Source organism: Aeromonas sp. s12 (assembly GCF_040907925.1).
GTDB classification, from domain to species: domain Bacteria; phylum Pseudomonadota; class Gammaproteobacteria; order Enterobacterales; family Aeromonadaceae; genus Aeromonas; species Aeromonas veronii.
Genome location: NZ_JBFOCT010000008.1, coordinates 230687 through 288357, shown reverse-complemented (window position 1 = coordinate 288357; position 57671 = coordinate 230687). Strand labels below are relative to the sequence as shown.

The window sequence follows — 57671 nt, the reverse complement described above, 5'->3', positions numbered from 1 at the left end:
GTTCAAAAAATCCCAACCGTAATAGCCCTTGAGGCAGAGCTGCCCCTCGTTGGTCCGGCCGTTGGCGCCTTCGGCCCCCACCACCTTGTCGTTTTCAACCAGCAGGTTGATTTTGCAACCGGTGCCGCAATAGGGGCACACGGTAATGACTTTTTTCATGACTCACACTCTTGTTTGTTAACGAAAAACGGCTCGGCAAGCCCGCTCACACCCGCGCCGGCATCGCCAGCAGTGCCTCGGCACTGGCCAGCTGCTTCTGCCGGTTCAGGGTTTCAAGATGCTCCGGCGTGACCAGCCGCAGCGCCTGGGTCGGACACACCTCGACACAGGCCGGGCCCGCCTCGCGGTGACGGCAGAGATCGCACTTGAGCGCCTGCGCCTTGGTCTGCGGACGCTTGAAGAGCGAATCGGCAGCGGGGGCCACCTCTTTGAGCACCACCGCCATGGCGCCGTAAGGACAGGCCACCACGCAGGACTTGCAGCCGATGCAGCGCTCCTGCAACACCTTGACGCAACCATCCTCGCTGACGATGGCATTGTTCGGGCAGGCCATGGCGCAAGGCTTGTCTTCACACTGGCGGCAAAGCACCGGCGTGGTCACCTTGCTGCCCACGATCACCTTCAGGCGCGGCTGAAAATAGCTGTCCCTGGAGACCAGATGTCCATCCTCGATGGCAAGATGCAGGCCGCCCTCCCGCTCAAGGGTCCCGCTGCAAGACCCTGACTGGTGTGAGACGGCGCAGGCCACCTCACAGGTACGACACCCAATACAGAGACTGGGATCTGCAATCACGAAGCTGTTCATAGAGAGGGATCCTAAATGGTTCGTTACACCGGGCCGCCCGCCGACAGGCAAAGAGGCGGCCAGCCCCCCACAAAGCATTTATCAGACCAAAACGGGCCAAGGGTGCAATAAAAATTCACAACCATATGAAAATAAAGGAGTAATCAGAAAGAGATACGTGCTGAGTGCCACTACTGACGAAAGTGACGACGGGCTGGGAAGTGTGATCGACACGACAAAAGTGACGAGCTCGACACCGGCTGACAAAGGCGTATCGCCCTGGCCTTTCAGCTCAATCGCTCAAGCAACAACCAATCAATGACTAATTTATTGATCTTGGACAGATTATGCGCCGATTGCCCTTTTTACCCCCTACCCGATTGGATAGCATGCTTCAGTTGGCAACCAGCTCCGTTGGGAGCGTTTACATGCTGATAAGCGATTCGACGCAGCCATTCAAAAGCAGCAAACTGAGGGGCAGGAATTAGTAGATGAGTCAGTTTAATTCGCTGGAATTTGGTTGCCATAGCTGTGAGGTTGTCTCTTGGGATTATTTAATATAACTAGACATAGACACGTCACTAAAATAATTTCGCGAAAAAAACATTTTTAAAATTTTTAAGGATACAATATGTTCCTTTGGGATAAATTAATAAAAATAAAATCTTGGGCAATTGCAAACTTTTGGAATCTATTTAGTTGTATTGGTGTTATAGCTACACTTTATTTAGGTTTTTTCTACGTACCTGATTATGTTGAAGAGATCGGATTAAACAAACAAAAGTTAGTTCATCAAGAGTTAGTAGCTGATATACAAGAGCTTCTATTCTACAACCAGAAAATCAAGCTGGATGACATCCAAGAAATCATTAACGGAAAGGAATTATCATATTCCATTAAGTATAAATACACATCTAGAGAGCTGCTCAATCAAATTCAAGATGATTTTTTGAAAAACAAATTCATTCCATTGACTAAAAGAAATGAATTAATGTTAAACATAAATGAGCTTCGCTCTAAATATATAGAGCCAACTGAACGACCTGTATCAGAAAGTAATTACCTCAAGTTTATATCTTCGATTACAACTATTTTAACTGGACTTATCTCATTGTTAGCCATCGCAAGCATTATATCTAAGCGACAAGCGGACATTGAAACTGAGGTTGACATATCCTCATCCTTTAATATAAAGGATGAAATCGTAAATATTGAATCAAACTCAAATAATTATGCAGCGGCTTATGAATTTGAATCAATGGTTGGTGATGTTATAGATGAGCTTAATATAAATTTGACGGATAAATACAAAGCCCATAAAAATCATTATGATTTTTTAATAAAGATCCTTGACACTGAACACATAGTTGAGGTTAAAGCTTTTTCAAGATTATTGGGATTAGGTACAGCCAAGGAGTTTTTAAACACAGTGACTATGGAAGGTAAACCTGGAGTTTTAGTTGTTAAATCAGGATTAACCAAACGAGCCTTAGAGTTTATAGAAACTCATAATAACCTGACAGATAATAACAAAATACATTTGATAATTGGACAAACAAAGCAAGACATCAAGAAGTGCTTTCTCAATGTAATACAAAAGAAATAATAACCCCCGACTAATATGAAATACAATATATTACAGTTTACTTGATTAAACTTCAGGAGGATATGTGTCAACCGGCAAAGACTACGAAATTTTTGTTCAGCACCTACAACAAGCACTGTTAGACTCTGAGGAATATTTAAAACACAAAAACATTAAGATTGAGCGAAATAAGAAAATAGCAGACAACTTTGGAAACACTAGAGAATTTGATTTGCATTGGGAGTATGAATTAGCCGGTGTCACATATAAAACAATCATCGAGTGTAAAGATTATGCATCAAAAGTAACTATTGAAAAAATTGATGCTCTAATCGGTAAAATAAGGGACATCCCTGACTTAAAGCCCGTATTCGCAACTAAAGTTGGCTACCAAAGCGGGGCAGAAACTAAAGCGAAAAACAATAAAGTTGACTTGCTAATTGTAAGGGAGCAAAACGAGTCAGATTGGCAAAGCCAAGATGGTACTCCATTACTAAAGGTTATAGATATTGATATACAAACCCAATTGCCGGTTAGAATTGTAGCTTTTCGTCCTATAGTCGATGGCAATTGGGTCAAAGAAAATACAAAACTTGATGTGTCGAAACCATTTAATCTTCACCATTTAAACAACGAAATATTCATTAACGATTTATCAAAGAATGATAAATTTTCCATTTTCGATCTTGAAAATCGTCTGCGTGACGAATTTAGATTTCAGTATGGTCAACATACTCAAGATTATCCATGCAATAACACGTTCATTGAGACATCAGAATACAATCTCAAACTACATAGTTTAAGTTATGATTTTCTGGTGCCTAAACCATACTCTATGCCATTCACTATAGATTTTTCAAAAGAGTTAATAGGTGTTATTGAGTATCTACAGAAGGATATAAAGACTGCTATCTTTCGAGAAAGAATAGTAAAAAATTGGGGGGAGTAATTAATATTGTAATACAATTTTAGGAAGCTCAAGTAGTAACGTAGGGTGTAATAAGCGCAGCGCATTGCACCTCTTACCTCTTTTAATAATTGGTGCAATTCACTTCGTTCATTGCCCCCTACCTTTCCCCTCTGGCACATAACGACTCCATCGCGGCCCAACTGCATCCCCTTTGCCATCCTGCCAGCAATTAATTAGCGATTACTTTATCGTCTATTTATTATCCGTTTTGGAAAAAGATTCCAGCCAAACCGCTTCTCTAGATAAAACAAACAGTTGCCTGCATTGTCGCGGCCTATTTCAATCACCGGATAATTAATTCCCTTACTCAAATTGAACTTTTGATTATTTATAACTGAGCATAGACCCGCAGAGTGTGTGTCATTATAAGCTTAATGACAGATGAACAGACTGTGTTCCATGACAAGCAGATCACTATTCCGTTAGCGCCCTTTCCCATCGCAATCCATTTATTCTCTCCCGATTAAATATCACGACTCTGTTGGTAGGTCGGGCAGCTGTGCGTTGGCAAACGTGTAAACATCAAACTGACAAGATGAACTCATGAACTGTGATAAACAACAAGCCACTCCCGGCGTTATGCTGGCGGCGATTGGCGTAGTCTATGGCGATATCGGCACCAGCCCGCTCTATACCTTGCGCGAGTGCCTGTCAGGTCAATTCGGGTTCGGCGTCGAGCCGGCCTCCATTCTCGGCTTTCTCTCGCTGATCTTCTGGCTGCTGATCCTGGTGGTGTCGGTCAAGTACCTCTCCTTTGTGATGCGAGCCGACAACGCCGGCGAGGGTGGCATTCTCACCCTGATGTCGCTGGCGACCCGCAACGCCTCCACCCGCTGGACGCCGCTGCTGATCATCCTCGGCCTGATTGGCGGCAGCTTCTTCTATGGCGAGGTGGTGATCACTCCGGCGATGTCGGTGATGTCGGCCATCGAGGGTCTGAGCATTCTCACCCCCGCCCTCGACCCCTATATCGTCACCCTCTCGGTGCTGGTGCTGACCCTGCTGTTTGCCATCCAGAAACATGGCACCGCCATGGTGGGCAAGCTGTTTGCCCCCATCATGCTGATCTGGTTTATGACGCTGGCGGTGCTGGGGCTGCGCGGCATCATCCACAACCCCGAGGTGCTGGGTGCGCTCAACCCCGTCTGGGCTGTGCGCTTCTTTATCCAGTACCAAACCACCTCCTTCTTTGCCCTCGGCGCCGTGGTGCTGGCCATAACAGGGGTGGAGGCGCTCTACGCGGATATGGGCCACTTTGGCAAAAATCCCATTCGCCTCGCCTGGTTTATCGTGGTGCTGCCTTCGCTGGTGCTCAACTACTTCGGTCAGGGTGCGCTGCTGCTGAGCAATCCGGCGGCCATTGCCAACCCCTTCTTCCTGCTCGCGCCGAAATGGGCGCTGGTGCCGCTGCTGCTCTTGGCGACCATGGCGACGGTGATCGCCTCGCAGGCGGTGATCTCCGGGGTCTTTTCGCTGACCCGGCAGGCGGTGCGCCTCGGTTATCTCTCACCCATTCGCATCGTTCACACCTCCGAGCAGGAGTCCGGCCAGATCTATATTCCGGTCATCAACTGGATGCTCTATATCTCGGTGGTGATCGTCATCATGAGCTTCGAGCACTCCAGCAATCTGGCGGCGGCCTACGGCATCGCGGTGACCGGCACCATGGTGCTCACCTCCATCCTCTCCTGCTCGGTGGCCAAGAACAGCTGGCACTGGAACAAGTATCTGGTGGCCATCCTGTTTGCCGCGCTGCTCTGTATCGACGTGCCGCTGTTTGCCGCCAACCTCGCCAAGATCTTCTCCGGCGGCTGGCTGCCGCTCACTCTGGGCGCGGTGATGTTCACCGTGATGACCAGTTGGAAGAGCGAGCGTTTCCAGCTTATTCGCCGCCTGAACGAGCACGGCAACTCCCTTGAGCCGATGATCGCATCACTGGAGAAATCCCCGCCGACCCGGGTGGCCGGCACTGCGGTCTATATGTCGCGGGTGGTCAATGTGATCCCCCATGCGCTCCTGCATAACCTCAAGCACAACAAGGTGCTGCACGAGCGGATCATCCTGCTCACCCTGCGGGTGGAAGAGGTGCCTTACGTCCACAATGTTCGCCGGGTCTGCATCGAGCAGCTCTCCCCCACCTTCTGGCGGGTGGTGGCAAGCTACGGCTGGCGCGAGACCCCGAACGTGGAGGAGATCTTCCACCGCTGCAACGCCGAAGGGCTCAGCTGCCGGATGATGGAGACCTCGTTCTTTATGGCCCACGAGTCGCTCATCATGAAAGACCGCCCCTGGTATCTCTATCTGCGCGGCAAGCTCTTTATGCTGCTGCAGCGCAACGCCCTGCGCGCCCCGGATCAGTTCGAGATCCCGCCCAACCGGGTTATCGAGCTGGGATCCCAGGTGGATATCTGATGGCGGGTTGATGGCCTCTTAAAGGCATAGAAAACGCCAGCAAATAGAGAGGGAGGCATTGGCCTCCCTCTTCATTTTCGTTAACCCTAATTACCGCCCCCTCATCCCCGGCCCTTCTCCCGCAAGGGGAGAAGGGAGCAAACCACGGCGCCCCCACAGACATCCCACCGTAGGGTGCAACAAGCGCAGCGCCGTGCACCGCGAACATATGTCGGAGAGGTGCAATTCACTGCGTTCTTTGCACCCTACTCATGCTGCGTTTTCCAAGGTGACGAACCCTCTTGGGGGCTTCGTCACAAGTGACGAACGTCACAGTTCGACAGCCACATCAGCGCGTTCACTCAACTACGCGAGGATTTTTATTTATTTAAAAACAGCCACTTAAAACCAATTTCTCTGCAAAAACCATTCTGGCCCGTATCTTGCCAACCTGCCCCTACTTTCTCCGTTCGCGACACGACAAGGTAGGCTATGAACCGCTTCGTTATCGCTGACCCCAAGCTTTGTATCGGCTGTGGCACCTGTATGGCGGCCTGCAGCGAGGTACACAAGGCGCAAGGTTTGCAGCAAGCCCCCCGTTTAACCGTTATGCGACACGAGCAGGCGACCATGCCGGTTCAGTGCCGTCACTGTGACGATGCCCCCTGCATCAAGGTGTGCCCGGTCGAAGCAATTCGCCAAACCGGCGATTGCGTGCAACTCAACGAGTCGCTCTGCATCGGCTGCAATCTCTGCGCCGTGGCCTGCCCCTTTGGCGCTATCCAGAGCGGTGGCAGCCGTCCGGTGGCCGTGGCCACCAGTTACGACACCTATATCCCCTGCTCCATCCGCTCCAGCAACCCCTCCACCTCTGCCGGCCTGCGCTGCTTTGGCGAGGATCTGCTGAGCTGGGAGCCGGGGGTGCGCAGCATCGCGGTCAAGTGTGACCTGTGCGAGTTTCGCGCCGACGGCCCGGCCTGTGTCGGTGCCTGCCCCTCCCAGGCGCTGAAGCTGGTCAATGACGGCGACACCGAACGCGCCGCCCGTATCCGTCGCCAGCAAGCGGCCGACACCAACCCGCAAGGGGCCTCTGCCTTCTCGGCGCCCGCCACGGCGATCCCTGCCTCCGATTTATCCACCACAGAGGGAGTTCGCTGATGTTGTCCCCCCTTGTTATGGCCACGCTCCTGCTCTTTTTGCTGGGCGCTGCCGCCGGTTTGCTCCTGCAAAAGCTGCCCGCATTGGCCAACCGCCTCAACAGCGGTTTTGCCCTGCTGGGCTCGCTCGCGGGTCTGGTCGCCGCCATCCAGATCTTTGCCCAAGGCGCCCCCGTCGACGGCCAGCTCTGGCTGCTGGGCTCGGTTCATCTCGACATGCTGGCCGCGCTGATGCTGCTGGTGATTAGCACCGTCGGCGTCGCCGTCGCCCTCTACTCCTTTGCCTATATCCGCGAATATCAGGGCAAGGGGGATGTGGCCATCGGCGCGCTGATGAACCTCTTCCTCTTTGCCATGGTGGGCATGGTACTGGCCGACAATGCGCTCGGTTTCTTGCTCTGCTACGAGCTGGTGACCCTCACCACCTACTGGCTGGTCAAGACCAACCCCGAGGCCGCCAAACAGAGCCGCCTCTATCTGGTGATGAACCATATCGGCATGGCTCTGGTGCTGATCGCCTTCTGGCTGCTCTGCCGCGAAAGCGGCTCGCTGGAGTTCGCCGCGCTGCGCGAGCACCATCTGGCGGGCGCCCTGGCATCCCTGGTGTTTCTGCTCAGCTTCTGCGGCTTTGGCCTGCGCGCCGGTTTCGTGCCGCTGCACGGCTGGCTGCCGGTGGCCGAGCCCGTTGCCCCCTCCCATATCTCGGCGCTGATGTCCGGCGTGATGGTAAAGCTGGGTCTCTTTGGCATCTTGCGGGTCAGCATCGATTTTCTCGGCGCCAGCCAGCTCTGGTGGGGCTATGTGGTGCTGATCTTCGGCGCCTGCTCGGCAGTGCTCGGGGTGCTGTTTGCGCTGGCCGAGCATGACCTCAAGCGGCTGCTCGCCTACCACACGGTGGAGAACATCGGCATCATCCTGATGGGGATGGGGATCGGCATGATCGGCATCGCCAACCAGCAACCGGCACTGGTGGTGCTGGGGCTGCTCGGCGCCCTCTATCACCTGCTCAACCACGCCATCTTCAAGAGCCTGCTCTTTATGGGCACCGGCTCTGTGATGTTCCGTCTGCACACCCGTGACATGGACAAGATGGGGGGGCTGGCCAAGCTGATGCCCTGGACTGCGCTGGCGTTCCTGATCGGTGCCATGGCCATCTCGGCGCTGCCGCCGCTCAACGGCTTTGTCAGCGAGTGGTTTATCTACCAGTCGCTGCTCTCCATGACCAAACTCGGCACCTCTGTCGTCGCGCCGCTCGCGGTAGTAATGCTAGCGGTAACCGGCGCCATGGCGGTGATGTGTTTCGTCAAGGTGTACGGCATCTGCTTCTGCGGCGCACCGCGCAGCGAACACGCGAGCCACGCCCGCGAAGTGCCGGGCACCATGGTGGCAGGCACCCTGCTGCTGGCCGCGGTCTGTCTGGTGCTGGGTCTGGGCGCCCCCTGGATTGCCCCCCATATCGCCAGCTATGGCCAAGCCTTGGTTGCCAGCCAAATGAGTGTCGCCACCGGCGCCACCCTGCTGCCACTCGATAGCAGCCAGGCGATCCTCTCCCCACCCGTTATCGCCATCACCTTGCTGGGTCTGTTCCTCATCCCGTTGCTGGTACTGGCCATCTTCAAGGGGCCCAAGCTGGGTCGTCGTCACGCTGGCACCCCGTGGGCCTGTGGTTACGCCTATGAGGAGCGCATGAGCCTTACCTCCGGCGGTGTCACCCACACCTTGCGCCAACTCTGCGCGCCGCTCTATCGCAAGCAGCCGCAGCTCGATCTGGCCAGCGCCCTGCACGGGGTGAGCGATACCAGCGGGACGACCGGCTGGCTGCTGCACGGCATTGTGCTGGCGCTCTTTATCCTGATGGCTGTAGGAGTCTGATATGCCTGTTCTTGAAATGCCGAGCTGGGGCATGGTTGCCCTCGCCCTGACCCAGGCCATCGCCATGCTGGCGCTGGCGCCGCTCGCCACCGGTTTCAACCGGGTGCTGCGGGCCAAGATGCACTCCCGTCAGGGGCCGGGCCTGCTGCAGGATTACCGGGATATCGCCAAGCTACTGCGCCGTCAGGAGGTGACCCCGGAGCCTGCCGGCATCATCTTCAACCTGATGCCTGCGCTGCTCATCGCCGCCCTCTTGCTGGTAGGGATGGCACTGCCGACCCTGACTCACGAGTCCCCCTTCCCCATCGCCGGGGATCTCATCACCGATATCTATCTGTTCGCCATCTTCCGCTTCTTCTTCTCCCTCTCGGGGCTCGACAGCGGCAGCATGTTTGCAGGGATCGGCGCCCGCCGCGAACTGACCCTCGGCATTCTGGTGGAGCCCATTCTGGTGCTCGCCTGCTTCATCATGGCGATGATGGTGGGCAGCTCGGATCTGGGCAATATCAGCAGCTATGTAGCGACCCAGCCACTGGCCGCGCCGGTTGCCACCCTGCTGGCCGGCGCCGCCTGTGCCTTCGCGGTGTTTGTCGAGATGGGCAAGCTGCCCTTTGACTGCGCCGAAGCCGAGCAAGAGCTGCAGGAGGGGCCGCTCACCGAGTACTCCGGTGCGGGGCTGGCCCTGCTCAAGCTCTCCATCGGCCTCAAGCAGCTGGTGGTGGTGCAGCTCTTTCTGGTGATTTTCCTGCCCTTCGGCAAGGCGGCCAACTGGAGTCTGCCTGCGCTCATCGGCGCGGCGCTGATCCTCGCCTGCAAGCTGCTGGTGGCCTTTTTGCTGGCCGGCATCATCGAAAACGCCATGGCCCGCACCCAGTTCGTGCGCACCCACAAGCTCACCCGCTACGGGTTGGGGCTGGCCCTGCTGGCGCTGCTCGCCTATCTGGTCGGGATCTGAGCCATGCCCGCCAGCACAGCAACTTTTTCCGATTTCATCATTTGTGAATGCTCATTCCCGAACATTAAAGTGAGAACTGCATGACCATCGCCATTTCGGATCGCATCGGCTGCGACTACATCCAGCAGGTGCGAGCACAACTGCCCCACGCCATCATCGATGAGGAGTGGCAAACCGCCGATCAGGCCACCATTACCGTCAAGCCCACCAGTCTGGTCGAGACCGCCAGCCTGATCTTCCATCAGCTGGGGGGCTGGCTTCCGCTCTCCTTTGCCAATGACGAGCGCAGCCTCAACGGCCACTTCGCCGTCTACCACGTCTTCTCCATGGAAGGTGACACCAAGTGCTGGATCACCGTCAAGGTGCTGGTGGATGCCGATACCCAGGAGTACCCCTCCATCACCCCGACCATTCCGGCGGCGGTGTGGGGCGAGCGGGAGATCCGCGACATGTACGGCCTGCGCGCCATCGGTCTGCCGGACGAACGCCGTCTGGTGTTGCCGGACGACTGGCCGGAGGATATCCATCCACTGCGCAAGGACGCCATGGATTATCGCCAGCGCCCGATGCCCACCACCGACACCGAGACCTACCCCTTCGTCAACGAACTCGGCAGTGATGCCAACCGCATCGTGCCGGTCGGCCCGCTGCACATCACCTCGGATGAACCGGGCCACTTTCGTCTGTTCGTCGATGGGGAAGACATCATCGATGCCGACTACCGCCTCTTCTATGTCCATCGCGGCATGGAGAAGCTGGCGGAAACCCGCATGGGCTACAACGAAGTGGCGTTTCTGACCGACCGGGTCTGCGGCATCTGCGGCTTTACCCACAGCGTCGCCTACACCACCTCGGTAGAGAACGCCATGGGTATTCCGGTGCCGGAGCGGGCCAAGATGATCCGCGCCGTGCTGCTGGAGGTGGAGCGCCTGCACAGCCATATCCTCAACATCGGCCTGTCGAGCCACTTCACCGGTTTCGACACCGGCTTTATGCAGTTCTTCCGGGTGCGGGAGAAATCCATGACCCTGGCCGAGCTGCTCACCGGCGCCCGCAAGACCTACGGCCTCAACCTGATTGGCGGGGTACGCCGCGATATCTTCAAGGAAGATCGCATCAAGGGTGCCCAGCTGGTGCGGGAGCTCCGTGATGAGCTCAAACCCCTGGTGGCCATGCTGCTGGATACCGCCAACATCTCCTCCCGCCTCATCGGTATCGGCAAGCTCGAGCCGCAAATTGCCCGCGATTTCAGCTGCGTCGGCCCCATGGTGCGGGCGAGTGGCTTCAAGCGGGACGTGCGCCGGGTCCACGACTTTGCCGGCTACCGCGAGCTGCCGATGGAGATCCAGACCAAGGCGGGTTGCGATGTGCAATCCCGGGTGCTGGTGCGCATCCACGAGCTCTACGACTCCCTCGACATGATTGAGTTCGGCCTGGAGCACCTGCCGGAAGGGCCACTGCTCACCGAAGGCTTCACCTACCAGCCGGGCAAGTTTGCGCTGGGCTTTACCGAGTCGCCCCGCGGCGAAAACGTCCACTGGAGCATGACCGGGGATAACCAGAAGCTGTTCCGCTGGCGCTGCCGCGCCGCCACCTACGCCAACTGGCCCGCCCTGCGCTACATGCTGCGCGGCAATACCGTGGCGGATGCACCGCTCATCATCGGCAGTCTGGATCCCTGCTACTCCTGTACCGACCGGGTCACCCTGGTCGACCCCAGGAAGGGCAAATCCACCGTGGTCTCCTACAAGGAGATCGAGCGCTACGGCATCGATCGCAAAAACTCTCCGCTGAAATAAGGGGTCATCATGATCAAGCTGTTCAAGACCATCCTCAAGGCTGGCACCCCGACCGCCAAATACCCCTTCGCCCCTTACGAGGTGAACCGGGATTTTCGCGGCAAACCGAAATATCAGGCGGATCAGTGCATCGCCTGCGCCGCCTGCACCAAGGCCTGCCCGGCCAATGCGCTGGTGATGGAAGTGGACATGGAGACCGGCGAACGACGCTGGGAGATCTCCATGGCGCGCTGCATCTTCTGCGGCCGCTGCGAGGAGGTCTGCCCGACCCGCGCCATCGCCCTCTCCCCCGAGTTCGAGCTGGCGGTGACCAACAAGGCGGATCTCTATGAGGAGGCCCGCTTCGCGCTGGCCCCCTGCACCCTGTGCGGCACCTACTTTGCCCCGAGCAAGCTGGTGGCGCTGGTGGAGGATACCCTCAAGCAGGCGGGCACGCCGCTGGCCACCCCGGAGCGACTGCACCACTGCCCCGACTGCAAACGAAAACAGAGCATGCTGAGCCAGCCTGACTCGGCCCTGATCACACCGATAGCCACACCGATGGCCGCACAAAAGGAGTGGATGTGATGAGCAAGAGCAAAGGCATAGAACCGGTTGTCGGCCATGCCCATACCCGCGCCGTGCCGCTGGCACAGGATCCCGAGATCACCAAACTCAAGAAGACCCTGCTCAAGGACATTCGCCGCTCGGCCTATGTCTACCGGGTCGATTGCGGCGGCTGCAACGCCTGCGAAATCGAGATCTTCGCCACCATCACCCCGCTGTTCGATGCCGAGCGTTTCGGCATCAAGGTGGTCGCCTCCCCCCGCCACGCCGACATCCTGCTCTTTACCGGCGCGGTGACCCGGGCGATGCGGGTACCGGCCCTGCGCGCCTACGAGGCGGCGCCCGATCCCAAGATCTGCATCGCCTACGGCGCCTGCGGCTGTGACGGCGGCATCTTCCACGACCTCTACTGCGTCTGGGGCGGCACCGACAAGATCGTGCCGGTGGATGTCTATATCCCCGGCTGCCCCCCCACACCGGCGGCTACCATCTACGGCTTTGCGGTGGCGCTCGGTCTGCTTGAGCAGAAACTCAAAGCCACCAGTCACGAGGTGCAACCGGGTGAGCGGGTCGAGCTGCGCCACACCGGCATCCCCAATGAAATCCGGGTGATGATCGAACGCGAGGCGCGCCGCATGGCCGGTTATCGTCAGGGGCGGATCATCGCGGACGAATTCATGGCCCTGCTCGAAGGGGCGACCCAGCAGGATGTGGATCTGCGCATCCAGAGCTACCTCGATCAGCACGAGGATCCGCGCCTCTCGGAGATCGTCAACAACCTCGCAAACGCCTGCCTCAACCGGGCGGCCGGCAAGGGAGAGACCGTGCATGGCTGACGAGGTTTTCTTCTATCGCCTCTCGCGCAAGTTCGTCGACGAGCAGTTTGACGTGCCGGAAGAGGCAAAGGAGGTGATGTACTACAGCCTCGCCATCGGCCACCACCTCGGCATCGTCGATTGCCTGCGAGCAGACCTGGTCTGCTCGCTGATCGGTTATCGCGACTGGGTGGCCAAGCTGCCAGAGGGAAGTGAAGCGCGCCGCAAGATGGAGGGATTTCTCACCTTTGGCGAGATCACCATCTATCGCGAGCACTGCCATATGCTGGCCTGCGCCTTCGACCGACTGCGCAAAACCGACAATCTGCTCGATGAGCAGGAGCTGGGCTGGACCAACACCTTTATGGATCAGCTCACCGCCCTCTATAACGATCCCCATATGTACCTGATGGTAAGGAGCCGCTGATGGGCTGCAATCTCGTGTTGACCGTGGGCAATGCCATGATGGGGGACGACGGTGCCGGCCCCTATCTCGCCGACAAGCTGCAAGCCGCCCCCCTGCCCGGCTGGATCCATATCGATGGCGGCATCGCGCCGGAAAATGTGGTCTACAAGGTGCGGGAGTTGCAACCGGAGCGGGTGGTGCTGGTGGATGCCGCCGAGATCGGCGAGAAGGCGGGAACCCTGCAAGTGATCCCCCCCGAGACCATCGCCGAGATGTTTATCTTCTCGACCCACAATATGCCGCTCAATTTCCTGATCGACGAGCTCAAGACCTTTGTTCCCGAGGTGATCTTTGTCGGGGTACAACCGGCCATCGTGGCGTTCTCCTTCCCGATGACCGAGATGGTGAGCGAAGCGATGGATTATCTTTATCAGCATCTTGATGCCGCCAGGGATACCGGTCTGTTAATAGATAAACTGGATCAGTGGAATATTGCCAACGCCAACCGGTGATTATTTATCGAGTTGTTAACGACCGTTATTGAGCAACGGTTCCGGCAATGTGATCGAGGCCCGATGTTAAATTAAAAACATCGGGCTAATTGTGCTGAACTTGATATAAAACAAGGTTCTTTGATTTTTTCAAAAAATCGCTAACTCTCGCTTTTTTATGACAAAAAAAGCGTTGCCAGTCACAGAAATTTGCCACAAAATGGCGACCGTTATGGAAGTTGATGGGGTCTGGTGGCCTCCTCGGTCTTCAAAACCGATGTGAGCCGAGAAGGCTTTGGCAGGTTCGATTCCTGCCTCTTCCGCCAAATTTATCTATTGAACAAATACTCTCCCGCTGAATTTTTTCGGCTTGGATGTTATTTCCATTGTTTGTTCAATATGTTTGAAGTAATACCTTAAAAAAGGTGCTTTCCGCTTGCCAATATAATCCGAACTCAGGTTATCTCGCTGGCCAAAAATTAATTTATCAGCATCGATGCAGCATTAATTTATACCCGCTCATTAATGCACCAAGTTTGCACTCATCCGCAAATCGCCAGCAGTGCCATAACCCGTCAGCTCGGCCTCTCTATCGGCAAACCGGTGCGCATCCCGAACCCACGCACTGCACTGGTAATCCCATGCCGAACTCGTCTCACGCGTCAGCTATCCCCCACCGCCAGCCCGCATCAGGTACGGCTGCCGACGATTCACTGCCAGATTCACAGCAACAGCCCAGTCAGCAACCAACGCGCCGTTTGCCGCAAGTGGAACAGCTGCTGCAGCAACCTTTTCTCGCCGGGTTTATCGAGACGCTGAGCCGCCCGCTGGTGACTCAGGCGGTGCGCGATACCCTGAGCGAGCTGCGCCAGAGCGAAGATTTTCGCCAGCATGGCATCGCCCCCGGACAGATCGAGGCGCTGATTGCCAAGCGCTGCCGACAGCAGTTGCGCCAGCGTCAAACCCGGGTGATCAACGCCACCGGCACCCTGGTGCACACCAATTTGGGGCGTTCGCCGTTAAGTGCCGATCTGTGGGACGAGGTGCGTGACCTCAACACCGGTTACAACAATCTGGAGCTGGATCTCGCCACCGGCAAGCGCGGCGGGCGCAAGGGGTTGATCGCCCCCCTGCTCCGTTGCCTCACCCAGGCCGAGGACTCGCTGGTGGTCAACAACAACGCCGCTTCGCTCTTTTTGCTGCTGCAGGAGGTGGCCAAGGGACGCGAGGTGATCGTCTCGCGGGGCGAGCAGATCCAGATTGGCGGCGGCTTTCGCATCCCCGACATTCTGGCCCTCTCCGGCGCCAAACTGGTGGAGGTGGGCACCACCAATATCACTACCGCCAAAGATTACCTCGATACCATCACCGATCAGACCGCGCTGGTACTGATGGTGCACAGATCCAATTTCGCCATTCGCGGCTTTACCGAATCCCCCGATATCGGCGAGGTGGCCCGCGCCCTGCCCGAGCACGTGGTGCTGGCGGTGGATCAGGGCTCCGGCTTGACCAGCGAAGAGTTTGCGCCGGATGAAACCTCGGTACGCCAGTACATCAAGGCGGGGGCGGATCTGGTCTGCTACTCAGGTGACAAGCTCTTGGGTGGCCCGCAATCGGGCATCATCAGTGGCCGCAGTGACCTTATCAAGCGGCTGGAAAAGCACCCCATGATGCGCACCTTCCGCCCGAGCCGCATCGTCTACTCCCTGCTCGAACGCCTACTCATCCACAAGCTCAACAAGTCCCCCATCGGTGAAGGCATCGCCCAGCGCACCTTGAGCAACCCGGCCGCCATGCAGGCGAGAGCCCATCAGCTGATGGCCGCCCTGCCCGGCTGCTTTGTGCCGGTCCCCGCCCAGCTGGTGGTAGGCGGTGGCACCCTGCCGGACGAGTTCTACCCGGCACCTGCGCTGGAGTGCACCGACCCGCGACCGGCCCAGCAACTGCTCGATGCCCTGCGCGAACTGCCGGTGCCGGTCATCGCCACCGTGCGCCAGCAGAAGGTGCTGCTCAATATGGCGACCCTGCTGCCGGCGGAGATGGAGCTGTTGATCGCCCAACTCAGGGAGTTGCTGCTGCCCGCCCCGTTCAATGCAACAAATGCGACCGAGGAGCCCTGATCCCATGACCCCCTATCGCGCCGTTATCGGTCTTGCCGGCCACGTGGATCACGGCAAGACCCAGCTGATCAAGGCCCTCACCGGCATCACCACAGCCCGCGCCCACGAGCAGGCCATCGGCATGACCCAGGATCTCGGCTTTGCCCACTTTGACGACGGTCAGGGCAACACCATAGGCGTCATCGACGTGCCCGGCCACGAGCGCTATATCCGCAACATGGTGGCGGGGCTCTGGAGTCTGGATCTGGTGCTGCTGGTCATCGCCGCCGACGAGGGGTGGATGCCGATGACCGGCGATCACCTGCGCCTGCTCAAGGCGATGGGGGTGCCGCGCCTGCTGGTCTGCATCAACAAGTGCGATCTGGTCAGCTCCGACGAGCTTTTGCTGTTGGAAGAGAGCCTGCTGGAGCGGGTGATGGACGAGAGCGGCATGGTGCCCGATATCGTCAGCGTCAGCGCCAAAACCGGCGCCAATATGGCTGCTCTGCACGCCGCCATCGTCTGCCAGCTTGCCGAACTGCCAGCCTCACAAGCGGCTCGCGAGCAGGGCGCACCGCGCCTCTATGTTGATCGTGTCTTTACCGCCAATGGCACCGGCACAGTGCTCACCGGCACCTTGCAACAGGGCCGCCTCAAGGTGGGAGACAAGCTGCGCCTCTACCCCGCCGATCGGGAGGTGCAGGTACGCTCCCTGCAGGCCTATCACCAGAGCGTCGACGAGATCGGCGCCGTCTGTCGGGTGGCGGTGGCCCTCAAAAAAGTGCCCCACAAGGAGGTGGCCCGCGGCCATTGCCTCACCAGCGCCGCCGGTCAGTGCGAGGCGGCAACCCACCTTATCGTGCGGCTCTGCGAGGTCGGCGGCAGCATTCGGGAGCAGCGCAACCGCGAGGTCGAAGTGGCCCTTGGCAGCTGGCATGGCCGAGCCCGTTTTGTACCGATCAAGGACTCCCGGCTTGCGCGGCTGATCTTTACCAACCCCATCCCCTGCTTCTTCGGTCAGCCGCTTGCCATCATTCGCCACGGCAGCAGCGAACTGCTGCACGGCGCCCGCATCGTCTGGTGCGGCGACATCCATCCCGCCAAACGCAAGGCGCTGCACGCCCTGTTGGGTGAGCTGCCAGATGAGCTGGAGCACTACAACCCGGCCACCCTGCAACTGGGGCTCAATGGCTATGTGCTGGCCAGCCGCTTTGACCAGCAGCCCGAACAGGTCACCCCCCTCGGTGAATGGCTGCTGGACAACTGCTGGCTGGCCCAAAGCCGCGACCAGCTGCTCGCTACGCTGGCCAGCGAACCGCTGAGTGCCGCCGAGCTGGCAACCCGCTTTGGCATCGCCCTGCCGGTCACTCAGGCCCTGCTCCAGCAGCTCAAGAGCGAGCAGCTTGTTCGCCTGCACCATGACAAGTGGCAACCGGGCAGCGGCGAGTCGGAAGATGATCTGGGGGAAGAGGCGCAGCTGGTGCTCAAGGTGGTGCGAGATCAAGGCAAGGAGGGTTACGAGCCCGGTAAACTGGGCCCCGGCGGCGTGGAGCTGGATCCCTTTATCACCCGCAAGCTGCCCGCGGCCCTGCAGCAGGGCTTGCAGCAAAAAGGCGCGTTGCAAAAGCAGCTGCGCAATCTGGCACGACTCAAGTATCTGGTGCAGCTCGATGGCCCCATCTACTACGACGCCGCCCTTTACAACCAGATGGTCGCCGCCGTGCTGGCGGGCCAGCAGGTGGGAGATCTGATCGACATGGCATCCCTCAAGGAGATCACCGGCTTGTCGCGTAAATACGCCATTCCGTTCTGCCTGCGCATGGAGATGGATGGCTGGGTGCGGCGCGAGGAGAACGAGCGCCGGGTGCTGCGTCTGCCAGTCACTCAAGATGAGATGGAGCCGGCATGAGCGCCACCATCGCCCCCTCTGGCTCTGCCAATCCTGTGGCCAACCGGCTGCGCCGCGAATTTCATATCGACGGCATCGTACAGGGGGTCGGCTTTCGCCCCTTCGTCTATGGGTTGGCGCTGCGCCACGGCCTTGCCGGTTATGTGTTGAACGATGCCAACGGCGTCACTATTGGCGCCGAAGGATCGCCCGAGCAGCTGGCCAGCTTTGCCCGCGAACTGCGGGAACTGGCGCCGCCACTTAGCCGCATCGATCACTTCAGCGAGCGGGAACTGCCCCTCGCTCATGATCCCGACTTCGATGGCCAATTTCATAGCCAGTTTCGAATTAAAGCCAGCCAGCAGCAGAGCGCCGCCACGGTCGCCATCTCGCCGGATCAGGGGATGTGCGAGGCGTGCGCCACGGACGTGGCCAACCCTTCGGATCGCCACCATCACTACCCCTTTACCAACTGCACCCACTGCGGCCCGCGCTACACCATCATCCGCCGCCTCCCCTATGACAGACCCCATACCGCCATGGCGGGCTTTGCCATGTGCCCGCGCTGTGCGGCGGCCTATGAAAACCCGCTGGACAGACGCTACCACGCCCAGCCGGTGAGCTGCCCCGAGTGCGGGCCGCATCTGACCTGGCGCAGCGGCCTCGGCGATGCCCTGGCCGAGCGCGAGGATGCCCTGCAGGCCGCCGCCCGAGCCCTGCAAGCGGGAGCACTGATCGCAGTCAAGGGGATGGGGGGGTATCACCTGATATGTGATGCCCGCAATGAACAGAGTGTGTCTAGATTGCGAACACTCAAGCGGCGCGCGCGCAAGCCGCTGGCGGTGATGATAGGCTCCCTTGCCGAGGCCAAACTGCATGTCACCGGCTGCGAGGCAGAGTGGACGCTGCTCGCCTCTCAGGCCAGACCCATTACTCTGCTGCGCAAGCGCAAAAATGATGATCGGCACTCAGAATCTGGACCGTCAGCCGCGCCGCTGGCCGAGGGGATAGCCCCCGGCATCGCCTATCTCGGGGTCATGCTCCCCTACACCCCGCTGCACCAATTGCTGCTGGACGCCTGCGCCATGCCGCTGGTGGCCACCAGTGCCAATGGTCGCGGCAGCCCGATCCTTATCAAGTGCGAGGCGGTGGTCAGGGAACTCGGCCGCGAGATTGACGGCATCCTGGATCACAACCGCCCCATCCTGCACCCGTGCGACGACAGTCTGGTGCAGTGGGCAGGCGGGCGGCGCCAGACGTTGCGCCTCGCCCGGGGCTATGCCCCCTGCACTCCCAGTCTGAAAGAGGCTGTCAAGGTGCCGCTATTGGCGGTCGGGGCGCAGCAGAAGAACCAGCTGGCGCTCGCCTTCGGCCGCCAGCGCATCTACAGCCCCTATATCGGCGATCTGCACAGCCTGCCGATGCAGGAGCACTTCGAGCAGACCCTGGCCACCTTTCGCGAACTCTACGATCTCAACCCCGAAGTGCTGGTCTCGGATCGCCACCCCGGCTACCTCAGCCACCAGTGGGCCAAGGGCTATTGCCGCGATCACAATGCGACCCACCTCGAGGTACAGCACCATCACGCCCACCTGCTGGGGGTGATGGCCGAGCACGACATCACGGGCCCGGTGCTGGGTGTTGCCTTCGATGGCACAGGCCTTGGCGATGACGGCACCCTCTGGGGGGGCGAGCTGCTGCTCGCAGACGTTCAGGGCTTTACTCGCGTTGCCCACCTCAAACCCTTCAAGCTGATCGGCGGCGAGGCGGCCATTCGCGAGCCGGTACGTCAGTTGCTGGGGCTGCTGTTTGAATCGCACAGTCCTGAGGCGATCAGCGCCCTCGATATTCCGTTGATCAACAAACTGCCTATAGAGCGGATCAGCAACCTGCACCAGCTCTGGCATCTTGGCCGCAACGCCCCTTACACCAGCTCCATCGGTCGGCTGTTCGATGCGGTGGCGGAGCTCTTGGGGGTGATCGATACCCCAGATTACGAGGGCGAATCCGGGCTCCTGCTGGAGGCAGCCGCCTTGCAGCTCACCCCAGATGAACAGCCCTTCCCCCTCGCCTTTGATCTCAGCCAATCAGCAGAGGGGCCAATGCAGATCGAGTGGGCCGAGCTCATCAATACCCTTGTCAGCGAGCGGCGCAAAGGCACCTCAACCGCCAGCCTGGCCGCCGGTTTTATCCGCGCCATCAGCAATCTGGTCATCGCCCTTGCCGAGCGCTTCCCCGGCTATCCGGTAGTACTCGGGGGCGGCGTCTTTCAAAACCGGGTGCTGATGGACCAGCTGGTGCCCGCGCTCGAAGCCGCCGGACGGCAGGTATTGACCAGCGAAACCCTGCCGCTCAATGACGGTGGCATCGCCGCCGGTCAGCTCTGGTTTGCCATCCACCATCTTGCCACGCACCAGCCTGCCACAGCCGGTTGTGCCACCTTGTCGGAGTCCTGAAATCCATGTGTCTATCCATCCCCTCTCAGGTGGTGCAACTGCACCCCGAAGATAACTGCGTCACCGTCGACACCCTGGGGGTGCAGCGGCGCGTCAGCTGCATGCTGCTCGAAGAGCCCCTCCAGGTGGGCGACTATGTGCTGCTCCATATCGGCTTTGTGATGAGCAAGATTGACGAAGAGGAGGCGCAGGCCAGCCTCGAGAGCTTCCGCCAGATGGTGGCCCTGATGCCAGAGCAGGATATTTTGCCATGCTGACCTTGAATGATCTCTTTCAGGGCTTTCGTCAGCCCGAGGTGATCCGCGCCCTCGCCGCCCAGATCACCGAACTGGCCAAATTACTCCCCGAACCGCTGCGGGTGATGGAGGTGTGTGGCGGCCATACCCACACCATCATGAAATACGGCCTGCACCAGCTGCTGCCCGCCAGCATCGAGTTCGTTCACGGCCCCGGCTGCCCGGTCTGCATCATGCCAAAAGAGCGCATCGATCAGGCCATCGAGCTGGCTAGCCAGCCCAGCGTCATTCTGGTCACCCTGGGGGACATGATCCGGGTGCCGGGCTCCAAGAGCACGCTGGCCCAGCAGCGCGCCAAGGGGAGCGATATCCGCCCGGTCTATGACCCCCTCGATGCCCTGCGCATCGCCCGTGAGAACCCGGACAAAACCGTGGTCTTCTTCGCCATCGGTTTCGAGACCTCTACCCCCATGACGGCCGCCTTGCTGGCTGCCGCTGAAGAGCAAGGGGTCGAGAATCTACTGTTTCATATCAACCATGTGCTGGTGCCCCCCGCCATTCATGCGGTGATGGCCGACGGAATGGCCAAGGTGAACGCCTTTATCGGCCCCTCCCACGTCAGCGTCATCACCGGCGCCGATATCTACCTGCCCATCGTCGATCGCTATCAGGTGCCGGTGGTGGTGAGTGGCTTCGAACCAGTGGATGTGATGGAGGCACTCTTGATGATGGTGCGCCAGAAGGTGGAGGGTCGCTACGCGCTGGAGGTGCAGTACAGCCGCGCCGTCACTGCCAGTGGCAATAAAGCCGCCCAGCGGCTGGTCGAGCGCTTTTTCGAGACCCGCGAGCACTTTCGCTGGCGAGGTCTGGGGGATATCAACGCCTCCGCCCTGCGCCTGCGCGATGCGTTTGCCAAGCGCGATGCAGAGCGTGTCTTTGCGCTCAATCAGACTCCCATCGATGACCACAAGGCGTGCCAGTGCGCCGATATCCTGCGCGGCCTGGCCAAACCAAACCAGTGCAAAGTCTTTGGCCGGGGCTGCACCCCGACCCAGCCCATGGGCAGCTGCATGGTCAGCTCCGAAGGGGCCTGCAATGCCTACTACCGATATATGGGGATCCAATGAGAGAAATTCAGTTAAGCCACGGCGGTCGGGTGATGAGTGGGGATGAATCTGTCTGCTTCGGCAACCTTGTGGAGATCCAATCACGATGAGAGAAATCCAACTTAGCCACGGCGGCGGCGGCGTGGAGATGAACCAGCTGATCAACCAGCTCTTCTTTCGCCACTTTGGTAACGAGATCCTGTTGCGCGGTGAAGATGCCGCTCTGTTGCCGGTAGAGGGCCCCGTTGCCTTCACCACCGACAGCTTTACCGTCTCGCCGCTCTTCTTCGAGGGGGGGGATATTGGCAAGCTGGCCATCGCCGGTACGGTCAACGATCTCGCCATGATGGGGGCCAAGCCCGAGTATCTTAGCTGCAGCTTTATCATCGAGGAGGGCTTCCCCTACGCCGATCTGGCCCGCATCGTCGAGTCGATGGCCGCGGAGCTTGCCAACAGCGGTGCCCGCATTGTCTGCGGCGACACCAAGGTGGTGCCCAAGGGCGCCGCCGACAAGATCTTTATCAACACCAGCGGGGTCGGCACCTTCCCGCTGCCTGAGCAGAGCCGGGGCATCTCGGTACGCAACCTCAAGGCCGGTGACGCCATCCTGGTGTCGCGGGATATCGGCAGCCACGGCGCCTGCATCCTGATGGCCCGTGATGCCCTGCAACTGGGCTCCGATCTCAAGAGCGACTGCACCACCCTCTGGCCACAGGTCGAAGCGCTGCTAAAAGCGGGTATTACCCCTCACGCCCTGCGCGACGCCACCCGCGGTGGCCTTGCCGCCGTGCTCAACGAGTGGAGCAGCGCCTCCGGCGTTGCCATCGAGCTGGAGGAGTCCGCCATTCCGGTGTGCGATCCGGTGCGCGGCCTCTGCGAGCTCTACGGTTTCGAGCCCCATGATCTCGCCAATGAAGGAACCATGGTGCTGGCCCTGCCTGCCGAACAGGCACAGGACGCGCTGGGCATCTTGCAGCAATTCAACCCAGCAGCCAGCCAGATCGGCGTGGTGCAGGCGAGCGATCGCCACAAGGTGATCCTCAACAACCCCTGGGGCAGCCGCCGTTATCTGGAGCTGCCGCAAGGGGAGCTGCTGCCGCGGATCTGTTGAGCAACCATGCCGTTCCGTCAATTACAGGGGGGAGTCACTGCTCCTCCCCATATCGGTTAAGGAGCCACCATGCACGAAATGTCTCTGGCCATGGCCGCCATCGATCTGGCGGCCGAACAGGCCACCCAGCGAGGCTTTAACAAGGTGACCGCCCTCTGGCTCGAGGTCGGCAGCTTCTCCTGCGTCGACCCGGACACCATTGCCTTCTGTTTTGAGGCGGCCGCCAAGGGCACCGCCGTCGAAGGGGCCCAGCTGCACTTTCAGCATCAGGCGGCAGAGGCCTGGTGTTACGACTGCAACCAGACAGTAACCCTCACCGAGCGCGGGCAGGCCTGTCCCGAGTGTGACGGATACAAATTACGAGTCGCGCAGGGTGATAGCCTGCGCATCACCGACATCGAGGTAAGTTGATATGTGTAGCGTATGCGGATGTGGCCAGGCTCGGATTGCCGGCCATGAGCACGATCATGAGCATCATCACGAACATGAACATCACCATGAACATGGTCATGAGCACGACCATCATCATGCTCATGACGCCCATCACCATCATGACCACGAGCAGAGTGCGCCGCGCACCCTGATCATTCACCACCACTACCACCATCAGGGAGATGTCCATCACCACTACCACGGGGTGCGGGCTCCCGTGAGCCATGAGGGTCATGATCAGCCCCATGAGCACCACCATGATCATGCCCACTCTCATGACCACGACCATTCCCACGCGCATCCCCATGATCACAGCCACAACCACGACCATGACCATGACCATGACCATCAGCAGGGTGATCTGCACTATGGCAAAGGGGAAGCGGGACTGTCGGTGCCCGGCATGGGGCAGCGTCAGCTGATCGCCATCGAGATGGATGTGCTGGCCAAGAACAATGCGCTGGCCGCCCACAACCGCGAGCACTTCACAGCTGCCGACCAGCTGGTGCTCAATCTGGTCTCTAGCCCGGGTTCAGGCAAAACCACCCTGCTGTGCGAAACCTTGCGCCAGCTGGCCAACAAGCGCCCCTGCGCTGTAATCGAAGGGGATCAGCAGACCAGTGCCGATGCGGATCGCATCCGTGCCACCGGCGTTCCTGCCGTGCAGATCAACACCGGCAAGGGCTGCCATCTGGATGCTAAAATGGTTCACGACGCCTGCCACCAGCTGCCCGCCAATGAAGGGGGCATCCTCTTTATCGAGAACGTGGGCAATCTGGTCTGCCCCGCCAGCTTCGATCTCGGCGAGAAGTACAAGGTGGCGATCCTCTCGGTCACCGAGGGGGAAGAGAAGCCGCTGAAATACCCGGATATGTTTGCCGCCGCCCAGCTAATGGTAATCAACAAGATCGATCTGCTGCCCTACGTCAGTTTTGACGTGGCCCGCTGCATCGAGAACGCCAAACGGGTCAACCCCTATATTCAGGTGATCCAGGTCAGCGCCACCACAGGCGAAGGGATGGATGCCTGGCTTAACTGGCTGGCCACTGCCTAAACATAAACCGGTTAAACACCGTTGCTAACGGTGGATAACACAAAGAGGGAGGCTGATGCCTCCCTCACTTTATCTGCGCGCTTTGCCAACGGTTCTCTCTGTACAGAATGGCCAGCGTTTTATACTCGCATCCCCTCACCCTGGCCCTCTCCCCAGGGAGAGGGAACCGGTTTGTGGATGCCGACAGCATGCTGCAACTATACGACTCCCTCAAACGCCTCAGGGGCGGCTTCGAGCATAACAACCAGCCATATTTTCAAACCCCGAGATTTTCCAAACCCTAAACCCCGAGCCTGGTGAGATGGCTCCGTCTGCCCCCTTCTCCCCTTGCGGGAGAAGGGCTCGGGATGAGGGGGAACTAACTATCAGGCCGCATTTTCAGCCAATACACCAGTCACGGGCTGCATCTCCCTAAAGCGCAGCACCCGATGGCAGATCTGGCGCAGCAGCGCCTGCTGGTGGCTAAAAATCACCATACCTAGCCCGCGCTGCTCGCACTCGCGCATCAGCTCCTGCCAGAGCTGCCGCTGAATTTGCGGATCCAGCTGGGCAGTCACCTCATCGGCAATCAGCAGACGGGTGCGGGGATCGAGGGCGCGCAGCAGCGCAATGCGGGCCAGCTCGCCACCGGAGAGTTGACCGGGTTTACGACCGAGCCATTCAGGCTTGACCATAAAGCGGGCCAGCATGGCCTCATCGGGGCGCCATACATCCCACAGCGCCTGCCCGGTGGTACGATAGGGATTGAAGGTGAGTTCAGGGTGCTGGGGCACCAGCTGGATGGGGTTATAGCCTTTTACCTGTGCAGGTACTGGCTGCCCATCCAGCAGGATCTGCCCGCCAGCCCCAACCGGTTGCCAACCGGCCAATACCCGCCCCAGCGTGGTCTTGCCATGGCCGCTGGGGGCAGAGATACCGAGCCGCTCGCCCGCTTTCACCGTCAGCGATAATCCCTGCCAGAGGGGACGTTTCCCCTGCGCGATGGTGAGATTTCGTACTTCCAGCATCAGGAGACCTCCGGCACAGAGAAAAGCGAATTGAACTCCGGCAGTGCCTGCCAGTGGGCACGTAGCATCTCGCTCCCCTGCCCCTGTCGCAGATGGTGGCAGCTCAAGGTATCGCTCACCTGCCCCTGATGCAGCGCCACAATGCGATCGGCAAAGCGGGCCGCCAGCGCCAGATCGTGAGTCACCCAGAGGATGCCGCTGCCCTGATTGGCCAATTCACGCAACTGGCCGAGCAGCTGGCAGGCCAACCCTTCATCAAGCCAGGCGGTGATCTCGTCCGCCAAAATGTAGCGGGCACCACCTAGCGCCGCAGTGCAGGCCAGAATGCGCTTGGCCATGCCGCCGGAGAGCTGGCGCGGATAGCGGTCCAGCGTGGTGGCGGGCAGCTGGTAGCGCAGCAACTGCTGGCCGAGCCGCTCGCGAGAACCGCTCAGACCGCAGAGGCGCGCCGCACGCCCCAACTGGCGCTCCACCGTCAGCAGCGGATTGAGGGCGCTCACCCCCTGCGGCACATAGCAGAGGGTGTGGCCGCGCAGACGGGCGCGGCTGGCATCGCACAGGGGCGTGCCATCGAGGGAGATGGAGCCGCGCATGCGCAGGTTTTCCGGCAGCAATGTCAGGGCGCTTTGCAGCAACAGGCTCTTGCCCTCGCCGCTCCCCCCCACCAGCGCCACTATCTCTCCCGGCGCCAGTTGCAGGCTGATATCGGTCAGCAAAGGCTGCCAGCTGCGCCGCCCCAGCCAGGAGTAGTGGGCCGCCTCTATGGTCACATGGTCAAAACTCAGCATGGTTCACTCCTGTGCCACAGCAGCTGTTGCAAGGCGCGAGTAGCCTGATCAAAGAGCAGTACCAGCAGCAGCAACATCAGTCCCGGGAAGAGGGCCAGCCACCAGCCACCGCCGGCCAGATAACGCAGGGCATCGGCCAGCAGCAGGCCCAGCGAGGCCTCGTGGGCCGCCAGACCAAAGCCGAGAAAGCTCAAGGCCGCGCTGTGCAGCACCGCATGGGGAAACATCAGCAGGGTGCCGATAAACCACTGGGGCAACAGCCCCGGCAACAGGTGGGTACGCCAGCGGCGCAGCGCCCCCATCCCCTGACAGCGGGCCAGCACCACATAGTCGCTGCAGGCGATCCGCCGCGCCTCGGCGCAGAGAATGAGCGCCAGCTTGGGCCAGTGGGTAAGCGCCACCGCCAGGATCACCCCGCGCATACCGCCCCCCACGGTAAAGCAGATAAGGATCAAGAGCAGCATATGGGGCAACGCCAGCATGGCGTCGATCACCATTCGTACCGCCGCATCACATCTGGGGTGAATGAGCGACACGCTTGCCGCCACCATGGCCAGTAGCCCACTGCAGAGAGCCGTGCTGATGCCGAGTTCCAGACTTGTTAGGGTGCCCTGAAAGGCGCGCAACCAGAGATCACGCCCCATCTGATCGGTGCCGAACCAGTGGGTCAGCGAGGGGGGCTGCTGGCGCGCCAGCAGATCCATCGGCACATCCTGATGAGAGAGGCTCCAGCCGTAAGTGGCCAGCAGCGCCAGCCCGATCATTGCCACGGCCAAGCGCACCATAGAGGGAAACGGATTAAACAGCATGCTCACCCTCCCAGCCCCGATTGATGCGTGCCAGCAGCAAACTGGCCACCGTATTGCCAATAAAGACCAGCAGGGTGCAAAAGAGCACGATTCCCATCAGCAGGGGGATATCCCCCCGCAGCCCCGCATCCACGGTCGCCTGGCCGAGCCCCGGATAGGAGAAGACCTTCTCTGCCAAGAGCGATCCGCCAATCAGTTCACCGAGCGAGGCAAACTGCAGGCAAAGCGCTGGGGTCAGGGCATGGCGCAGCACATGAAAACGCAGCATGGGCCAGCCGCCATCCCCCTGAGCCCGGGCGTAGCGGATAAAGTCGCTCTCCAGCACCTCGGCCACCCGCCCCCGGGTATGCAGGGCAATATTGCCCACCCCGAGCAGCGCCAGGGTAGTAACCGGCAGCAGCAGATGACGCAGCCGCATGGCCCAGTCCACCTCATCGGCAGCGAGCCCCGGCGTCCAGGCGCAGCAGACTGGTAGTAGTGGCCAGTGCACCGCAAACAGGGCGAGCAGCAACAGGCCGACCCAGAAGGTGGGCAGAGAGGCGAGCAGGTAGGCAAAGCGGCAAATCAGGCGATCGGGCCAGCGGTTGAGATAGCGACCGGCGCAGAGGCCCAGCAAAATCCCGAAAAAACCGGATAGCAGCCAGGCACCCGCCAGCAACAGGAAGGAGGCAGCAAAGCGCTGGCCTATTACCTCACCCACAGGTGCGTTGTAGAGCATGGAGTAACCGAGATCTCCTTGCAGCACCTGACTAAACCAGTGCCAGTAGCGCAGCCAGAGCGGTTGATCCAGCCCCCAACGGGCGGCTATGCGGGCGTATTGCTCCGGCGGCACATGGAGCAGATCGTTGCCGATATAGGCCTTGATGGGGTCGATGGGGGAGTAACTCAGCAGCACAAAGGTGGCGACCGAGACCAGACAAAGCAGCCCTGCCAGACGCAGCAGGGCTTTTAGCAACAGATAACCTGAATGACTCAAGGGCGAACTTACCGGCACGTCCACCGCCAATCCTGCAGGTTGTTGAGCAGGGACCAGCTACCGTGGATTTCCGGCGCCCCCTTGCCAAGATCGATGCAACGGTTGGCGAGATAGGTGTGCTGCACATTGAGCAGCCAGGCCCAGGCGGCATCTCCCTGCACTCCGGCGCCGGTCTTGCCATCCCACTCCACCTGCTGCCAGAACGGCACGGCCGCCTGCCAGTTCGGGGCATCCAGCGCCTGCTTGAGGTGGCCATCCACCACAGGGTTGCTGTAGTAGCCCGGGTTGTAGAACTCCACGCCACCGGAGCCGCTCTGGTAGTGGTGATAGAGCTCCATGGGATCCAGACTCCCCCACCCCATCAGCACCGGATTGGCGTGCATCTCCCGCTCCACCTGCTCCCAGCTGCCGGACTTGAGGCTCACCTCGAGGCCGATGGGTTTGAGCATGGCTCGCACCGCTTCCGCCAGATCACGGCGGGTGCTGTCGCCACTGGTGTACCAGAGGGTAAAGGCTGCGCGCAGATTGCCCTTGTGGCGAATGCCATCGCTGCCCCTCTTCCAACCCGCCTCGTCGAGCAGGGCGTTGGCATGGGCGACATCCCCATCCTTGAAGGCGGTGGCTTTGTTCAGCCAGGGCAAGCCTTCCACCGCGCTGTAGGCGGGGATGGCATGTCCTTCCAGTAGCTGGTCGGCCAGTAGCTTGCGGTCGATGGCGTAGTTGATGGCGCGGCGCACCGCCACATCCGAGGTCACGTCGTTGCCGATGGGATAACCCTTGGCATCCTTGCCGCCCGCAGGCGGAATGGGGAAGACGATACCGCGGTTCTCCACGCTCGGCCGCACCCAGAGCTTGAGGGAAGCAGGCACGGTTGGCGCCAGTGACGGGGCGATGCGCACCACATCGAGCTGGCTACTCTGGGCGACGGCATAGGCGCTCTCTTCATCGATAAAGACAAACACCAGCCGTTTGAAATCGTTGTTGCCGCCGGCGTAATAGGGGTTCGCCTCTACCACCAGTTGCTGACCGGGCAGGAAGCTCACCAACCGGTAAGGGCCAGCACCGACCGGTTTTTGGGCATAGGCTTTTGCGTCGTAATCCTGCTTCGACACTATCCCCAAGGAGCCCAGCACGTTGACGAAGGTGCTCTGAGGGGCGCTAAGAGTGATGGCCACCTCGGTGGGCGAGAGCACCTTGGCCGAGACAAAGTTGCCCATGTCGATCTTGCCGCCACCCTTGGCCGCGCTGTTGTAGGTAAAGGCCACATCCTCGGCGGTGAGCGGCGCGCCGTTGGAGAATTTCAGATCAGGCTTGAGAGTAATGAGCCACCCCTTGCCATCCTTGCTTGGGGTCACCGCTTGGGTGAGCACATTCTGCCAACTGAGATCGGCAGTATCGCCAGCAATCTGTTTGAGCAGCGGGCTGTGCAGCAGCAGGTAGCTGCCGTGGCTCCAGCCGAGCAGAGGGTCAAACCCTTCGGTGGGCTCACTGCCGATGGCGAGCTTGAGCTCGGCAGGCACAGGTTGAGCAGCGGCCAGCGCCGTGTGAGAGGCAGTGCCCAGCAGCAGGGTCAACAGGGCGGTAGCGCTGGATCTAGCGTAATGGCGAAGGGATTTGCGTGGAACAGTCATGGGGATCCTTCTTGTTTTGTACCACTCACGGATCATCACTCAAAAAAGAGGTGGAATGCGTGTCTGAACATGGGAGTGAGGGGCCAAAATGGCCCCCTATTCTAAACTTGATTTCGCGTGAAACCTAGCAACTATGCCGGTTGACCGCGCCGGGCACCGAATAGCCGTCTGCGGCCCAGATCCACGCCGCCAGTCCCTTGCTGCACCGGCAAGGAGAGCAGCATCTTGAGGGTGCTGCTCACCAGCGCCCGCCCCTGCTCGGTACCGAGATGGGGATCGAGCGGCGACATCAGGGAGCAGGCCAGCAGCTGACCACTTTCGGGCAATTCACCCACCATAAAGGTCATGTTGCCGCAGGGGAGCTGCAGGGCGAGCCGATCGCTGCTGCTGCGAACCGGCCAAAGCTGATCCGGCCCTGGCAGCACCACCACGCTCAACATCCAGGGGGTGAGCACGCAGCCGAGCCACTGTCCTTCAAACAGCACGCACTCCGCCACAATGGGCATGGTGGCGTGATAGAAGGGCAACGCCTGCATCTCTTCGCGAGCGATCCGCTCGTACTGGGCTATCAGCAGAGGCGCGGGATTGCTGGCAAAACCGGCAAACTCCTGCGCTGTCTCCGGTACTCTCTCCAGCACTCTCTCAGCCTCGCTTAAATGGGACTGCGCCATAAACCCTCCCGCGCTTGTTCAGCTTTCTCCTGCTCAGAGAGTGCAATGGCGGGCGCGCCAACGGCGGCCAGCAGGGTCAAAATCCGATCCGTCGCCTCCCCCATGGCAGCCGCCACCACGGGGGTGAGGCCGATGCGCGGTTCGAGGGATGCGGGCTCGACCCCGATCAAGGTGAGTCGCTTGGGCGACTCCCCCGTCATGTGCAGCGCCGAGAGCACGTCCGCCAGCCCCAGTTGATGGGGGGAGATCTTGCGGCCAAACAGGGTCGGGATCTCCTCATCCTTCAGGGTCACGACTGTGCCCGGCGGATTACCGCTGCGCACCGCATCAACCAGAATGATGTGATCGCGACTGGCCATCGCTTCGAGCAACTCCATGCCGGCGGTACCGCCGTCGAGCAGCTCGATGCCGGGGGCGAAACGGTATTCGCGCCCCAGCCCCTCAACGATGCGCACGCCGACGGCCTCGTCACTCAAGAGCAGGTTGCCCACGCCCAGGATCAGGGTGTTCATCACAGCACCTTTACCTGAGTCGTTTCACCATTTTGGGTATCCACCACATGCACTGCGCAGGACATACAGGGGTCGAACGAGTGGATGGTGCGCACCACTTCCAGCGGTTTGGCGGGATCCGCCACCGGGGTGCCCACCAGCGCCTGCTCGTAGGGGCCGGGCTCGTCATTGAAGTTGCGCGGGCCCGAGTTCCAGGTCGATGGCACCACCGCCTGATAGTTCTCGATCTTGCCGCCCTTGATGACGATCCAGTGGGAGAGCATGCCGCGCGGCGCCTCTTCAAAGCCCACACCGCGAAACTCTTTGTCCGCCGGGATCTCCGCCTTGATATAGGCGGTGGTATCCCCCTTGCCGATGTTGTCGACCAGCGCCTTCCACTGATGGGACAGGGTATCTTTGAGCACGCAGCAGCGCACTGCGCGACCGATGATGCGGCCCATGGTGGAGTGCAGCTGCTCGGTCTTGATGGCCGAGCCGGTGAGCGCCTTGTAGATGCCGTTCAGCTGATCGAAGTGCGCCACCGTCTCCGGGTGTTTGGCGGCCAGTTTCACCAGCAAGTCTGCAAGCGGCCCCACCTCCACCACCTTGCCGTAGAAGGTGGGGGATTTGACCCAGGAGTATTTGCCATCATCCTGCCAGCCGGTGTAGTTGGGCTCAGTCTTGCCCTCCCACGGCTTGAGAGGCTCGTCATCCTTGTACCAGGCGTGCTTGTTGCTCTCGGCGATGCCGTCCATCAGCCAGCCATCCTGATGGCTCTCGATGGGGCGATAGCCGGCCAGATTGCCATTCTCGATATAGCCGCCCGGCATCAGGAAGCTGCCGCCGTTGGCATCGGTGGGCAGCTCCGGCACGCTCAGGTAGTGCTTGGCACCCTGCCCCAGATGCAACCACTCGGGGTAGTGCGCGGCTATGATGGCAGCATCCACCTTGTAGACCTGCTCGATAAACTCGCCAAGCCGGTCGATAAAGCTCTTTACGTAGAGCAAGCGCTCCAGGTTAAGCACGCTAGGTGCATCCAGATTGATGGGGTTGGCCACGCCGCCCACCGCCAGATTCTGGATGTGCGGGCTCTTGCCACCGAGGATGGCGACGATGCGGTTGGCATCGCGCTGGCACTCCAGTGCCTGCAGGTAGTGGGCCACGGCGATGAGGTTCACCTCCGGGCTCAGCTTCATCTCCTTGTGGCCCCAGTAGCCGTTGGCAAAGATGCCGAGCTGGCCGCTCGCCACCAGGGCGCGGATCTTGTCCTGCACCTTGGTCAGTTCATCGGCACTGTTGAGGGACCAGGTCGATACCCCCTTGAGCATGTCCGCCGCTTTTTGCGGATTGGCCTCAAGGGCCGCCGTGATGTCCACCCAGTCCAGCGCGGAGAGTTGATAGAAGTGGACGATGTGATCGTGGATGTTGTGGGCCGCGATGATGAGGTTGCGGATGAACTGGGCGTTGACCGGCACCTTGGCGCCGATGGCGTTCTCCACCGCCCGCACCGAGGCGATGGCGTGAATGGAGGTACATACCCCGCAGATGCGCTGCACTATCATCCAGGCATCGCGCGGGTCGTTGCCCTTGACGATCTCCTCCATCCCGCGCCACATGGTGCCGGACGACCAGGCTTTGGTCACTTTACCGCCTTCGATTTCACAGTCGATACGCAGGTGCCCCTCAATGCGGGTGATGGGGTCTATGGTGATACGTTGGCTCATACGTTGGCTTTCCCTCGGGCCTGATAATCTTGGTGAACACGTTCAAGTGATGGCAGTACCGGCAGCAGCCGGATCAACAGCAAATAGGCACACACCTCGATGGCAACGAAGCCCAGAGAGATCAGCACCTCCTCCGCAGAGGGGAAGTAGTGGTAGCCATTGCCGGGGTTGAAGGCGAGCAGGGAGTAATCCAGTCGCCAGAGGGCGGCGCCCAGCAGCATGCTGAGGGCCCCTAGGAACAACATGCGCGAATCCCGGCGGCTCTTGTCCCAGTGGAACACCAGCAGCGGGAAGATCATCAGCGCAATCTCGCTCCAGAACATGATGGAGAAGCGATTGAACTCGGAGAGATACTCCGACTTGTCGTGGATGACGATCTCGGCAAAGCGCAGCGCCACAAACAGGATCAGGAAGATGTCGATCACCTGGGTCAGCTTGTAGAAGAGCGACTTCTCGTTGGGGCCCCGCCCCGCCAGTCCCGCCTGCACCAGAGAGCCCTCAAATACCACGATGGAGAAGCCCATGATGAAGGCGGTCAGCAGCGAAAAGACCGGCAGCAACTCGTAGCTTTGCCAGAGCGGATGGATCTTCTCCCCCGCGACGATCATCAACGAGCCCATGGAGGATTGGTGCATGGTGGGCAGCAGAGCCCCCAGCGCCAGCACGAAGAACATGATCTTGTTGAGGCGAATAAGTGACGCCTTCCAGCCGAACTTCTCCAGCAGCACGGGCGCAAACTCCAGCGCCATCACCCCGATATAGATGGTCATGCAGACCGCCGTCTCGAACAGCACCGAGGAGGTGTTGAAGTGACCGGGCAGGTAGAAGTACGGCAGGTTCCAGTAACGGCCCACGTCGATAGTGATGGAAAGGCCGCCCAGCGAGTAGCCAAACAGGCTCGCCAACAGGGCTGGTCGCACCAGCGGGTGATACTCGCCCCGGTTGAACACATAGACAGCCCAGGCCAGCGCCCAGCCGCCACAGGCGAAACCGGTACCGATCAAGAGATCGAACGAGATCCAGAGCCCCCAGGGGTAGCCGCCATTCAGGTCGGTGACCGAGCCCAGCCCGAAGACGAGGCGTTTTAAAATCAACATGCCGCACAGCACGGCAAAGGGGGCCAGCACCAGCACAGGCCAGCTGACCAGCTTGCCGCCGAGGGGATGTGCCTTGTGATTACTCATGATCCTTGCCTCCCTTTGTAGTGCCCTGATCCTTGATCTGCGCACTTCCCTGATCATGGCCATCATCGTGATGATGCTCGTGATCATTCTTGGTGTTGCGGCGAATGAGCACCGAGAGGCCGGTCAGCACCACCATGGGCAGCACCATCCCCTTGTAGAGGGTGTGCTGGATATGCTCGGAGCGAGCACCGGAGGAGAGCTCCGGCAAGTCGGGCATGTCGAGCTTGGTATAGGGCACCCCGGCCAGCACCAGCACCTGGGTGCCGCCCCCCTCCTTCTCGCCATAGACGTAAGGCTGGTAGTTGGGCACTTCGTGCAGGTAGGGGTCGTTGGCAGAGAGGGTCTGGCGCGGATAGGCATATTCGCTGCCCGGGGTCGCCAGCAGGCGACGCTTGGCCTCGGCCATCAGCTCCTCGCGGGTACCGAAAATCACTGCGCCGGTGGGGCACACCTCGACACAGCCGGGCAACTTGCCCTGATCGATCCGCTCAAGCCCCTTCTGGTTGCAGAGCTCGCACTTGTGGATCGCCCCCAGCGGATTGTCGTAGTCATATTTGGGCACATCGAACGGGCAGCCCACCATGCAGTAACGACAGCCGGTGCAGACGCTCGGGTCGTAGTGAACGATGCCGGTCTTGGGATCTTTTTTAAGAGCCTGCACCGGACAGACAGAGACGCAGTTGGGATCGACACAGTGCATGCACTGCTTCTTGATGTAGGCGTAGCCATCCACCAGCTGATCCTTGTGCTCGCCAGTACCGCTCTTCCACACCTGAATGATGTTGTTGGTGTAGGGGGTCAGCTTGTCGTTGTTGGACCAGGTTTGCGCCCCGGCTGGATTGGCCGGATTGCCGTTAAGGCGCTGACACTCCGCCACACAGGCCTGACAGCCGACGCAGAGGGTGGAGTCGTAGAGCATGCCGAGTGCGCCGGGAATGGGCGGCTTGTTCTTGGCCGCCGCCAGTACGGTGCCGGGTACGGCTGTGCCCGCCGCCAGCGCACCGACGGAGGCGAATTTGAGGAAGTTGCGTCTGTTCACGGTTACTCCTCCCGTGATGGGTGCTGCCCGGCTTCGTGGCGCTTCTGCTGGCGACCGAGTTCACGCACCGTCATCAGACTCACCCCTACCAGCACCCCGAGGGCGCCACCGATAAGGCCAGTCGCGGTGGGCGAGGTATAGCCCCCCTCCTGAATTTTCACATCGGGTTTATCCACCCGCGGAGTCGGGTTCTCGACCTTGGCGAGCTGGAAGATCCCCTTGCTAAAACCCACCCCCTGCTCGTTACAGCCATAACAGGGGTGACCGATGCCAACCGGCCAGATGCCGCCGCCTACATCGCAGAACTCCAGGGTCGAGCAGTTGCCGTAGGTCTCCGGCCCTTTGCAGCCCAGATGGTAGAGACACCAACCCTGACGGTGACCCTCATCACCAAACTCCTTGGCAAAACGCCCTGCGTCGAAGTGCGGACGACGCTCGCAGTTCTCGTGGATCAGCCGCTCATAGGCAAACAGCGGACGCTTCTTGCTATCCAGTGCCGGCAGCTTGCCGTAGGTGATGTAGTAGGCAACCGTGGTGAGGAAGTTGTGGGGATTGGGCGGGCAACCCGGGATATTGATGATGGGGGTGCCGATATTGCCGAGGGCCTCTTCCAGACTGACCGCGCCGGTCGGGTTGCCGCCACTGGCAGGAACGCCACCCCAAGCGGCACAGGAGCCGATGGCGATGACGGCAGCGGCATCACTGGCAGCACGGCGAATATGGTCGACGATAGGCTCACCGGCCACCATGCAGTAGACGCCGCCATCCTTGAGCGGAATGGAGCCATCCACTACCAGCACATACTTGCCTTTATAGCGCTTGATGGCGTTGTGCTTGTTCTCTTCCGCCTGATGACCAAAGGCCGCCGAGAGTACCTCGTGGTACTCCAGCGAAATGGTGTTGAGGATCAGGTTCTCGATGGTGGGGTGGGTGGCGCGCAGCAGCGATTCGGTACAGCCGGTGCACTCCTGCGCCCCAATCCAGATCACCGGCGGCCGTTCGGGGCTGGTGAGCGCAGTGGCCATCTTGGCGACGGCATGCTGACTTAATCCCAGGGTTGCGGCCATCCCGGCACACAATTTCATAAAATCACGGCGATTAATCCCATGAGCCGATAAAAAATTATCCTCGACCATTCTACTTATTCCCGTAGTGAGCACTTGTTTGATAAATGCTTAATAGCGGAAATGCTAAGGACTCACCCACCCTGCAGTATTGATCTCTATCAATTTCGACCGGCTTACCCCTATTTTCATAGCGAGCCACATCACAAATGAAATTAATTACCCCCTAAGAGATATTTAGCGACACCGTAAATTTTATGAACTTAATTGGATATTAAATAATTAATCACCGCATATCCTCTCTTTCACTGTGAACCAAATTAACATGACTGAAATCTTGGCTATACCGCTCATTTAACAATAATGACGCTCAACAATAAATGATCCATTGAATATATCTTTACTCATCTCATTGCATATTTCATGCAGTCATCTACGGGCAACCTCCTGACTTGCCTCTCCATACCAGAACTGTCTCACGGCCAGCTGCCACCGGTAGCAAGCACGGCTTGCACGGCACGATTTACCTGCATGTCGCTTGGTTTCAGTTTGCATTTAGCCTGCACTGGACGACGATGATTGCTTCTGCTAACCCACACAGTACAACCCCGCTTGGCCTCCCTGATGTTTAACACAGCTTAATGAAAAGATGCCGCCGAGGTATGCATATCAGTATGACCTCCCCCACTCTTTCTTGTCTTGGATGCTGGTGAGTAAAATATCGCGCTCACGGATATGTTTACGCATCATCGTGAATCTGCATTCAAATTAATGGTAAGAGAAAAGGCAAGGTGGAAGGCTGTCTGCAACATAGACATCATATTTAACTCGCGATGCATTCGCTCATCCGGTTACAGATGTTACCGCCCACCTTCACACTATTTACCTTCACGTCACCCTGCGTAATTAACCAGTGCGTAAATATCCATTCCCATCGATATAGATGATAATTATTCTTGTTCAATGGCAACCCCAAAAAATGAGTTTGGATGACGATGAACATGACAAACGATAAGGGTGTTAATCATCAGCCGAGCAGTGGCTCCAGCAACTACCTTGCCTTATCGAACTCGTTGACAGCCCTGCTCAGCTCGTGAAATGCAGCCCGCAGCGGCCGCCGTTGCAGAGAGAAGCCTCCCCCTGACTGCCTCTGATAACCACGCCATGGAGCCTTGTTTCTGGCTGGCCCAATGGACACTTGCCAAGTGCGGGAATTGAACAAAAAAACGAGAAAAATCAAGATAGATAGCCAATTAAAATGACATAATTGACTATAGTTCAATCGAACGTTTGAAAAACGTGACCACTTCACATGGGCCCAGCGCAATGACCACTGAACGGGAACAGTTGATCCGCTCACTGTTTGATGAGTACATCGAGATGTATTCATCACGGAATGATCGGCTCACCACGCGGTTTAGCGACAATTTCAGCGGCTTTGCCGGCAGCAGTGATGTTCTGGTTACCGATAAAGATGAGTGGATCCGGATAACCCGCCGCGATTTTGCCCAGATCCCGGGCAGGATCCGCCTGGAAATACTCGATGTGACCCTGCAAGATCTGGCCGCCGATGTGGTGGCTGTCACCGCCTTCTTCCATATCCATCTACCGAAATCAGAACCTATCCTCTCCCGCAGAACCGCCAGGCTGGTATTGATTTTTCGACACGAAGCCATGGCGTGGAAAATTGCTCACAGCAGTATCTCCATCCCTTACAGTGCGGCTCGGGAAAGCGAAATTTACCCAATGACCAGTCTGGAGGAGCGCCAACATGAGCTGGAGCTCATTATCGAGCTCAGAACCAAAGAGCTGGCGGAAGCGAACCGGAAACTGGAAGCGCTCAGCAATACCGACGGGCTCACCAATATCGGCAACCGTCGTCTGTTCGACAACTCATTGAACCAGGCCTGGGAGCACTGTATTCAGACAGAGATGCCGATTGCGCTCATCATGCTCGACATCGATCATTTCAAGCAGTTCAACGACCTCTATGGCCACGTTGCCGGTGACGAGTGCCTTCGATTGCTGGCCCATACCCTGGCGCAATCCGGGCGCCGCTCGGGGGAGTTGGTGGCCCGCTACGGCGGAGAGGAATTTGTCATCCTGTTGCCACATGTCGAGCGTCAATCCGCCTATGAAATTGCCCAACATATCCAGCGACTGATTTTTGCACTCGCGCAGCCACACGCACAAAATACCACCGGTCTGGTGACCGTTAGCATGGGTGTCGCCTGCCTCAGACCATCGAGTCACCGGCAACCGTCTGAACTGGTAAAACTGGCTGATGCTGCGCTCTACACCGCCAAATCATCCGGCCGTAACTGCATCAGAGTGGCGGAGTCACCCAGCCTCCCGCAACCAGTCTGCCCATAAGTCCCTCATACACCCCCATCCTCCCCGTGGGGAACCACTGCGCGCCAACCATGCACGGCAAGGCTCAACGCATCCCATCGCAACATACCTTCCCACTGATCCAGTGTGCTTTGATAGGTATCTGCCGCGTTGTAATGGACCATGGCATGCAGGCGGGCATGATGGCCAAGTCGCTTGATCACGTCGGGCATGGCATTGAGGCTGGCCAGCACCCGCGCCAGATCGCCGGGATCGTTTGGCTGATATTTGCGGCAATTCACGTCATCGGTGAGGTGTCGATCCCACCAGGCGCCATCGGCCGGGATCACTACGCATAATCCTGCCGCCATGGCCTCCAGAATGGAGAGACCAAAGGGTTCCTGATGACTGGTGGAGACAAAAATGCCGCATCGAGATCGGATCTCGTCAAGATTGGCGGGGTTGGCATACCAGTGCGTGTCTGGCAGCTGTGGCTGAGGCTGGCTGCAGGGTTGCAGCGTGCCCTTGGGTTGCAGATAGCACACCATCAGCTCGGGGCGAGCGTCAGGGATCATTTGATGGGCGGCCAGCATGGTCTCCAGCCCCTTCCAGCGCAGCAACGAGGCCGCCCACAAAATACGAGGCCCCCCCAGGGTCGCTTTGGGCCAATCAATCTCGCTCAAACCATTGGTAAATGGCTGCCAGTGTGACGGGAACTCGGTCTCGCCAAGCCGGGCCAGCAATGCCGCCAGGGAGCTGCGGGTTGATTCGAGATAAAACACAAAACTCGCCCGTTGCAAGGCTCTGGCAGAGAGCCCCGAGCACCCCACAGGGCCATGGATCAGCTGAACCACCCGGCACCGCAACCAGCGGGCCGCCCAGTAACAGCAGAGATCCACCCCCGGCCCGGACGCCGCCACCAGGCACTTCACCTCCCCCAAACGCAACACCAGCCAGAGGATGAGCAGGGTCTGCCACCCCTGTTTGAGCAGATAACCGATGCCGGACTCCCGCCCCTTCAATATGTGGGGCAGCCAAAGGGGATGATGCTGACAACGGGACCAGGAGTCGGGATCCTGGGTCAGCACATGGCATGTGAGCCCGGGCATCCGTTTGGCCAACTCATCAAGCAGCACTTCGGTCGCAACCTTGGAGCCCCCGCGAAACGGGATGGGATCCACAACGATGATCTTTCCGAACACCGGCTCAGTTTGCATGCTCATCTTGCTGCTCCCTTACTCTGGCACCTTGCGGCGGCCAAACCCCAACTGCACTTTTTGCGCCACCTTGGCCATCCCACTCGCCAGCATATTGCGCCCTCTGGCAAGGAGTCGTTGCCCCGCCCAGTGAATGAGTGGTCGGAAGGGTGTGGAGGCCGTGTAGTGCCAACGACCAGCCAGCGCGGCGTCCCACACCGCCGTGACCCCGTCAACGTAGCGCGCCACCGTGAACAACTGTGCAGCACGCAACTTAGCGGCCCGCCCCATCGCACATCGGCGCTGCGGATTGCTCAATTGCCGCCAGTGATCAGCCATCTCGGCCCAATCCCCCGGGGTTGCCAGCAAGCCGGTCACTCCCTCCTCCACCACTTCGGGGATGCCGCCCACTCGGTAGGCACTGACCGGAAGCCCCAACATGCCCGCCTCCGCCAACGTCAGACCAAACACCTCCTCACGGGCGCCGGAGACCAGCAGATCCACCCCGCCCCGCAAGATAGCCGCACTGTCCGGCCGCTCGCCCAAAAAGTGGACCCGCTCGGCCACCCCGAGTTCGACAGCCAACGCCATCAATGCTTCCCGCTCCGGACCGCTGCCAATGATCAGCAACTGAGCCTCCTCCCCCGATGCCATCAGGGCAGCCAGCGAGCGGATCAGCAGATCAATCCCCTTGCGTTTGATCAATGAGCCGACGGTTGCGATGATCATATCCCCCGGGGGCAAGCCCAGCATGCCGACGACCGGCCAGTGAGCACCACCATTCAGGCGAGCGGCATCCACCCCGTTGGGTACCCGGATCAACCGCTCGGCCGCGCAGCCATCCTGGCGCCAACCGGTCAACACCGGCTCGCTCACCCCGATCAGCACGCTTGCCTGATGAACCCGCAGGCTGAACCTGTCTCTTGGCTGGTAACGGGCATGGAGGTGGCACACCAACGGTACCTGCAACACCCGACAGACACCCACCAGCCACTGACAAGGAGCCGCGCTGTTGGCGTGCACCAGCCCAATCTGCCGCTCGGTGATGAGCTCTCTGGCTTGCCGGGAGAGGCGCCGATGGGCAGCAAGATCAAAGCGGGGCGCCTGCCATCCCAGCAGCAGGCTGAACGGCTCGACCATGGTTTCGACCCCGAGGGTAGCCGCCTCTGCCGCCAGCGTCGGGCTATTGCACCAGAGCAACGGCGTAAACCGGCTGCGATCGAGGTGGGCCAGCAGATCCAGCAGGCAGCGTTCGCTGCCGCGGATCCAGTCCTCTCCGTAGTGAACCAGCAAAACAGGGGTTGCGTTCATCCTCTTGCTCCCGTTGGTGGCACTGCCGGCAACCGGGTTGCCTCCTGATGATCCTCAGCGGTGGCCTTCACCTCTGTGGCCGCCTGCTGCACGTACTTGATGGCGGCGACGGCCAGCGCCAACTCCAGATAGATGGGCCAGGTAAACCCCTGGGTCAGGAAGGATCCCGAAATCACAAACCCCACCATGCTGGCCATCACCCCCTGCATCGCCGTGATCACTGCAGGAGGCATGCCAGCAAGCTGGCAACGCCAGCAACTGCGCAGGGTCACCGTCACCATGCCGATAAACAGCGCCAGCCCGACAAAGCCGGTTTCAGCCAGCACCCCGAACCAGGTGGAGTGCACCGCATGATTGAGTCCATCCCAATGGGGGCTGTAGAAGAAGTAGTTGTAATAGAAATTGGACAAGCCCACCCCCACCAGCGGATGGCCCAGCGCCATGCCCCAGGCCGCTTGCCAGGCGTAGATCCGCCCCATGGCCGAGGCATCGACCCCGCTTTCGGCGGCGCCGCCAGATGCCCGGTCACTGATCCCGGCGGCGGCAAACAGCACCACCAGCGCGACCATCCCCATCGAGATCAACAGGGTTTTCGACTTCACCCGCTGCCAGGCAAACAGGCCGCTGACCGCACACACGCCAAGCAAGCCGCCGCGGCTCTGGGTGGCGATAATGGCGGCCGCAGTCAGCGCAAAGCCGAGCCCACCCAGTAAACGCCCCCCCACCCCATTGCCCTGATTGAGCAGCAAGCTCAGCGAAAAACCGGCAGGAAAGAGCAGCACCAGCGCCAGATCGTTGGGATCCCCCAGCACAGAGCCCAGCTCGCGCCCTATGGTCACCCGGGTGCCCTCCACCAGCCCGATCCCGCTCGCCTTGTTGTAGAGGGCCACCAGCGCCACCAGACAGCCCGCCACAACAAAGGTGCGCACCGCCAGCGCAAAATCCCCCGGGGTGCGCACCAACCAGGCGGTGGCCAGGGTCATCAGATAGATCTTGCTGTAGCTGCCGGTCCAGGTGGCGATCGCTTCGCCCCGGTTGCTGGCAAACAGCACACCGATGGAGACCATCACAAAGAAGGCCGTCAGCCAGCTCAGGGCTGGACTCCAGTAGGGCTTGATCCGGCCGGTCAGCAAAATGTGCCAGACCAGCGCGCCGATGGCAGCCAGCGAGAAGAGCAGCGGGATCTTGAGGGGATAGAGCTGGGGGAACACCTCATGCAGCCGAAAGAAGGAGAAGGTGACAAACCCCAGCACCATCAAGAAGGGCCAGCGCAGGGCAAACCAGATGGCGGGAATGGCAAGGCCAAGCACCGGCAGCAGCAAAGGATGGGGCAGCCGCCACCAGAGCAGGGCCAGCACCAGACAGATGGCGCTTGCCCAGATGGCTGGCGTTAGACGAGCCATGATCCTGCCCACCATTGGCCGAGCCAGACCATCGCCAGCGCCCCAAGCGAGCTGGCCCAGAGGGTCGAGAGGCGATACGGCAGCGGCAGCAACCGCTGGCTCACCAGATAAAAGGCCAGCGCCCGTACCAGATAGACCAGTAGCAGGGTCCAGATCACCCCGGCGACCCCGAAGGGGGGGATGGAGAGCAGAAAGCCTGCCACCCCAAGGGCGCTGCAGCCCAGATTGATCACCATCTGGGCGTTGCTCTTCTCGCCGCTAAAGCAGCCGACATTGAGCAAGTCCGAAACATTGCGCACCGCCATGCCCAGCACCAGCAGCGGAATATAGGCAATCGCCCCGTGATAGCTCTCCGGGGTCAGCCAGCGAATAAGCAAGGGGGCGGTAAGCCCGACAATCCCCGCGGTGACAAACCCCAGCACCGACCCCATCACGCTGTAGTGGGCATTGAGTCGCAGTCCATCCGGTTCGCGCAGCAGCATGAAACGGCGGGGATACCACCAGAGGGCAAAGGGTTGCAGCAGAAGTCCCACTGCCAGCGCCAGCTTGCCCGCCACCGCGTAGTAGGCAAGCAGCGCCTCCCCCACCACATCGGCCAGCAACCAGCGATCCAGTCCGCTCAGGGCAAAACCTGCCAGCCCGCTCACCACCAGGGGCAATCCATAGCGCAGCAGCGGCCGATAGTGCTGCCAGTCAAAGCGGATCCCGCTATCTCGCCACTGCCAGAGGCTCAGCAGCAGCGCCAGTGCAACGCAGGTCAGGGTGCCGGAGGCCAGCACCCCGCTCACGCCCCAGCCGAGCCAGAGCCACCAGCCGGTCAGCACCGACTGGATCACCGCCTTGCCTGCGGTCGCCACGAAAAAGAGCCGGGCCTGATTGCGCATCCGCAGCCATGCCAGTGGCACGCCGATCACCCCTTCAAACGGCAGGGCGCAAAGCACCCAGCGCACATCCGCAAGGCGGGTTTCCACCGGCAGCCAGGCTTGCACCACAGGCGCCAGCAGCCAGAGCAGCACCAGACTGGCCAGGGCGATCAGCCAGACCAGCCCAAACATGCGGGCCACTACCTGCTGGCGCTCCTGCTCATCTTTCGCCAGTCCGGCAAAGCGGTAGAGGGCATCCACCAGCCCGAAGCCAAGGATCAGGGAACCCAGATTGATGAGGGTCAGCAGCACCTCCAGCTGGCCGTATTCACGAGGCAGCAGCTGATGGGTCAACACCGGCAGCATCAGTAGGGAGATCCCCTTCATCAGGAGCAAGCCGCCGGCGTAATAGAGCATGGCAATCTGGTTCACACCAAGTTTCATAGGGCCTCCCAGCCACCCGAAGCATCCTGCTCCGGGTCAGCTACCGCTAATGCAAAGCCCACGCCACTCACTCCCGCCCTGAAGCGATAGCCCCTCTGTGCGGCTTAACCGGCCTGAACAAGCCCAGAATGAGACTGGCATTTGCGTTTTGCACAACGCTGGCTGCAAATTGCACCGACCGGCGCAATCTCCCCCTCCTCTTAGCCCCATTTGGCCCGATCCCGCTGGGGTCGTCCTGTTGGCCCGATCCCTGCTTTCTGCATAGCGAGCAACGGACTGCACCAGAGGGAGAGGTCGCCATGAACACCATCAACCTGCACCGGATGAAAAGCTGGGCCAAACAGGGAGAGACGCCACTGGCTCGCCGGGTATGGCGACTGGCCAAAAGTGCCCGCCACTGGTCACTCCCCGTGATCCCACCCCTGCATCGGCTGCTTTATCGGCTCTATCTGCTGGGCAGCAACGCGCTGGCGACCCTGACCCGCACCCTCTGGTGGACCCCCTTGTTTCAATCTCGCCTGACGGCCCCCGCCCCGCGCCTCTATCTTTATGGCGGCATCCCCTATATCAGCGGTCCGGTCACCATCGAAATTGGTGCCGACTGCCGCCTCAGCGCCGCCATGACCATCAGCGGCCGGGCATCGAGCCAGACACCACGGCTGGTCATTGGCCGCAATGTCGGGATTGGCTGGCAGACCACCCTGGCGGTGGGCAGCAAGATAGTGCTGGGGGATAACGTCCGGATTGCAGGGCGTGCCTTTCTGGCGGGCTACCCGGGGCATCCGATCAACGCCCGCGATCGCGCCCTTGGCAAACCGGATCGCGATGAACAGGTGGGGGCCATTGTGCTGGAGCAGGATGTCTGGCTTGGCACCGGGGTGATGGTGATGGCCGGTGTCACCATAGGCGCCGGCACCATTGTCGCCGCAGGCAGCGTCGTCACCCGGGATCTGCCCGCAGGTGTGCTGGCAGCGGGTGTACCGGCCACCGTACTGCGCCCGTTGCAGCCACAAGATCACAGCGACCCCGCACACGCTTTGGAGACCTTTGCATGAAACCACACTCACTGCCGCAACTGGTGGTATTGGGAGAGGATTGGGGCCAGCACCCCTCCAGCACCCAGCACCTGATCAAGCGTCTGCTGCCCGATTATCAGGTGCTCTGGGTCAACTCCATCGGCATGCGCTGCCCCCGTTTTACCCTTCATGATCTCACCCGCATCGTCCGCAAACTAGGGGCCGTGCTGCGCGGCGCGCGCCATGCTGGCGGCCAGTCGGTTTCGCCATCAGAGGTCAGCAGCCCCCGGGTTCTGCCGCCGCTCGCCTTGCCACTGCCGGGCAGTCGGCTGGCGGGCAAGATCAATGGCCACTGGCTGGCGGCGCAGATCCGGCGCCAGTTGCCCGAGCTGGATCGCCCCCTGCTCTGGATCTCCCTGCCCAGCGCCGTCGATCTGATTGGCAAGCTCGAAGAGCGGGCGGTGATCTACTACTGCGGCGATGACTTCTCGGCGCTGGCGGGGGTGGATCATCAGGCCATCGCCCACTGCGAGGCCCGACTGGTGGAAAAAGCCGATCTCATTCTGGCCGCCAGCCCTGCGCTGGCCAGCCGCTTTCCCCCCCATAAAACCCGGCTCCTCAGCCACGGGGTGGATCTCGAGCTGTTTATGCCTCCCAGAGAACGCCCGGCGGACCTCCCCTCCGGCCGTCCCATTGCCGGATTTTACGGCAGCCTGAGCGACTGGATTGATATCCCCCTGCTGGCAGAGACGGCGACCGCCCTGCCCCACTGGGATCTGGTGCTGATTGGCCCGGTCCAGACCGATATCTCCCCCCTCAAGGGGCTCCCCAATATCCATCTGCTGGGGCCCCGTCCCCACCACACGCTGGCGGCCTATGCCCAGCACTGGCAGGTGAGTCTGCTGCCCTTTGTCGACAACGCCCAGATCCGTGCCTGCAATCCGTTGAAATTGCGCGAGTATCTGGCCGCAGGGCGCCCCATCGTCAGCACCGATTTTCCGGCTCTCGATGGCTATCGGGATCAGATCCAGCTCCCCCACGATGGAGAGAGCCTGGCCCAGGCCATCAATCGGGCCGCCTTTGATCAATCCAATCCGGGCTGGTTTCAGGAGAGTGGCTGGGAGGGGCTCACCCGCAGCGAAGGGCGCCACACGCGCCAACAGCAGGTGGCCCTGCAAAGCTGGGATCACAAGGCTGCCGAGCTGAACAACTGGTTGAAGGGGCTGCCCGGATGAGCAGAGGGCTCTGGCTGGTTATCCTGCTCTGCGCCAATGCAGCGATGGCCACTACCCGGCTGGAGGGGCAGACCCCGCTGCCCCTGACAAGTAACCAGACACCCCAGCGGCTCGATCTGAGCACCCACAGCTGGCCAATAGGCAGCGATGATGAACTGGTGATCGAGGGCCATAACCCCAGCGCCCACCCGCAAACCCTGATCCTGCGTATCGACGACGAGGCCTCGGTCAACTACCGCAGTCGGGTCAATCTGGAGCGGATTGTCGCACCCGGCCCCTTCACCCAGCGCTTTGCCTTGAGCGAGTGGCGCACCAGCCAACCCAGAGCGCTGGAGTTGGACAAACTCACCAAGCTCTATCTCTTTATGGCCGATAACGCCCCCTCGCTGACCATTCACCGCTGGTACTGGCAGCCCGGCCTGACTCTGCCTGAGGGCACCATTGCGCTGGATCTGGGGGCGGCGGCTGCGCCCCGCTTTACCGGCTTTGAAGCCCTGAGCCCGGGGGATCCCCGGCTGATTGGCCATCCCACCCCCATCTTGCGCCCCTCCGGCGATGCCCTTGTGCGCGATGGGCTGCGCAATCTGGACGGGGTACGGCTGGACCTGGCCAAAGGGCGCTACCAGCTTACCCTCTGGCTCGATGACCCCGGCGAGTGGGAGTACCTGCCCCACCCCTTCGAGCGCAGCGTGCTGGTCAATGGCGAGCCCATCTGGGCCGAGCAGTGGCAACCGCAGGAGTGGCTAACGCAGCGCTATCTGGCGGGACAATCCCGCGAGGCACTGCCAAACCCGGATCCCTGGCAGCTGTTCGGGGCACGACAGGGGGGCCCCGTTCATGTCACTCTGAACCACCCCGGCGGCCCGATCACTATCACATTGGTGGGTCACTCACCGGATGCCAAATACCTGGCGGGGCTGCTGCTTGCCCCCTATCCGGCCCCCACCAGCAAAGGGGCTCTCCCGAATAGTGGAAAAGATCTCGCCATATTGGCTGATGCTACCGCCATCGTGCTGACCAAGCAGAGCCAGCTGTTTTTGGAAAAGTGGACTCTGGCCCCCTATTCCCCAACCCCAGCCCCAGCCCCAGCTGCGCAGCAATTGAGCCTCACGCCGATTACGGATGCCGCCCCAACCCTGCAGATCGCCCCGCTATCTGCGGCCGATGCGTTGCAGCAGGCTTCACAACCCGTGCTGGCCGCCCGTGGCAGCCAGCTGTTGCTGGAGTTTGCCATCCACGCCACCACCGACGATCCGGCCCCCTTGCTGGTGATCCAGCCCCCCGAGCAGGCAGGATCGCCGCTGGCGCTGACCCCCTATTACGGCAAGTGGCATCTGGTTCGCCCGCAGGCGAGCGGCACCCTGCTGGCCCCCTCGGATCAGGAGCTGGTCGAGGGGGTCGCCGGACTCACCCTGCTGGCAGGCGTACCTCGGCGTCTGGTGTTGCAGATCACCATCCCCCGCGATGCACCTGCCGGTCACTATCTGGGCAATATTCAGCTGCTCAGCCAACAGCAACTGGTGCAGCTGCCACTGACTATTGAGGTGCTGCAGCTGACCCTGCCCGCGGCCAGCAAGCCGGTCGGCATCTATATCGAAGCGCCCCCCTATCTCAACTGGCTGAGCCCCAATCCCGAAGCGTTAAAAGAGCAGATCGCCGAGGCCAGTCGCTGCGATCTGCAGCGGCTCGCCAAGCTCGGAATCAGCGGCCTCTCGCCCGCCCTGCCACAAGATGAGGCGGGGATGCGGGAGATCATGGGAGAGGCGGCCGGGCTCGGCTTTGTGCCGCCCCTGCTGGCCTATACCCCGCTCAAACGCTGGGGGAACGACCCTGCCAGCCAGCTTGATCAGTGGCAGGCGCGGCAACAGGGGCTGACCGCCAGCGGCTTGCCGCCAGTGGCATGGAGCCTGTTTGATGAGCCGGATCTTGCCACCCTACCCGCCATCACCACCCTGGCGCGGGAGATGAAACGGCGGGATCCGGCGGTGATCCGCGCGGGCCACTTCAATCATCCGGGTCAGGTTGGTCTGTTGGCAGAGGTGGAGATTGCCCTGATCAACGCAGGCTTTGGCGCCGACAAGGCCGATGTGGCGCGGGTACGCCAGCACAAGGTCATCCCCTGGTTTTACAATCTGGGCACCCCGAGAGCCGCCGGGTTCTATCTGTGGCAGAGCGGCGCCGAGGGCTATTTGCAGTGGCATGGCCGCATGCCCACCGCCCTGCCCTATGACCCCACCGACGGGCGGGAGAGCGACTTTATGCTGCTCGGCCCGCAAGCCTGCGAGGCGCACCGCCTCTCCCACGATCTGCTGCTGTTGCAGCAAGCCATCGAGGATCTGCGCTGGCTCGCCTGGCTGGAGCAGGAGGCCCGCTATCAAGTAGAGGCCGCCCTGCTGCTGGAGCGTCTGCGGGATCAGCTGCCGACCCGCTGGCAGGTGGCAGAGCAACTGCCCTCTGCCGCCTGGAACCAGTGGCGCCGCGAGATTGAACAACTGGCCAAGGGATTGAAAACATTGCAAACTGGTGCCAACTCATCCTCCTGAAGTGACTGCGTATGGCCAACCAGACTCCCCGCTCCACAGCAAAAGACAGCGCCCTGCGCTGCCTGTTGCCTCTGATGCTGCCGCTGCTGATCCTCACCGGTTGCGCCCGTCAGGAGCCGGTCAATGAGACCCTGCCAATCCTCAACCAGTTGCGGGAACAGCAGCTGGCCGAACAGCCCCAATTGCAACTGCAGTACCAGAAAGCGGAGACGCAACTTGCGGCGGATCAGGAGCAGCAGCTGCATCAGTTTTTAGGCCGCAAGGATCCGGCCAGGATTGCGCTGATAAGCGGCCCCGGGCTGCAAACAGACATGCTGGAGAGTGCGCGGATGGCGAGCGTGCGACTGACCGCCCTGACCCGCTTGCTGGGATCTCGCGCCATTGAGCTGGAGCCCCGCTATGACCCCATGCTGGCCCCCAATACCTTGCTGATCCGCATTCTGCCAAACGGTGAATCGGGGTTGGTCACCCCAGCGGCGGCGCAATAAGGCCGAGGCAGGTGGTCGGCAAGGCCACCCGATAGAGGGGATATGGGGACAGCCCCCACAATTTGCGCCAACCCTGGGTAAGACGGTACGAGAGCAGCGGCGGACTCTGGTGCAGCTCGCCTAAAAACATCACCCCTTGGCTCATCCCTTCACCCGCCAGCGTCACTGACATCGCCTCGCTATCCGGTGCCACCAGCATGGCCTGCAGCAGGCCATCACAACGGGGATGGGCCAGCTGATAGCTGACATAGGTGCCGCCCAATACCGGCGTGGCCACCCGCAAGCGCCAGCCCATCTGGACCAGCTCCAGCAGCATGGGCTTGGCTCCCTCGTTAACTGCCCGGTTCTGATAACGCCAGCCCATGGCGGCAACACTGAGCAGCGCCACCAGCAACAGCAACAGATATCCCCTAGATAGATGCATCACGACGCCCCCGGATAAAGAGAATGGTCATCACCAGCAGCATCATATTGACCACCCGGCCCTGATAACGCCACCAACCGCAGATATCCCTTAGACAGACGCATCACGGCGCCCCCGGATAAAGAGAATGGTCATCACCAGCAACATGATGGCCCACTGGTAGAGCTGGGCCAGCGAGCCGGTATGCAGCCAGCCGTACCAGCGCAGATCCAGACTCATCAGCACCAACCGCAGCTGATTGGCCCCGATATAGAGCAGACAAACCAGCAGCAACATGGGCCACTGCCGGTAGAGTGGGCGCTCCGGCGCCAGCCAGCAGCAAGAGACCAGCCAGGAGAGCACCACCAGATAGAGCTGAGAAAACGAGGAACACCCCTTGAGCACAATCAGCGCATGGCCCCCCAACCGCTCGATGCGATTGCCATCAAGGCGAGTCTCCCAGCCCAGCAGCTGCAACCACTGGCCCACACCCCAGGCATCGAGCGCCAGCACAGGGCCGGAGAGCAACGCAAACACCTGCTGCCCCCACAACACTGCCACGGTAAAGGCGAGCACAATCTGCAACACCGCCCGCTCATCGCCACTCTGATGACGGCGCCATAGCGAGGCCACCAACAGCAGACAGGCCAGCGCCTTGCAACTGGCGCTGGGGATCAGGATCAGCAGGATAAAGAGGGCGAGCGCCAGTGGATGCAGGCGCCAGCTCGGTGCAACCCGCGATGCAATTTGCCACCAGATAGCAATCAGCAACACCACCAGCAGGTTGAAGTGGCCCATATTGAGCCACACCATGCCCCACTGATTGGCCAAACCAAGTAGCAGCCAGTTGGGTGCCCACTGCCAGGGACGGATCTCCATCGCAACTCCTGCCGGATATCAGCGCTTTTGACCGCTGTCGCAAGTTCCATGCCTGCCCGGCCTCACCCGGATCAAGCCAAGTCAGAGGATGCAAAAAAGCTGGCACGCTTTATTCATTCCCACTGCTGGCACTAGCGCCAGGGAGAAGGAGTGAGCAATGAAACTCAAACCGTTGGCAGGGCTGCTGGGGATGTTGTTGGTAACCTCCCCCGCATACGCCTTGACCGAAGTCGATACCGAACTGCAACTGCTGATGGATGTGTCGGGCAGCGTCAGTTCATCGGAATTCAATTTGCAGTTACAGGGCTATGTGGACGCCTTTTACAGTCAGGATGTACAGAGCGCCATCCTCGATACCAGCGGCGGCAAACTCGGGTCCATCGCGGTACAGATGATCATGTGGAGCAGCAGCAACCAGCAAAGTCTGATGACCGACTGGTTCCACCTCTACGACATGACCTCCATCAACAACTTCGCCACCACCCTGGATGCCCTGGTGCGCCCCTATGCGGGAATGACGGCCCCCGGTTCGGCCATGGCCTTTGGTGCCCAGCAGTTTGATACCAACAACTTCACCGCCGCCCGCCAGGTAATGGATGTGTCTGGTGACGGTATCCAGAACAACGGGCTGGATACCTCTACCGTTCGGGATCAACTGCTCGCCTCCGGCATTGATACCATCAACGGCATCACCATAGGTCAGGACTATGCCGATGGGGTGCTGCAAGAGTGGTATGTGGAGAACGTGGCGGGCGGTCAGGATGCGTTTGTGATCAATGCCACCACCTTCGCCGACTTTGGCAATGCGCTGGAGCTCAAACTGGCGGCCGAAATTGAGGGGGGCATTATTCCTGAAGGGGCACTGGCCGCCCCCATCGAGGAGATCCCGCTGGCCGCCCAGCTGCTGCTCGGTATGCCGCTACTGCTGGCCTGGCGCTATCAGCGCCGTAACCAAGGACGCCTGCAGCCCGCCAACGGGCAACTGGCACCCGCCATCGGCTGATTTATCACCCCGTGTGTCGCGATTAGGGAGCTATGGCTCCCTGATTTTTTTGTGGCGGTGATGATCTGAATGCAGAGCGCAAAGGCTAGTCGCCCTGACGAAATTCGCCCGATTGACCAATATGCCAGGTCTGACCATATGGATGATGCGCCGCTTGTTTTTCTGAGGGCAACAACGATAACGCCTCCAGAGTGGATGCGATAAGTTCACTCTTGCCCAGCGTCTGGCGTAGAGAGAGCGCCTCTGACAGCACGGCGCGAGCGTTATCATAGGCGCCGGTCTGTACGAGAGCCTTGCCAAGATGATGCAGTGCGAAATGCCGCATAAGGGATGTTGGTTGCAACCGACAAACTACTTGGGTGGCCAAACTGACAGCTTCGTCCGCACGGTCGAGCCGCTGCAAAACCTGCACCAGGCGTAGTTCTGAGCTAACGCGAGCAGCATCGTCCTCTGAAACCATCTGCGCGGAGATCACCTCTCGGAGAATGGCTTCTGCCTGAGCGGCTCGTCCCACACATAGCAACATAAAGGCGGCAACGCTCCGAGCTCTTGAAGCATCTTGTGATAATGCAGCATAGGGATGCAGGGCGAGGGACTGATTGGCAACTGCCAGCATAGCTATTGGGTCTACCGCTTCGGGGAGCAGATAGGGAGCGCACAAGCGGTATTCCGTACCGGTGCCTGCGACGCAAAACGTGTAGTCATCAGTGAGCGCCATGGGTTGATTCATCGATCCTCACGTTTGAAATAAGCTGCCTTGCAGCATTCGATACTTTCCGGAAGAAAGGGCTGTAGGTTCGATTAAATAGCCTTTAAAACCTTATGGTTGATATATACTCCGAAATAGCTTTGCTAATTGCGGCTCTTTCTAAAGAGTCAAGATTCAACTCATCATAGAAACGTACTTCTCCAACATGATTGGATTTTCCACTATTAGAGATATTAATCTTCAATAACGGCTTTCTATCTGAAAATTTCATAAGTGAGTTTATGTATTTTTCGTCAATTTCTTTTTCATCAACAATAAGAACAGCTGCACTATAGAGATTCATACCCCTGATATAGTTATCATCTAAGATGTGAATTGCAGACTTTATTTGAAGCGACCATAAGGATTCTTGTATATCCATAGCAACTTTATTATGAACAGCATCACCTAGTTGATAGCTAACGATTAAAAAATTCATGCCTGAATATTCAGTTCTACCTAATGACTTCGGTAAAAGTGACTCTTTATCAAAAATTACCTCAATGAGTTTCTCAGAAATAGAAGTAATTTTTGAACCATCTTTATCTATGTAACCAAACTGAATTAATTTGTTAATCGTTATGCTTTGAAATAAATCCTTGGTTTTCAATAAGCCTGAAATCTGTTGATTTATACCACCAACGGTCATTAAATCAAATTTCGAGTTTATATATAACTCTTTCAAAAAGCATAATTCGGTAAAGGTTAGGTCTTTACACGACGTAATAAAATGCCGTTTAACCTTGGCTCCAATTTCTTGCTCAATTATACCTTTCATCAATTTTGCATATATTAAAACCTTTTCATTCTCTATATCTTGAATGCAAGAAGACAAAACTGCATAGTAATCACCCAAATCGAATTCTTTATTAATAAAGTCTTTAACTTTATTTTCATCCTGACTATCATTTAACAATGCCTTATGGAACTCTTCCAATCTATTTTCTGTTCTATCAGTGAAATAGTTCCGACTATGTAGAACTAAAGACTTTGTAAGGTCATAAACAAGTCCACCACCAGGTACTAATGCAGTAATCCCCTCTTTAGCTAAAAGTTCAGCTACGGTTATTGCAGATCTTTTTGACCTGATTAAGCTTTTCTCACGATCCATGAACTAATCTCCGAAGGCCTACGCCACATTAAGTAGGTAAGAAACTCTACCACCAAACGTACAAAGTTGTATTATTAAAATTTAAGCCTATTTGAACCAAAACCTCCAAGCATCGTGAACCAACATTAATGTTTTATTAAAAAATGACCAATCATCTTTATATAATGCACCTTCGCTTACTATAAAAAAGGCCTTATCACAAGACCTTTTCAGAAATATCCAGATTCAGGCTGATAGCCCGTTTTTACGGCAATCACCCCGGCTCCGGTGATAAGGGCAACACCTGCCCATCCAGCGCATGATCACTATTGGATGGATAGTCCGGCACCGGCTCGCAGTAGGGAATGCGGCTTAGCACCGGCGCCTTGACCAGGGTGGCCAGCTGATCGGAGCGGCGCAGGCTGGCATCCGCCAGTTCGGCCACCAGCGCCAGACCGCAACCGAGCCCCAGCCCGCCAACAATTCCCGCCAGCAGAAACAGCCAGAGCGGGTAGTTGCTCGGCTTGCTGGGGGCGAAGGGTTTGTCGATCACCTTGATCCGCTCCCCCTGCTCGAAGTTGCCCAGATCACCGGTCACCTTGGCCTTCTCATAGCGCAGCAGCAAATCCTGATAGAGGGTGCGTTTGACCGCCAGATCCCGCTCCAGCTCGGCGAGTTGGCGCTCGGTATCTCCCTGGGAGTCGACCACCTTGTCCAGCCCATCCAGCTGACTCTTCAGGCCGGCGGTGTTTTGCTCCGCCTCCGTCAGCTGCGTCTGGGCCAGTTGCCACTCGGGCCCGCGGGCCATATCCGGCTGGGATTTGAGCTGCTCGAACTCCTGCTGCAACTGGTCAATCTGATAGCGCAGACTCTGCACCTTGCTGTGCTCGTCGCTGTAGCGGGCACGCAGCAATACCAGCTCGGTGCGCATCAGCTGCAGCTTCTCATCCAGTTGGCGGGCCAGCTGGCTCTCCTGCCCCAGCGATAGCTGATCGACCCGGGCCTTGGCCTGCTGCAGGGTGATCAGGCTCTCTGCATAACGCTCCTGCAAGCCATAGAGACGGGCGACGTTGGTACTCTGCTGCTGGGGCAAAGCGCTGGCATGCTCCCGTTTAAAATCGGCGAGCAGCTGCTCAGCCGCTTGCAGTTCGCTGCGGCGGCTGTCGAGCTGGCTTTGCAGGAAACGTTCGGACGATTCCGCCGACTGGCGCCCCTTGCTGAGCAGGTTGAAGAAGAAGCGCCGTGAAATGGCTTCGAGCAAACCGGCGCTGTTGGCCGCCGAATCCGCCTTGACCTTTATCTCGATCACCTCATCGCCGATCAGCCGCAGCGAGACGGCACTCGAGAGCCAGTCCATGATGGCATCGCGCTGGGCAGGCGAGGTCTCGTCATTGACCAGGCCGCGATCCCGCGCCACCCCGTCCAGCACATAACGGCTGCGCAGCAGGGCTTCGAGCACCGCAAAGCGATCCTTGAGACTCTCCTGAGTGATCAGATCCTTGAGGGTCGGGGTCTGGTTGGCATCTTGCGGCACCATAAAGGTGGTGCGGCTCTCATACTCCTTGGGGGTGAGCAGGCCGACCGTCACGCCCACCAGCGGCATCACCAGTACCGGGATCACCAGCAGATAGCGGCGCCGCCAGGCGGCAAAGAGAATGATGTAGAGGTTGTAATAGAACTGGACAGGCATGGCATCACTCCCTGAGAAAAGCCCTCCCCCCGCACGATGCAAAGGCAGTGCCACCAGAGGTGCTGATCGCCTCTGTGGTCAGATCACAAGAGTGGTACAAGATTCGCATTCTCCCGCTATCCGGGGTGTCACCCCTTCCCTTGCCGGAGCGCGAACCATGTTGTCATCAACCCCGTCGCACAGACCCCATCCCCGCAGGGGCGCCAGCGCCCAGCCCGTCTTACAACCTGTCGTGCAAATCGTGCAGCACCTGCAGCCGGGCGGGCTGGAGACCATGGTGCTCAACCTCACTCAGGCGAGCCCTGCCGAGCAGCCGGTGCATATCATCTCCCTCGAAGGGCGCAAAGGGGATGTGCTAAGGGCATGGCCCGCCCTGCATCCCTTCGCGGACCACATTCACTGTCTGGAAAAGCCCGCGGGCTGGTCGCTGGCGACCCTCTGGCGGCTCACCCGACTGCTGCGCCAACTCAAGCCCGTCGCGGTACATACCCACCATCTGGGGCCCATGCTCTATGGCGGTCTGGCCAGTCGGCTGGCCCGGGTGCCCACCCTGGTACACACAGAGCACGATGCCTGGTATCTCGATGATCCCCATCAGCGCACGCTGGCCCTGTGGGGACTGCGCGCCTTCAAACCCATTCTGGTGGCCGATGCCACGCCGGTGGCCAACCAGCTGCTGGCCAAGCTGGGCCAGCTGTCGCCAACCGTGATCCCCAACGGCATCGATGAGCTGCGCTTTGCCCCGGGCGCCGCCGCCCTCGCCCGTCAGGAGATGGGATTGCCGCAAGGGGTCAAACTGATTGGCTGCGCCGCCCGCCTTGAGTCGGTCAAGGGTCACACCTTGCTGCTGGAGGCAATCCGCGCCCTGCCGGAGGAGGTGCATCTTGCGTTGGCAGGGGTCGGCAGTTTGCAAAATGCGTTGCAACAACAGTGTCAGCAGCTGGGGATCTCCCATCGGGTCCATTTTCTGGGGCTGGTCGAAAACATGCCGCGCTTCTATCAGGGGCTGGATCTTTTCTGCCTCCCCTCGCTGGCGGAGGGGATGCCGCTTTGCGTGCTGGAAGCGCAGGCGTGCGGGGTGCCGGTGGTGATGAGCGATGTGGGAGCGGCCAGAGAGATCGTCTGCCAGGCCAGCGGTCATATCCTGTCGGAGCGGGATCCCGACCGCCTTGCCCAGCTTCTGGCACAAGGGTTGCTGCACTGCCATAGCCTGCGTGCCGTCACCCGAGAGTTTGTGTGCCAGCAAAGCAGCTTGAGCCGGATGGCTCAGGCCTATCAGCAGCTTTACAGCCGCTGATCAAGCGACCCGATGACCAGAGGAGCATCCCATGGAATGGATCATGATCGTGTTCTGGCTGTGCGCTGTACTGGTGGTCTACCACCATGTCGGCTATCCCCTGCTGCTCAAATTCGGTGGTCGGCAGGCGCGCAAGGTAGCCAATCCACCGCGCCCTCTGGATCGAGGGTTCAAAACAGACGCCACCGATGAGGCGCTGCCGACCATCACTTTGCTGATGCCGGTCTACAACGAGGCGGCGACCATCGCGGCCAAGCTGCAAAACCTCGCCAGCCTCGATTACCCCGCCGACAAGCTGTGGGTACATGTGCATTTCGACGGCTGCAGCGACAACAGTTACCCCATTGCGCTGAGCCAGCTCGGTGATCCCGCCCTGCAGCAGTTGCAGATCAGGCTGTTTGATCACCCCCGCAATCGCGGCAAGGTCGCCGTGCTCAACGAGGCCATGACCCGGGTGCACAGCGATCTGGTGGCCCTCACCGATGTCTCGGCCCTGCTGCCCATCGACAGCCTGCTGCTGGCGGTCGCCCATTTTGCCGATCCCAAGGTAGGGGTGGTCGGGGAAGCATACCGCTTCTGGCAACCGGGCTCTCAGGGCGAGGAGAGTTACTGGCACTATCAAAGCCAGATCAAACTCTGCGAGTCGGCCCTTGGCGGCATGCTGGGGGCTCACGGGGCCTTTTACATGATGCGCCGGGAGTGCCTCACCCCGCTGGCCGCCGATACCATCAACGACGATTTCATCCTGCCGATGCAGGCCATCGCCAAGGGGTATCGGGCTGTTTATGACAATCGCTGCGCCGCACTGGAGCTGGAAGTTTCCAATGCCGCGCTGGAAGCGACACGGCGCAAGCGGATCGGCGCTGGCAACACCCAGCAGCTGTTGCGGTTGCTCCCCCTGCTGCACCCCAAGTTCGGCTGGGTTGCCTTCAACTTTGCCAGTGGCAAGGGGCTGCGGGTGTTGATGCCGCTCTGCCTGACCCTGCTGTGGCTCTGCGCCATCCCGCTGGCCACCCAATCCCTGCTGTTTCAGCTGCTGCTGGGGCTGCAACTGCTGGGGTATCTGCTGGTCATCCTGATCCAGCTGACCCCTGTGCACCCCTGGCCCAATCTGTTTCGCAAGATCCACTATCTGGTACTCGGACACTGGTACAACGGCATGGGCACCCTGCGCTACTGCCTGCGCGCCCCCATACGTTTCATGTCACAGGAGAAAGCCGTATGACACACCCCATTCCAAGATTGACCCTGGTGGTCAAACGCAGCATGGATCTGCTCGGTGCCACTCTTGGCCTGCTGCTGACGCTGCCGTTGTGGCCGCTGATCATGCTGGCCATCCGGCTCGATAGCCCGGGGCCTGTGTTCTTTCGTCAGCTGCGGATCGGGCGCAGCCACGCCACCCATACCGAGCTCTTTTTCATGATCAAGTTTCGCACCATGCGCGCCGACGCCGAGGCGGGCACCGGGCCGGTCTGGTGTGGCAAGGGGGACAGCCGGATCACCCGCAGCGGCGACTTTCTGCGCAAAACCCGGCTCGATGAGCTGCCGCAGTTTATCAATGTGCTCAAGGGGGAGATGTCGCTGATCGGCCCCCGTCCGGAGCGACCCGGGATCGCCAACCGGCTGGAAGATGCGGTGCCGTACTTTATCGAACGCACCTATGAAGTGGCCCCCGGCATTACCGGTCTGGCGCAGGTCAACCAGGGTTATGACGAATCGCTGGATGATGTGCGCAGCAAGCTGGCGTTCGATCTGGCCTACTCGGTCGCCCTGCTCCACCCCTGGCGCTGGCTGGTGCAGGATATGCATATCATCGGTAAGACGATTGCCATCATGGTTGGCAAAAAGGGGCGCTAATCCCGCCAATCTCAGCCACACCTCGAGACCATCAGGCCATTGCCACTGCAATGGCCTTTTTTATGGCGCATCTTTGTGGCACGTCCGCGGTGATCACTGAGAAGTCAGCGACCTGATCGCCATCATCTGGCCCCATCCACAGGCCTGATGTCCGCTTGCCCCACCGCAGAAACCCAAACGTTGCGTGATCACCGAAGCAATCCGCCCCCTGCAACCCCTAACACCGGCACATAAAAAACGAGTAGCCAGTGGCCACTCGTTTTGACTGGTTTCTCGGTGATTCAGGCGCCGTAGACGGCCAGAATATCGGTCACCCTGTTGTTGACGCTGTACCCGC

The 57671-nt window shown here is 59.7% G+C and carries 52 protein-coding genes and 1 tRNA gene (2 of these 53 running past the window's edge); 29 read left to right on the top strand and 24 right to left on the bottom strand.

Annotated features, from left to right (window positions below; genetic code table 11):
- Both fdhF and AB5Y67_RS03570 read right to left on the bottom strand, forming a co-directional pair.
- Window positions 1-159: the 5' end (the start) of a formate dehydrogenase subunit alpha gene (gene fdhF, locus AB5Y67_RS03575; RefSeq protein ID WP_184233535.1), read on the bottom strand. 1986 nt of this gene lie to the left of the window's left edge; 159 of the gene's 2145 nt are visible here — the first part of the coding sequence; its start codon is at window positions 157-159; its stop codon lies beyond the left edge, outside the window.
- A gap of 46 nt (window positions 160-205) precedes the next feature.
- On the bottom strand, window positions 206-805 hold the full coding sequence (locus AB5Y67_RS03570; protein WP_005333302.1) for a 4Fe-4S dicluster domain-containing protein: 600 nt from the start codon (window positions 803-805) through the stop codon (window positions 206-208).
- A 610-nt stretch (window positions 806-1415) separates the two neighbouring features.
- On the opposite strand from AB5Y67_RS03570, the gene AB5Y67_RS03565 reads away from it, so the two are divergent.
- The 19 genes from AB5Y67_RS03565 (at window position 1416) to hypA (ending at window position 23078) form a co-directional block, all read left to right on the top strand.
- A complete protein-coding gene (locus AB5Y67_RS03565; protein WP_199428150.1) occupies window positions 1416-2390 on the top strand; it encodes a hypothetical protein in 975 nt (324 codons plus the stop codon).
- 64 nt (window positions 2391-2454) lie between these two features.
- A complete protein-coding gene (locus tag AB5Y67_RS03560; protein ID WP_199428151.1) occupies window positions 2455-3318 on the top strand; it encodes a hypothetical protein in 864 nt (287 codons plus the stop codon).
- Between the two features lie 564 nt (window positions 3319-3882).
- Window positions 3883-5751, top strand: a complete 1869-nt coding sequence (gene kup / locus AB5Y67_RS03555; protein ID WP_047435273.1) for a low affinity potassium transporter Kup — start codon at window positions 3883-3885, stop codon at window positions 5749-5751.
- 471 nt (window positions 5752-6222) lie between these two features.
- Window positions 6223-6888 carry a 4Fe-4S dicluster domain-containing protein gene (locus tag AB5Y67_RS03550; RefSeq protein ID WP_005333313.1) on the top strand — a complete coding sequence of 222 codons (666 nt, stop codon included), beginning with the start codon at window positions 6223-6225 and terminating at the stop codon, window positions 6886-6888.
- Window positions 6888-8759 (top strand): hydrogenase 4 subunit B, encoded by a 1872-nt coding sequence (gene hyfB / locus AB5Y67_RS03545; protein ID WP_071910391.1) that lies wholly within the window; start codon window positions 6888-6890, stop codon window positions 8757-8759. Before AB5Y67_RS03550 ends, hyfB begins: the two co-directional genes overlap by 1 nt.
- Before the next feature lies 1 nt (window position 8760).
- Window positions 8761-9714, top strand: coding sequence for a respiratory chain complex I subunit 1 family protein (locus AB5Y67_RS03540; protein WP_019446885.1), 954 nt, complete (start codon window positions 8761-8763; stop codon window positions 9712-9714).
- A gap of 80 nt (window positions 9715-9794) precedes the next feature.
- Entirely contained in the window at window positions 9795-11513 is a 1719-nt protein-coding gene (locus AB5Y67_RS03535) for an NADH-quinone oxidoreductase subunit C (RefSeq protein WP_368207573.1), read from the top strand.
- Between the two features lie 9 nt (window positions 11514-11522).
- Window positions 11523-12080, top strand: a complete 558-nt coding sequence (locus tag AB5Y67_RS03530) for a formate hydrogenlyase complex iron-sulfur subunit (RefSeq protein ID WP_005345227.1) — start codon at window positions 11523-11525, stop codon at window positions 12078-12080.
- On the top strand, window positions 12080-12895 hold the full coding sequence (locus AB5Y67_RS03525) for an NADH-quinone oxidoreductase subunit B family protein (RefSeq protein WP_199428153.1): 816 nt from the start codon (window positions 12080-12082) through the stop codon (window positions 12893-12895). The genes AB5Y67_RS03530 and AB5Y67_RS03525 overlap by 1 nt, the downstream gene beginning before the upstream one ends.
- Complete coding sequence (locus AB5Y67_RS03520) at window positions 12888-13301, top strand: formate hydrogenlyase maturation HycH family protein (RefSeq protein ID WP_021230219.1); 414 nt, start codon at window positions 12888-12890, stop codon at window positions 13299-13301. Before AB5Y67_RS03525 ends, AB5Y67_RS03520 begins: the two co-directional genes overlap by 8 nt.
- Window positions 13301-13792, top strand: a complete 492-nt coding sequence (hycI, locus tag AB5Y67_RS03515) for a hydrogenase maturation peptidase HycI (protein WP_064336151.1) — start codon at window positions 13301-13303, stop codon at window positions 13790-13792. Before AB5Y67_RS03520 ends, hycI begins: the two co-directional genes overlap by 1 nt.
- Window positions 13793-14005: 213 nt before the next feature.
- Window positions 14006-14097, top strand: a tRNA-Sec gene (locus AB5Y67_RS03510).
- A 315-nt stretch (window positions 14098-14412) separates the two neighbouring features.
- Window positions 14413-15891 carry an L-seryl-tRNA(Sec) selenium transferase gene (selA, locus tag AB5Y67_RS03505; protein WP_199428154.1) on the top strand — a complete coding sequence of 493 codons (1479 nt, stop codon included), beginning with the start codon at window positions 14413-14415 and terminating at the stop codon, window positions 15889-15891.
- A 4-nt stretch (window positions 15892-15895) separates the two neighbouring features.
- Complete coding sequence (gene selB, locus AB5Y67_RS03500; protein WP_199428155.1) at window positions 15896-17779, top strand: selenocysteine-specific translation elongation factor; 1884 nt, start codon at window positions 15896-15898, stop codon at window positions 17777-17779.
- Window positions 17776-20214, top strand: a complete 2439-nt coding sequence (gene hypF, locus AB5Y67_RS03495; protein ID WP_199428156.1) for a carbamoyltransferase HypF — start codon at window positions 17776-17778, stop codon at window positions 20212-20214. The genes selB and hypF overlap by 4 nt, the downstream gene beginning before the upstream one ends.
- 5 nt (window positions 20215-20219) lie before the next feature.
- Complete coding sequence (locus AB5Y67_RS03490; RefSeq protein ID WP_017784111.1) at window positions 20220-20471, top strand: HypC/HybG/HupF family hydrogenase formation chaperone; 252 nt, start codon at window positions 20220-20222, stop codon at window positions 20469-20471.
- Window positions 20465-21577, top strand: a complete 1113-nt coding sequence (gene hypD, locus AB5Y67_RS03485) for a hydrogenase formation protein HypD (protein WP_199428157.1) — start codon at window positions 20465-20467, stop codon at window positions 21575-21577. Before AB5Y67_RS03490 ends, hypD begins: the two co-directional genes overlap by 7 nt.
- An 85-nt stretch (window positions 21578-21662) precedes the next feature.
- Window positions 21663-22667: a hydrogenase expression/formation protein HypE gene (gene hypE, locus AB5Y67_RS03480; protein ID WP_199428158.1), complete on the top strand. Its 1005-nt coding sequence runs from the start codon at window positions 21663-21665 to the stop codon at window positions 22665-22667.
- Between the two features lie 69 nt (window positions 22668-22736).
- Entirely contained in the window at window positions 22737-23078 is a 342-nt protein-coding gene (gene hypA, locus AB5Y67_RS03475; protein ID WP_150389191.1) for a hydrogenase maturation nickel metallochaperone HypA, read from the top strand.
- Here hypA and AB5Y67_RS03470 read toward each other — a convergent pair.
- On the bottom strand, window positions 23056-23436 hold the full coding sequence (locus AB5Y67_RS03470) for a hypothetical protein (RefSeq protein ID WP_223849311.1): 381 nt from the start codon (window positions 23434-23436) through the stop codon (window positions 23056-23058). The genes hypA and AB5Y67_RS03470 overlap by 23 nt on opposite strands.
- Between AB5Y67_RS03470 and hypB the strand changes: the two genes are divergently transcribed.
- The gene (hypB, locus tag AB5Y67_RS03465; RefSeq protein ID WP_199428180.1) at window positions 23317-24153 is read left to right on the top strand and encodes a hydrogenase nickel incorporation protein HypB; all 837 of its coding nucleotides are present in this window, start codon (window positions 23317-23319) and stop codon (window positions 24151-24153) included. The genes AB5Y67_RS03470 and hypB overlap by 120 nt on opposite strands.
- A 365-nt stretch (window positions 24154-24518) precedes the next feature.
- Here hypB and AB5Y67_RS03460 read toward each other — a convergent pair whose 3' ends face one another.
- From AB5Y67_RS03460 to hybO, 11 genes are all read right to left on the bottom strand, one after another.
- Window positions 24519-25160: an ATP-binding cassette domain-containing protein gene (locus AB5Y67_RS03460; protein ID WP_199428159.1), complete on the bottom strand. Its 642-nt coding sequence runs from the start codon at window positions 25158-25160 to the stop codon at window positions 24519-24521.
- Window positions 25160-25948, bottom strand: a complete 789-nt coding sequence (locus AB5Y67_RS03455) for an ATP-binding cassette domain-containing protein (RefSeq protein WP_199428160.1) — start codon at window positions 25946-25948, stop codon at window positions 25160-25162. Before AB5Y67_RS03455 ends, AB5Y67_RS03460 begins: the two co-directional genes overlap by 1 nt.
- Window positions 25942-26757, bottom strand: coding sequence for an ABC transporter permease (locus AB5Y67_RS03450; protein ID WP_139407721.1), 816 nt, complete (start codon window positions 26755-26757; stop codon window positions 25942-25944). The genes AB5Y67_RS03455 and AB5Y67_RS03450 overlap by 7 nt, the downstream gene beginning before the upstream one ends.
- Window positions 26747-27757, bottom strand: coding sequence for an ABC transporter permease (locus tag AB5Y67_RS03445; protein WP_199428161.1), 1011 nt, complete (start codon window positions 27755-27757; stop codon window positions 26747-26749). The genes AB5Y67_RS03450 and AB5Y67_RS03445 overlap by 11 nt, the downstream gene beginning before the upstream one ends.
- Window positions 27742-29364 carry an ABC transporter substrate-binding protein gene (locus AB5Y67_RS03440; protein ID WP_199428162.1) on the bottom strand — a complete coding sequence of 541 codons (1623 nt, stop codon included), beginning with the start codon at window positions 29362-29364 and terminating at the stop codon, window positions 27742-27744. Before AB5Y67_RS03440 ends, AB5Y67_RS03445 begins: the two co-directional genes overlap by 16 nt.
- A 131-nt stretch (window positions 29365-29495) precedes the next feature.
- Window positions 29496-30035 (bottom strand): hydrogenase-2 assembly chaperone, encoded by a 540-nt coding sequence (gene hybE / locus AB5Y67_RS03435; RefSeq protein ID WP_199428163.1) that lies wholly within the window; start codon window positions 30033-30035, stop codon window positions 29496-29498.
- Window positions 30017-30547, bottom strand: coding sequence for a HyaD/HybD family hydrogenase maturation endopeptidase (locus AB5Y67_RS03430; protein ID WP_150389199.1), 531 nt, complete (start codon window positions 30545-30547; stop codon window positions 30017-30019). The genes hybE and AB5Y67_RS03430 overlap by 19 nt, the downstream gene beginning before the upstream one ends.
- Window positions 30547-32250, bottom strand: a complete 1704-nt coding sequence (hybC, locus tag AB5Y67_RS03425) for a hydrogenase 2 large subunit (RefSeq protein WP_199428164.1) — start codon at window positions 32248-32250, stop codon at window positions 30547-30549. The genes AB5Y67_RS03430 and hybC overlap by 1 nt, the downstream gene beginning before the upstream one ends.
- Window positions 32247-33434: a Ni/Fe-hydrogenase cytochrome b subunit gene (hybB, locus tag AB5Y67_RS03420; protein WP_005351459.1), complete on the bottom strand. Its 1188-nt coding sequence runs from the start codon at window positions 33432-33434 to the stop codon at window positions 32247-32249. The genes hybC and hybB overlap by 4 nt, the downstream gene beginning before the upstream one ends.
- Window positions 33427-34473, bottom strand: a complete 1047-nt coding sequence (gene hybA / locus AB5Y67_RS03415; protein WP_199428165.1) for a hydrogenase 2 operon protein HybA — start codon at window positions 34471-34473, stop codon at window positions 33427-33429. Before hybA ends, hybB begins: the two co-directional genes overlap by 8 nt.
- Before the next feature lie 2 nt (window positions 34474-34475).
- A complete protein-coding gene (gene hybO / locus AB5Y67_RS03410; protein ID WP_047435203.1) occupies window positions 34476-35609 on the bottom strand; it encodes a hydrogenase 2 small subunit in 1134 nt (377 codons plus the stop codon).
- 1254 nt (window positions 35610-36863) lie between these two features.
- Here hybO and AB5Y67_RS03405 point away from each other — a divergent pair.
- Window positions 36864-37910 carry a diguanylate cyclase gene (locus AB5Y67_RS03405; RefSeq protein ID WP_199428181.1) on the top strand — a complete coding sequence of 349 codons (1047 nt, stop codon included), beginning with the start codon at window positions 36864-36866 and terminating at the stop codon, window positions 37908-37910.
- Window positions 37911-37915: 5 nt separating this feature from the next.
- Here the strand turns inward: AB5Y67_RS03405 and AB5Y67_RS03400 are convergent, their stop codons facing one another.
- The 4 genes from AB5Y67_RS03400 to AB5Y67_RS03385 are packed head-to-tail and all read right to left on the bottom strand — an operon-like array spanning window position 37916 to window position 43085.
- Window positions 37916-39091: a glycosyltransferase family 4 protein gene (locus AB5Y67_RS03400; RefSeq protein ID WP_199428166.1), complete on the bottom strand. Its 1176-nt coding sequence runs from the start codon at window positions 39089-39091 to the stop codon at window positions 37916-37918.
- Window positions 39092-39103: 12 nt separating this feature from the next.
- The gene (locus tag AB5Y67_RS03395) at window positions 39104-40375 is read right to left on the bottom strand and encodes a glycosyltransferase family 4 protein (RefSeq protein ID WP_199428167.1); all 1272 of its coding nucleotides are present in this window, start codon (window positions 40373-40375) and stop codon (window positions 39104-39106) included.
- Window positions 40372-41778 carry an O-antigen ligase family protein gene (locus AB5Y67_RS03390; RefSeq protein ID WP_199428168.1) on the bottom strand — a complete coding sequence of 469 codons (1407 nt, stop codon included), beginning with the start codon at window positions 41776-41778 and terminating at the stop codon, window positions 40372-40374. Before AB5Y67_RS03390 ends, AB5Y67_RS03395 begins: the two co-directional genes overlap by 4 nt.
- Window positions 41766-43085: a lipopolysaccharide biosynthesis protein gene (locus AB5Y67_RS03385; protein WP_199428169.1), complete on the bottom strand. Its 1320-nt coding sequence runs from the start codon at window positions 43083-43085 to the stop codon at window positions 41766-41768. The genes AB5Y67_RS03390 and AB5Y67_RS03385 overlap by 13 nt, the downstream gene beginning before the upstream one ends.
- 299 nt (window positions 43086-43384) lie before the next feature.
- On the opposite strand from AB5Y67_RS03385, the gene AB5Y67_RS03380 reads away from it, so the two are divergent.
- Genes AB5Y67_RS03380 through AB5Y67_RS03365 form a run of 4 tightly spaced genes read left to right on the top strand, consistent with a single transcriptional unit; the run spans window position 43385 to window position 48367 of the window.
- Window positions 43385-44140 (top strand): acyltransferase, encoded by a 756-nt coding sequence (locus AB5Y67_RS03380; RefSeq protein WP_199428170.1) that lies wholly within the window; start codon window positions 43385-43387, stop codon window positions 44138-44140.
- On the top strand, window positions 44137-45336 hold the full coding sequence (locus AB5Y67_RS03375; RefSeq protein ID WP_199428171.1) for a glycosyltransferase: 1200 nt from the start codon (window positions 44137-44139) through the stop codon (window positions 45334-45336). The genes AB5Y67_RS03380 and AB5Y67_RS03375 overlap by 4 nt, the downstream gene beginning before the upstream one ends.
- Window positions 45333-47879 (top strand): hypothetical protein, encoded by a 2547-nt coding sequence (locus AB5Y67_RS03370; protein WP_325793787.1) that lies wholly within the window; start codon window positions 45333-45335, stop codon window positions 47877-47879. Before AB5Y67_RS03375 ends, AB5Y67_RS03370 begins: the two co-directional genes overlap by 4 nt.
- Window positions 47880-47890: 11 nt before the next feature.
- Window positions 47891-48367, top strand: a complete 477-nt coding sequence (locus AB5Y67_RS03365; RefSeq protein ID WP_325793788.1) for a hypothetical protein — start codon at window positions 47891-47893, stop codon at window positions 48365-48367.
- On the opposite strand, the gene AB5Y67_RS03360 is transcribed toward AB5Y67_RS03365, so the two are convergent.
- Together AB5Y67_RS03360 and AB5Y67_RS03355 are read right to left on the bottom strand one after the other, a co-directional pair.
- A complete protein-coding gene (locus AB5Y67_RS03360; RefSeq protein ID WP_247822894.1) occupies window positions 48345-48791 on the bottom strand; it encodes a hypothetical protein in 447 nt (148 codons plus the stop codon). The genes AB5Y67_RS03365 and AB5Y67_RS03360 overlap by 23 nt on opposite strands.
- A 90-nt stretch (window positions 48792-48881) precedes the next feature.
- The gene (locus AB5Y67_RS03355) at window positions 48882-49649 is read right to left on the bottom strand and encodes a hypothetical protein (RefSeq protein WP_139433630.1); all 768 of its coding nucleotides are present in this window, start codon (window positions 49647-49649) and stop codon (window positions 48882-48884) included.
- A gap of 157 nt (window positions 49650-49806) precedes the next feature.
- On the opposite strand from AB5Y67_RS03355, the gene AB5Y67_RS03350 reads away from it, so the two are divergent.
- Window positions 49807-50652, top strand: a complete 846-nt coding sequence (locus AB5Y67_RS03350) for a DUF1194 domain-containing protein (RefSeq protein WP_325793789.1) — start codon at window positions 49807-49809, stop codon at window positions 50650-50652.
- An 85-nt stretch (window positions 50653-50737) separates the two neighbouring features.
- Here the strand turns inward: AB5Y67_RS03350 and AB5Y67_RS03345 are convergent, their stop codons facing one another.
- From AB5Y67_RS03345 to AB5Y67_RS03335, 3 genes are all read right to left on the bottom strand, one after another.
- Window positions 50738-51382: a hypothetical protein gene (locus tag AB5Y67_RS03345; protein ID WP_325793790.1), complete on the bottom strand. Its 645-nt coding sequence runs from the start codon at window positions 51380-51382 to the stop codon at window positions 50738-50740.
- Window positions 51383-51464: 82 nt separating this feature from the next.
- Window positions 51465-52511, bottom strand: a complete 1047-nt coding sequence (locus AB5Y67_RS03340) for a hypothetical protein (protein ID WP_236367608.1) — start codon at window positions 52509-52511, stop codon at window positions 51465-51467.
- Window positions 52512-52764: 253 nt separating this feature from the next.
- Window positions 52765-54180: a GumC family protein gene (locus tag AB5Y67_RS03335; RefSeq protein ID WP_368207572.1), complete on the bottom strand. Its 1416-nt coding sequence runs from the start codon at window positions 54178-54180 to the stop codon at window positions 52765-52767.
- Window positions 54181-54421: 241 nt separating this feature from the next.
- Between AB5Y67_RS03335 and AB5Y67_RS03330 the strand changes: the two genes are divergently transcribed.
- The 3 genes from AB5Y67_RS03330 to AB5Y67_RS03320 are packed head-to-tail and all read left to right on the top strand — an operon-like array spanning window position 54422 to window position 57334.
- Window positions 54422-55477 (top strand): glycosyltransferase, encoded by a 1056-nt coding sequence (locus AB5Y67_RS03330; RefSeq protein ID WP_325793792.1) that lies wholly within the window; start codon window positions 54422-54424, stop codon window positions 55475-55477.
- A 31-nt stretch (window positions 55478-55508) separates the two neighbouring features.
- Window positions 55509-56702, top strand: a complete 1194-nt coding sequence (locus AB5Y67_RS03325) for a glycosyltransferase family 2 protein (protein ID WP_069527365.1) — start codon at window positions 55509-55511, stop codon at window positions 56700-56702.
- Complete coding sequence (locus tag AB5Y67_RS03320) at window positions 56699-57334, top strand: sugar transferase (RefSeq protein WP_199427456.1); 636 nt, start codon at window positions 56699-56701, stop codon at window positions 57332-57334. Before AB5Y67_RS03325 ends, AB5Y67_RS03320 begins: the two co-directional genes overlap by 4 nt.
- Before the next feature lie 281 nt (window positions 57335-57615).
- On the opposite strand, the gene AB5Y67_RS03315 is transcribed toward AB5Y67_RS03320, so the two are convergent.
- Window positions 57616-57671 carry the 3' portion of a glycosyltransferase family 4 protein gene (locus AB5Y67_RS03315; protein ID WP_139735580.1) on the bottom strand. 946 nt of this gene lie beyond the right edge of the window, so the window shows 56 of its 1002 coding nt (coding positions 947-1002); its start codon lies off the right edge, out of view — the gene reads right to left on this strand; its stop codon occupies window positions 57616-57618.

Bases quoted from the DNA above. Each gene is read 5' to 3' on its own strand.
- AB5Y67_RS03570 (WP_005333302.1), bottom strand. From the start codon at position 805: ATGAACAGCTTCGTGATTGCAGATCCCAGTCTCTGTATTGGGTGTCGT.
- AB5Y67_RS03565 (WP_199428150.1), top strand. From the start codon at position 1,416: ATGTTCCTTTGGGATAAATTAATAAAAATAAAATCTTGGGCAATTGCA.
- kup (WP_047435273.1), top strand. From the start codon at position 3,883: ATGAACTGTGATAAACAACAAGCCACTCCCGGCGTTATGCTGGCGGCG.
- AB5Y67_RS03550 (WP_005333313.1), top strand. From the start codon at position 6,223: ATGAACCGCTTCGTTATCGCTGACCCCAAGCTTTGTATCGGCTGTGGC.
- hyfB (WP_071910391.1), top strand. From the start codon at position 6,888: ATGTTGTCCCCCCTTGTTATGGCCACGCTCCTGCTCTTTTTGCTGGGC.
- AB5Y67_RS03540 (WP_019446885.1), top strand. From the start codon at position 8,761: ATGCCTGTTCTTGAAATGCCGAGCTGGGGCATGGTTGCCCTCGCCCTG.
- AB5Y67_RS03535 (WP_368207573.1), top strand. From the start codon at position 9,795: ATGACCATCGCCATTTCGGATCGCATCGGCTGCGACTACATCCAGCAG.
- AB5Y67_RS03530 (WP_005345227.1), top strand. From the start codon at position 11,523: ATGATCAAGCTGTTCAAGACCATCCTCAAGGCTGGCACCCCGACCGCC.
- AB5Y67_RS03525 (WP_199428153.1), top strand. From the start codon at position 12,080: ATGAGCAAGAGCAAAGGCATAGAACCGGTTGTCGGCCATGCCCATACC.
- AB5Y67_RS03520 (WP_021230219.1), top strand. From the start codon at position 12,888: ATGGCTGACGAGGTTTTCTTCTATCGCCTCTCGCGCAAGTTCGTCGAC.
- hycI (WP_064336151.1), top strand. From the start codon at position 13,301: ATGGGCTGCAATCTCGTGTTGACCGTGGGCAATGCCATGATGGGGGAC.
- selA (WP_199428154.1), top strand. From the start codon at position 14,413: ATGCCGAACTCGTCTCACGCGTCAGCTATCCCCCACCGCCAGCCCGCA.
- selB (WP_199428155.1), top strand. From the start codon at position 15,896: ATGACCCCCTATCGCGCCGTTATCGGTCTTGCCGGCCACGTGGATCAC.
- hypF (WP_199428156.1), top strand. From the start codon at position 17,776: ATGAGCGCCACCATCGCCCCCTCTGGCTCTGCCAATCCTGTGGCCAAC.
- AB5Y67_RS03490 (WP_017784111.1), top strand. From the start codon at position 20,220: ATGTGTCTATCCATCCCCTCTCAGGTGGTGCAACTGCACCCCGAAGAT.
- hypD (WP_199428157.1), top strand. From the start codon at position 20,465: ATGCTGACCTTGAATGATCTCTTTCAGGGCTTTCGTCAGCCCGAGGTG.
- hypE (WP_199428158.1), top strand. From the start codon at position 21,663: ATGAGAGAAATCCAACTTAGCCACGGCGGCGGCGGCGTGGAGATGAAC.
- hypA (WP_150389191.1), top strand. From the start codon at position 22,737: ATGCACGAAATGTCTCTGGCCATGGCCGCCATCGATCTGGCGGCCGAA.
- AB5Y67_RS03470 (WP_223849311.1), bottom strand. From the start codon at position 23,436: ATGGTCATGGTCGTGGTTGTGGCTGTGATCATGGGGATGCGCGTGGGA.
- AB5Y67_RS03460 (WP_199428159.1), bottom strand. From the start codon at position 25,160: ATGCTGGAAGTACGAAATCTCACCATCGCGCAGGGGAAACGTCCCCTC.
- AB5Y67_RS03455 (WP_199428160.1), bottom strand. From the start codon at position 25,948: ATGCTGAGTTTTGACCATGTGACCATAGAGGCGGCCCACTACTCCTGG.
- AB5Y67_RS03450 (WP_139407721.1), bottom strand. From the start codon at position 26,757: ATGCTGTTTAATCCGTTTCCCTCTATGGTGCGCTTGGCCGTGGCAATG.
- AB5Y67_RS03440 (WP_199428162.1), bottom strand. From the start codon at position 29,364: ATGACTGTTCCACGCAAATCCCTTCGCCATTACGCTAGATCCAGCGCT.
- hybE (WP_199428163.1), bottom strand. From the start codon at position 30,035: ATGGCGCAGTCCCATTTAAGCGAGGCTGAGAGAGTGCTGGAGAGAGTA.
- AB5Y67_RS03430 (WP_150389199.1), bottom strand. From the start codon at position 30,547: ATGAACACCCTGATCCTGGGCGTGGGCAACCTGCTCTTGAGTGACGAG.
- hybC (WP_199428164.1), bottom strand. From the start codon at position 32,250: ATGAGCCAACGTATCACCATAGACCCCATCACCCGCATTGAGGGGCAC.
- hybB (WP_005351459.1), bottom strand. From the start codon at position 33,434: ATGAGTAATCACAAGGCACATCCCCTCGGCGGCAAGCTGGTCAGCTGG.
- hybO (WP_047435203.1), bottom strand. From the start codon at position 35,609: ATGGTCGAGGATAATTTTTTATCGGCTCATGGGATTAATCGCCGTGAT.
- AB5Y67_RS03405 (WP_199428181.1), top strand. From the start codon at position 36,864: ATGACCACTGAACGGGAACAGTTGATCCGCTCACTGTTTGATGAGTAC.
- AB5Y67_RS03400 (WP_199428166.1), bottom strand. From the start codon at position 39,091: ATGAGCATGCAAACTGAGCCGGTGTTCGGAAAGATCATCGTTGTGGAT.
- AB5Y67_RS03395 (WP_199428167.1), bottom strand. From the start codon at position 40,375: ATGAACGCAACCCCTGTTTTGCTGGTTCACTACGGAGAGGACTGGATC.
- AB5Y67_RS03390 (WP_199428168.1), bottom strand. From the start codon at position 41,778: ATGGCTCGTCTAACGCCAGCCATCTGGGCAAGCGCCATCTGTCTGGTG.
- AB5Y67_RS03385 (WP_199428169.1), bottom strand. From the start codon at position 43,085: ATGAAACTTGGTGTGAACCAGATTGCCATGCTCTATTACGCCGGCGGC.
- AB5Y67_RS03380 (WP_199428170.1), top strand. From the start codon at position 43,385: ATGAACACCATCAACCTGCACCGGATGAAAAGCTGGGCCAAACAGGGA.
- AB5Y67_RS03375 (WP_199428171.1), top strand. From the start codon at position 44,137: ATGAAACCACACTCACTGCCGCAACTGGTGGTATTGGGAGAGGATTGG.
- AB5Y67_RS03370 (WP_325793787.1), top strand. From the start codon at position 45,333: ATGAGCAGAGGGCTCTGGCTGGTTATCCTGCTCTGCGCCAATGCAGCG.
- AB5Y67_RS03365 (WP_325793788.1), top strand. From the start codon at position 47,891: ATGGCCAACCAGACTCCCCGCTCCACAGCAAAAGACAGCGCCCTGCGC.
- AB5Y67_RS03360 (WP_247822894.1), bottom strand. From the start codon at position 48,791: ATGCATCTATCTAGGGGATATCTGTTGCTGTTGCTGGTGGCGCTGCTC.
- AB5Y67_RS03355 (WP_139433630.1), bottom strand. From the start codon at position 49,649: ATGGAGATCCGTCCCTGGCAGTGGGCACCCAACTGGCTGCTACTTGGT.
- AB5Y67_RS03350 (WP_325793789.1), top strand. From the start codon at position 49,807: ATGAAACTCAAACCGTTGGCAGGGCTGCTGGGGATGTTGTTGGTAACC.
- AB5Y67_RS03345 (WP_325793790.1), bottom strand. From the start codon at position 51,382: ATGAATCAACCCATGGCGCTCACTGATGACTACACGTTTTGCGTCGCA.
- AB5Y67_RS03340 (WP_236367608.1), bottom strand. From the start codon at position 52,511: ATGGATCGTGAGAAAAGCTTAATCAGGTCAAAAAGATCTGCAATAACC.
- AB5Y67_RS03335 (WP_368207572.1), bottom strand. From the start codon at position 54,180: ATGCCTGTCCAGTTCTATTACAACCTCTACATCATTCTCTTTGCCGCC.
- AB5Y67_RS03325 (WP_069527365.1), top strand. From the start codon at position 55,509: ATGGAATGGATCATGATCGTGTTCTGGCTGTGCGCTGTACTGGTGGTC.
- AB5Y67_RS03320 (WP_199427456.1), top strand. From the start codon at position 56,699: ATGACACACCCCATTCCAAGATTGACCCTGGTGGTCAAACGCAGCATG.